This window comes from Xenorhabdus anantnagensis (genome assembly GCF_028598555.1).
GTDB lineage: Bacteria > Pseudomonadota > Gammaproteobacteria > Enterobacterales > Enterobacteriaceae > Xenorhabdus > Xenorhabdus anantnagensis.
Window position 1 is genome coordinate 173,015 of the sequence record NZ_JAQRFN010000003.1, and the last position, 57,671, is coordinate 230,685.

A 57,671-nucleotide genomic window follows, 5' to 3' on the forward strand; every position below is an offset into this window, starting at 1 on the left:
CATTTCATGGCCAAGTTCGCGTCCTTCACGAATGCCTTCCAAGACTTTTTCAGGCAACATCAGGCTAGCGGAACGCGATTCTCCCCGAATTTGTTTATGCTCAACGACCATCCAGGCAAATGTCATGTCACCTTCAATTCCTGCTTCAACCCCAACCCAGAAATCAGCTTCTGGCCGGACTTGACGAGCAGCCATAACTCGATGACGAGCACCTGTGCGGGTTTCAGTATTGCCAATAGGTTGCTGAGGTACGCTGCTGTCTACATTGACATCTTCTATATGGTAAGTGCCCGGACCAAAAACATCATCGAATGCAAGGCTAATCGCTTTTATCTTCGCAGGGTTAGTTGTTGCTGCAATAACGTGGTACATATAAATAAATTATCCTTTGAATTATTTCATGATGCAGTATAACGGAAAATAACTATGTTACAGGTCTATCTTGTTCGTCATGGCGAAACCGAATGGAACGTGGCTCGTCGTATTCAGGGGCAATCTGACAGTCCTTTGACTGAAATTGGTCGGCGCCAAGCTCACTTGGTCGCACAAAGAGTTAAATCAGAAAACATTACCCATGTTATCACCAGTGACCTTGGTCGGACACGCCAAACAGCAGAAATCATCGCTAAAGCCTGTGGCTGCGACGTCATACTGGAACCACGCCTGCGAGAGTTACATATGGGCGTTCTGGAAAATCGCGAACTAAGTTCTCTCACACCAGAAGAAGAATCTTGGCGTAAAAGTCTTGTCGATGGTACACCAAATGGACGGATCCCAGAAGGTGAATCGATGCATGAAGTATCTGCCCGTATGCGCGCCGCACTGGAAAACTGCCTCAATCTACCTGTCGGCAGCCGTCCACTGTTGATAAGTCATGGAATAGCGCTCGTCAGTTTGATCTGTACTATTCTGGGCCTTCCTGCCAATTCAGAACGCCGCCTGCGGTTAAGAAACTGCTCTATCTCACGCGTGGATTATCAGGATAGCCCATGGCTGGCTTCAGGTTGGATAGTTGAGACAGCGGGCGATATCACACATCTGGATATGCCCGCCTTGGATGAATTACAAGGTTAACGCTCAATTGGGATGAGATACTCAAATTCAACAACATGATTTTGGGACTCATCCCCAAGATTTTTCCATTCAAGGTTAGTGAGGTAATACCGCTCGACATCGTACCCCTTTCTGCGAGTGATGTTTAGTGTTGGCAGACAGACACCATAAATGGTAAAGAGGAACTCTTGTAATTGTTCTTTATCACCAAAATAACTGAATGAAATATAATCTCCACCCGGCAAGACAACGGGATGACTTTCTTTAGTATCAAAGGTCGCATATTCTGGCTCTATGGCCGTGGTATAGAATACAGTCTGTTCATCTTCATGCTCCATACTGAGAGTAGTATGGTGTAATCCATAAAGTCTCGGTGGTAATACCTCAGCATCCTGTAGGTAGTTAATCCAAAAATCATGACGCATATTCTTGCAAGCTTCTGACCACTGTTCGAGCATATAACTACAAGTGTGCTCAGTACCGATAAGCGGCTTCTCTTCCAATGTGACATATTTGTGCTTTGGCAGGGGTTTGTTATCCAGCGAGATAGGAGGACATATACCCTTTGCGTACCACTCTTCGCTTCGACGATAGGATGCTGGCGTTCGGTCAAATTGTTTCTTGAAAGCTCTAGTGAAAGTTTGCTGAGAATCAAAGCGATATTGCAAGGCAATGTCCAAAATAGGACGGCTGGTTAAACGTAATGCAACAGCGGCTCTGGATAATCTTCTCGCGCGGATATAAGAACCTATTGCCTGACCGGTTACATCCTTGAACATGCGCTGTAAGTGCCATTTGGAGTAACCTGCTTTTGCTGCAACATTATCAAGGGACAATGGACGATCCAGATTATTATCTACCCAATGCAGCAAGTCTCGAATGATGTTGGTTTGATCCATACATCTCCCTAAGTCATTAAGACAAAAAGAAAATCATATAAATATAAAACAACTTATTAGTTTAAAAATAAAAAGTTTTTTCCTAAAAACATATTCTTATGTAGTTTGATCGATAATCAGCACCTATACTTTTCCCAAAAAATAAACATAGATTTAAGGCCGCTGATAGCCTGCCATTCAGGCACACTGCGGGCTTTGCATTCAAAACACGATCTTTAATCAAAACACGATCCTTAATTTCTAGCCATAACACCCATTTTCGTAGCGCAATTTTTACCCTTTAGCATCATTCTTTTTCCTGAGTACTATGTAGCACACTTACTTTGTAGCACACTTACTTTAATCAATTGATTGATAAATCCTACTATCACTAACTGATATTTATTGCATGAGTACCATGAATGCCAAAATTATTTCATTCGGCATGATGACTGTTACATATGTTATAAACAAATCACAATAAATTAACCAAGCTTAGGCTTGGAATAAATTAATAGTAGACTTGTTAATATGTCAAGCATTGTCTTGACGAATAAATCAATAGCATGAAATATAAGAAAAAATCACTATTGACGTGTTGAATGTCGATTTGGCACCAATGCCGCAGCTTTTTGCTTGAAGTACCACCTGTTTTTTAGCGTCTTAAACGGAACAAATCGTCAACGAAATAGATTTAAAAGCCATTGAGCGCTCGTCTTGGGGGCATATTCAGCTATAATGCCACGGTTTTTCACCACAGATGTTCACCATAGATGCATTCACGGTGAAAATGGCTTGATTGAAACTATTAATTTACATTATATGTGAATGATAGATATTTTCACTGTATTTATTTAATTCAAATGGACTAAATATGGTAACAATAAAGAAAGTAGCAGTAGCGGCAGCCTTACTCTTTTCTCCTGTGATTCTGCATGCTGAGGAGATCGGTTCGGTCAACACGGCGTTCAAATTTTTGGGCCCTGATAATAAAATAGTAATAGAAGCCTTTGATGATCCTGACGTTAAAAATGTCACCTGCTATTTGAGCAGAGCTAAAACCGGAGGAATCAAGGGAGGATTAGGATTGGCAGAAGATACATCTGATGCGGCTATATCCTGCCAACAAGTTGGGCCGATTGAGTTAGCCAATAAGATAAAGGAATCTCCCCAGCAAGGACAAGTCGTCTTCCAGAAACGGACTTCTTTGGTATTTAAAAAATTACAGGTTGTACGCTTCTATGATAAAAAACGCAACTCACTAATTTACTTGACCTATTCTGACAAAATAATCAATGGGTCTCCTAAAAATGCGATCAGTGCCGTACCAATTATGCCATGGAAAAAGTGAATAGCTCATTAAAGCAAACACTATCCCCAAAAAAAGCCCTGATGTCATAAGACATACAGGGCTTTTTGACAAACAAGTTGCATCACAATCAAACGATTATGTACCTATAAAAATATCTATCTATAAAGCCATCTATCTATAAAAATAATACCTCTAAAGAAGTATCGAGAAGGTATCAATTAGTCTTCTAACACACCACAGAAACGGTAACCTTCACCGTGGATGGTCACAATGATTTCTGGGGTATCTGGTGTCGACTCAAAGTGTTTACGAATACGGCGAATAGTAACATCAACAGTACGATCGTGAGGCTTCAGTTCACGACCAGTCATTTTTTTCAACAACTCTGCACGGGTCTGGATTTTTCCTGGATTCTCACAGAAATGAAGCATCGCACGGAATTCACTACGCGGCAGTTTGTACTGATCTCCCATTGGGCTAACCAAAGAGCGGCTATTGATATCCAGCTCCCATCCACTGAACTTATAACTTTCAACTTGACGACGTTCTTCACCTGAATGATTCAGATTCATTGTCCGAGAAAGCAAATTCCGCGCACGGATAGTTAACTCACGCGGGTTAAATGGCTTGGTTATATAGTCATCAGCACCGATTTCAAGACCAAGGATTTTGTCCACTTCATTGTCACGGCCTGTTAAGAACATTAAGGCGACATTTGCCTGCTCGCGTAATTCACGGGCAAGTAGTAATCCGTTTTTACCTGGCAGATTGATATCCATAATCACTAAATTGATAGCGTTATCTGACAGAATGTTGTGCATTTCTGAACCGTCAGTGGCTTCATAAACGACATACCCTTCAGCTTCAAAAATGCTTTTAAGAGTATTGCGTGTGACAATTTCGTCTTCAACAATCAAAATGTGCGGGGTTTGCATGGTTGCTACCTAAAATCGCTAAAAAACAGAATCTGTGTGACACAAGCTGTTATTATGAAAAGAAAATATGCTGATTTTGTTCTGAGTCACAAAAAACCAGCTTATGCCCAAAATAAATATTTTGATATGTTTTACGCTAAAAGCCAGCGTCGCTTTGCTGGAGGGTACATACCTGAGAAAACCCGATTTAAACAAGGCACTATATTAATCTATTAACAGCAATATAACAGCTAGTAATGCATTTACCTTCTAAAAAAACTAACTTTTGTTGATGCATATCAAAACCAATTGTAGCACGTTAACATTAATTGTAATTGTTAATTTTAGTTTAGGTTATTTGTTATTAACTTGAATAAAATATGTTAATTAACGTCGAGATCTCGTGAGCGCTTGAAGAGATTGGCTCGACATTAAAATATCCAAACCGCACGTTTTTATCATAAAGATAAAATAATTACAAAATATGTTTTTTACAAAATTAAATGCTAGTAAAAAATCCAATTAGCCAGATAATAATTCGCCCGTTTTGTTATATTTTGAATGATTACGATACAAAAAATGACGATTTTTTCTTCTTTCATCCTAAAAAATATTTGACATTGACCACAATTTAATTTACCCAATATAGGGTCAAACGAATCAAAAGACAGACAGGAAACTATGCACCCTATCAGCCCGAAAAAAATGGCTCTTATAAATGCCACGATAACTACCACCACGATTACCACCGGAACCATGAGTTGCGGTGCGGGCTGACGCATACACATAAAATAACAATAAGCCCGTATCCCACAAGATACGGGCTTTTTTTTGGCAGAAAATCAGGAGAAGAGTATTAATGAGAGTATTGAAATTTGGGGGAACCTCAGTTGCAAATCACCAGCGTGTACTGAGCGTCGCAGATATCGCCGAGAATGAATTATCCCTTGGGCAAGTTGCCTTAGTACTCTCCGCACCGGCAAAGATCACCAACCATCTGGTGGCAATGATTGAAAAAACGATTGCAGGGCAAGACATTGTTTCCAATATGAGCGATGCCACCCAAATCTTTACTGATTTGCTGTCAGGGTTAAAAGAGCAACAAGCAGGGTTTGATTATAAGCGTCTGAAAGGGATAGTAGAGCGTGAACTAGCCAGCCTTAAGCAGATTCTGCACGGCATTTCCTTGTTAAAACAATGCCCAGACAGCATTAATGCCTCCCTGATCTGTCGTGGCGAAAAACTGTCGATTGCCATCATGGAAGCAGTATTACAGGCTCGTGGTCATAAAGTGACGGTCATTGATCCCGTCAAAAATCTTTTGGCACATGGGTATTGTCTCGAATCCACCGTCGATATCCATGAATCTTCCAAACGAATTGCCGAACTTAACATTCCTGCTGACCACATCATCCTGATGGCTGGCTTCACTGCGGGTAATGAAAATGGCGAATTGGTCGTGTTGGGACGCAATGGCTCTGACTATTCAGCCGCAGTACTGGCGGCCTGCCTGCGAGCAGATTGTTGCGAAATCTGGACTGATGTGGATGGGGTTTACACTTGTGATCCAAGAGCGGTTAAAGATGCACGCTTGCTGAGAAGCCTGTCATACCAAGAGGCGATGGAATTATCTTATTTCGGTGCGAAAGTTCTTCATCCCCGAACCATCGCCCCTATTGCCCAATTTCAAATTCCTTGCCTGATAAAAAACACTGCCAATCCCGATGTACCCGGTACTTTTATTGGCAATATTCCCGTTCGTGATGAACAAAAAGATCAGGACATGCCGATTAAGGGTATTACCAATCTGAATCATATGGCGATGATCAACGTTTCCGGCCCCGGAATGAAAGGCATGGTCGGGATGGCGGCACGGATATTTTCCGTCATGTCACGCAAAGGTATTTCTGTTGTGTTGATTACGCAGTCTTCATCGGAATACAGCATCAGTTTCTGTGTGCCACAAAAAGAGCTGTTGAAAGCGCAGAAGGCATTAACAGAAGAGTTTTATCTGGAATTGAAAGATGGCGTACTTGATCCTATTGACGTGATAGATAATCTTGCCATTATCTCTGTTGTTGGGGATGGCATGCGTACCCAACGTGGCATTTCTGCCCACTTTTTCTCAGCACTGACACGGGCCAATATCAATATCATTGCCATCGCGCAGGGTTCTTCTGAGCGTTCCATTTCTGCTGTCATTGAAAATGATGCGGCAACCACCGCTGTTCGGCTTTGCCACCAGATGTTATTCAACACCGCTCAGGTCGTTGAAGTCTTCGTTGTGGGGGTCGGTGGCGTAGGCAGTGCCTTAATTGAACAAATCCGCCGCCAACAAGCATGGCTCAAACAAAAACACATTGAACTGCGCGTCTGTGGTATCGCTAATTCCAGAGCTTTGCTGACGGATATGCAAGGCATCAGTCTGGATAACTGGCAACAAGCGCTCTCAGAAGCAACTGAGCCTTTCAGCCTGAGTCGTCTGATCCGTCTTGAAAAGGAGTACCATCTCCTGAATCCAGTCATTGTGGACTGCACTTCTAATCAGTCGATTGCGGAACAATATACCAGCTTCCTCAGCGATGGCTTTAACATTGTCACACCGAACAAAAAAGCCAATACTTTGTCGATGGCTTATTACCGCCAAATCCGTCAGGCGGCAGAAAAATCAAAACGCAAATTCCTGTATGACACCAACGTAGGGGCGGGGTTGCCTGTTATCGAAAACTTACAGAATCTGCTTAATGCCGGAGATGAATTAGTCCAATTCAGTGGCATCCTGTCTGGTTCTCTGTCCTACATCTTCGGCATGCTGGATGAAGGTATGACGCTTTCACAAGCAACCATGCTGGCAAAAGAGAAAGGCTTTACTGAACCCGATCCACGGGATGATCTCTCAGGCATGGATGTTGCCCGAAAACTGCTGATCTTGGCGCGAGAGGCGGGCTATGAACTGGAACTGGAAGATATCCATGTTGAACCAGTTTTACCAGCATCGTTCGATGCCAGTGGCGATGTTGGCAGTTTCCTGCAACGTTTGCCGCAATTGGATCAGGAATTCAGCCAACGTGCTGAGGATGCCGCTGAACAAGGAAAAGTTTTGCGTTATGTTGGCCTGATTGAACACGGCCGTTGTACAGTGAGAATGATCTCTGTTGATGGCAACGATCCACTTTATAAAGTCAAGAATGGCGAAAATGCGCTGGCTTTCTATACCCGTTATTATCAGCCCATCCCGCTAGTATTGCGTGGTTATGGCGCAGGGAATGATGTAACGGCAGCAGGGGTTTTTGCTGATATATTACGCACTCTATCATGGAAATTGGGGGTTTAATGGTTGTCAGGGTTTATGCGCCCGCCTCTATCGGGAACGTTGGTGTCGGATTTGATGTGCTCGGCGCAGCGGTTTCTCCCGTTGATGGCTCGTTGCTTGGAGATTGTGTCTCCGTAAGTGAAGCTGAAAGTTTCAGTCTGAATAATAAAGGGCGATTTGTCGGTAAGTTACCTACTGATCCCAAAGAAAATATTGTCTATCAATGCTGGCAGCTTTTTTGTCAACGGCTGGGGAAAAAATTGCCCGTTACCATGACATTAGAGAAAAATATGCCAATTGGTTCGGGGTTAGGCTCTAGTGCCTGTTCTGTAGTTGCGGGTCTGGTGGCATTGAATGAGTATGCCGGCCGCCCGTTTAACCAAAACCAGTTGCTGGACATGATGGGGGTATTAGAAGGGCGTATTTCCGGTAGTATCCATTATGATAATGTCGCCCCCTGCTATTTAGGAGGGCTACAATTAATTTTATCCCAGGAAGATACTACCTGCCTGTCGGTTCCTGCGTTTGATGATTGGTTGTGGGTAATGGCTTATCCCGGCATTAAAGTATCGACATCAAAAGCCCGTGCGATTCTGCCAAAACTTTATGTCCGCAATGACATCATTGAGCATGGGCGTCATTTTGCTGGTTTTATTCACGCTTGTCATACCCGACAACCAGAACTGGCTGCCAAATTAATGAAAGATGTTGTCGCGGAGCCTTATCGCATACAACTCTTACCAGGATTTGCCAACGCGCGTGATGCGGTCAAAAAGTTAGGGGCACTGGCGTGCAGCATTTCAGGTTCAGGCCCAACCCTTTTTGCCATTTGTAATGAAATGGCTGTAGCAGAAGAAGTCTCACAATGGCTGCAACAAAATTACGTACAGAATGATGAAGGCTTTGTACATATTTGCCGTCTGGATCTCGCAGGCGCACGACAGGTAAAGTAACCATGAAATTATATAATTTAAAAGACAGTAGTGAGCAGGTCAGTTTTTCACAAGCAGTAAAACAAGGATTGGGTAAGCAACAAGGACTCTTTTTTCCGCAGGATTTGCCAGAATTCAGCCGTGATGAGATTAACGACTTACTGAAATTGGATTTTGTCAGCCGCAGCCAACGCATTCTCTCCGCCTTTATTGGCGATGAAATTTCCGCAGAGCAATTGGCAGATCGTGTGAAGAACGCTTTTACTTTTCCTGCTCCCGTAACCGCTGTCGAAGATGATATCGCTTCACTGGAGCTTTATCACGGCCCAACACTGGCTTTCAAAGACTTTGGCGGTCGTTTCATGGCTCAAATTCTTGCGCAAATCGCAGGAGAAAAACCCGTTACTATTTTGACAGCAACATCCGGTGATACCGGTGCCGCAGTTGCTCATGCTTTCTATGGATTGAATAACGTACAGGTTGTGATCCTCTACCCCGAAGGCAAAATCAGCCCATTACAAGAAAAACTCTTTTGTACTCTGGGTGGCAATATCCATACAGTTGCTATCAAAGGAGATTTCGATGTTTGTCAGGCCTTAGTCAAACAGGCTTTTGATGACGAAGAATTGAAACAAGCTTTGTATCTCAATTCAGCCAACTCAATTAATATCAGCCGCCTGCTTGCACAAATCTGTTATTACTTTGAAGCGGTTGCGCAGATCCCTGTAGAAAAACGTGAGCAGTTGGTTATTTCCGTCCCAAGTGGCAATTTCGGTAATTTGACCGCAGGGCTACTGGCAAAATCGCTGGGACTGCCAGTAAAACGTTTTGTTGCGGCTACCAACGTCAATGACACTGTTCCCCGTTATTTAGCAGAAGGTCGTTGGATGCCGCATCAGACTATCCCGACTCTGTCCAATGCAATGGATGTCAGTCAGCCCAATAACTGGCCACGCATTGAAGAACTGTTCAAACGCAGAGGTTGGGCACTGAGTGAACTGGCTAATGGAGTTGTGGATGATGCGACTACTCAAAGCACCATGCGCGAACTAGCGGCAAAAGGCTATATTTCCGAACCGCATGCTGCCGTCGCTTATCGTATCTTGCGTGATCAATTGCAGGAAGGAGAATATGGCTTATTCTTGGGCACCGCTCATCCAGCCAAATTCAAGGAAAGCGTCGAAGCAACTCTGGGCCAGACATTGCCATTACCTGTAGAGTTGGCAGATCGAGCCGATTTAGCCTTGCTATCTCACTTTTTACCTGCTGATTTCTCAACGTTGCGTGAATTCCTGATGGAAAGAGCACCGAAATAACATAGTATTTATCACTCCACCTATAAATGGGTGGAGTGATTCCATACTGGACTCAATTTGACGCTTTGAAAAAATTACCTCAACCTTTTGCGGCAGCCTCTAAACGACGGGACTTTACCGCGATTTTTGGTAAATAAGTTATGTTGAAAGATTAATGCTGCTCAGGGCGCTTAAATACCAGCTCATTTCCTTTGGAAAGAGACTCATCAAAGACATACCCTTCCAGATTGAACTCCGCCAGCCGTTCTGGATCGGTCAGTCGATTCTGAATGATAAAACGGCTCATCAATCCACGGGCTTTTTTAGCATAGAAACTAATGACTTTGTATTTGCCATTTTTTTCATCAAGGAAAACAGGTTTGATAATCCGGGCGGCCAATTTTTTAGTATTTACCGATTTGAAATACTCATCTGATGCCAGATTAACCAAAACATCATCGCCTTGCTGTTCCAGTGCTGCATTCAAGTTTTCAGTAATACGATCGCCCCAAAACTTATACAGATCTTTACCGCGCGGATTTTCCAGTTTAACTCCCATTTCCAAACGATAAGGCTGCATCAAATCGAGAGGGCGCAAAACCCCATACAGACCAGATAAAACTCTCAAATGCGTTTGAGCAAAATCAAAATCGTTAGCGGAGAAAGTTTCTGCCTGCATACCCGTATAAACATCGCCCTTAAATGCCAAAATCGCCTGACGGGCATTTTCTGGTGTGAAATTTGGCTGCCATTCACCAAAACGAGCAGCATTCAATCCCGCCAACTTATCACTAATACTCATCAAACTGCCGATTTGCGCGGGTGTTAAAGTCTGGCAAACATCAATCAGTTGTTGGGATTCCGCCAATAATAACGGTTGGCTAAATTTTTCTGTCGCGAGTGGACTTTCATAATCGAGTGTTTTTGCAGGTGAAATGGTAATAAGCATTATTTTTTCCTAATAATCCAAATTTTCCCCACTTTAGCAAAAAAGAGCAAAAAGGGGAGAATCTCAGCGATAGGATTTTCCTACCTTACAGCCGCGCTTGACCATGTTATTATCACGGAATGGCGAGGCAACGTTGCCAAAGATTTTACGTATAACGATGAGATATTAAACATGACCGATAAACTGACTTCCCTGCGTAAACTGACAACAGTAGTAGCAGATACCGGGGATATCGCGGCGATGAAACTGTACCAGCCGCAAGATGCGACCACCAACCCTTCCCTGATTTTGAATGCAGCACAAATTCCAGAATATCGCCAACTGATTGATGAAGCCGTTGAATGGGCACGTGGTCAAAGCGATTCCCGTGAACAGCAAATTATTGATGCCGGCGATAAATTGGCTGTCAACATTGGTCTGGAAATTCTGAAACTGATCCCTGGCCGTATTTCCACTGAAGTTGATGCTCGCCTGTCTTATGACACCGAAGCTAGCGTAGCGAAAGCAAAACGTCTGATCAAACTGTACAACGAAGCGGGTATAAGCAATGATCGCATTCTGATCAAACTGGCTTCCACATGGCAGGGCATCCGTGCGGCGGAACAGCTGGAAAAAGAAGGCATCAACTGTAACCTGACCCTGCTGTTCTCCTTCGCCCAAGCCCGTGCTTGTGCCGAAGCTGGTGTCTACCTGATCTCCCCATTTGTTGGCCGTATCCTTGATTGGTACAAAGCAAATGGCGACAAGAAAGAATTCGCACCACATGAAGATCCAGGTGTGACTTCCGTTTCTGAAATTTATCAATACTACAAAGAACACGGTTACAATACTGTTGTTATGGGTGCAAGTTTCCGTAACTCTGGTGAAATTCTGGAACTGGCTGGCTGTGACCGCCTGACTATCTCTCCAGCACTGCTGAAAGAGCTGTCTGAAGCAGAAGGCGAAGTTGAGTGCAAGCTGGGTTATGAAGGCGAAATCAAAGCACGCCCAACCCCAATGACTGAAGCTGAGTTCTATTGGAACCATCACCAAGATGCAATGGCAACTGAAAAACTGGCGGAAGGCATCCGTAAGTTTGCAGTAGACCAAGGTAAACTTGAGAGCATGATCGCTGATCTGCTGTAATCTTAGGCGAAACGCTATTTTTTCTTATATAAAGGCGACATAATAAGTCGCCTTTTGTTTTTCTTTTCACCATCAATAACATTTTTTCTATTTTTGTCGTTAATTGAGGTTTGTATGAACGTATTGCGCATTGGCCTCGTGTCTGTTTCTGATCGGGCTTCCAACGGTATTTATCAGGACAAGGGGCTGCCTGCACTGAATACATGGCTCGCAAAAGCAATTACCACGCCTTTTAGTGTAGAAGCTCGCCTGATTCCTGATGAGCAAATCCTGATTGAGCAAACATTATGTGAATTGGTCGATGAACTCGGATGCCATCTGGTTCTGACCACTGGAGGAACAGGGCCAGCACGCCGCGATGTCACACCGGATGCAACGTTGGCGATTGCTGATCGAGAAATGCCCGGATTTGGTGAACAGATGCGCCAAATCAGCCTTCAATTTGTGCCAACAGCAATCTTGTCCCGACAGGTAGGAGTGATCCGCAATCAAGCGCTGATTCTGAATCTTCCCGGGCAACCTAAAGCCATCGCAGAAACACTGGAAGGACTGAAAGACGAAAACGGCAAAGTGCTGGTAGCGGGAATTTTTGCCAGTATTCCCTACTGTATTCAACTGCTGGACGGCCCTTATGTTGAAACAGATGAAAGCATTGTGGCAGCATTCAGACCGAAAAGCGCACGTCGTTAAAAGCTCGCATTTTGCTTTTTGTCATCAATAATTTTTTGTTATCAATAATTAAATGTCATAAATGAATGACATAAAGGTTCTGAACAAGCTCAGAACCTTATGGATAAGAGACCCAAATAAAACTATTCATTCAAGTCGCTCAAGCTACAGCCATTGGTTTCAATCACCTGCTTATACCAATAAAAACTCTTCTTACGGCGTCGCTCTAACGTTCCTGTCCCTTGGTCATTTTGATCAACATAGATATAACCGTAGCGTTTGGTTATCTCACCTTTTGAAGCACTGACCAAATCAATCGGTCCCCAACTGGTATATCCCATAACATCCACACCATCTTCAATTGCTTCTCTGACTTGGATAAGGTGATCTTTAAGGTATTGAATGCGGTAATCATCCCGAATACTGCCATCCGCTTCTGGTATATCTTTCGCGCCCAAGCCATTTTCAACAATAAATAATGGTTTCTGATAACGATCCCATAGCAAATTCAATATAGTGCGTAAACCAAGAGGATCTATCTGCCAACCCCACTCTGAACTTGGCAAATGAGGATTGGTCACCATATGCAGGATATTACCCCGTTGCTTCTGGTATTCTGCTTCATTTGCTGTCGTACAACCGCTCATGTAATAACTGAATGAGATAAAATCGACGGTATTTTTCAGATCGTGCCTATCCTGCTCTGTAATGGTAAATTCAATGCCATTCTCGCGAAAATAACGCAACATATAGCCAGGATAATTCCCACGGCATTGAACATCACCAAAAAACAGCCACTTTTGATTTTGTTGAAGAGTTGCCAATACATCTTCTGGTTTACAGGTTAATGGGTACATCAAACCGCCAAGCAACATATTGCCAATCTGGGCATCAGGAATGATTTCTCGGCACAATTTCACCACTCGGGCACTGGCAACTAATTGATGGTGAATAGCTTGATAGGTCTCTGATTGATTGCTATTTCTTGACAATCCAACACCTGTCAGAGGCTCATGCAGCGACATATTGATCTCATTAAATGTCAGCCATAATTTCACCTTAGTCTGATAACGGGTAAATACCGTGCGTGCGTAGTGTTCAAAAAATGCGATCAGCTTACGATTTCCCCACCCACCATATTTTTCGACTAACATCCACGGCATTTCATAATGAGAGAGAGTGATCAAAGGTTGAATACCATATTTAGCCATTTCGTCGAACAGCCTGTCATAGAATGCCAATCCCGCTTCATTGGGTTGCTTTTCATCCCCATGAGGAAAAATCCGGCTCCAGGCAATCGAGGTACGTAAACATTTAAAGCCCATTTCTGCAAACAAGGCGATATCTTCGGGGTAACGGTGATAAAAATCGATGGCGACATCTTTGAGATATAGAGTTTCATCCAAAGGATCACGCTCAACCACGGGGCCAGTAATCCCCTGTGGCAAAACATCTGATGTAGAAAGACCTTTTCCATCCGTCAAATAAGCACCTTCAACTTGATTGGCGGCAATCGCGCCTCCCCATAGAAAATGCGGCGGAAACTGTTTCATTCAAATCTCCTTTCATGGACACTTAAGGCTTATGCGGAAAATCAGATTGATGCTTATTGATTTTGTCTTCCGGGGGCTGATCAGTAGTAGCAGACAGCCCGAACATCCATGTCAAAATGGTAGCAATGCTAAATGCCAGCAATGCACCAATAATTGCTCCCCATACTGTGTTATCGATCCCTGTTGGGGGGATCATTTGAGTAAAGACAAAAATATTGGACAGACCTATTGAATAGATGGCACTTTGGTAATAACCGACGACAGCACCACCAATTGAGCCAGCAATACAGCCAAAGAAAAATGGTCGACGATAAGGCAGGGTGACACCATAAACCGCAGGTTCAGTGATACCAAACATACCCGCAGTAACAGCAGAACCAGACAGCATTTTCAATTTAGCATCGCGGGTTCGCAGGAAAACGCCAAATACTGCTCCTGTTTGCCCTATGACAGCAGGCAATAACAAAGGAGCTAACGTATCGTGCCCCAAAACCGTTAAGTTGTTGAATATGATTGGCACTAATCCCCAATGTAAACCGAAGATGACACATACTTGCCAGATTGCTCCCATAATCGCTCCTGCCAAAACCGGAGCAAATCCATATATTGTTTGATAACTGTAAGCCAATAAATTGCTTAGCCATGTAGCTGCTGGCCCAATAACAATAAATACAAGCGGAACGACCAACATCAGGCAAACAAGAGGAGTCACGAAGGTTTTGATGGTAGCGGACAGATATGCATCCAATTTTTTTTCTATTTTACAACTTATCCAAGAAGCAAAAATAATTGGGATCACAGAAGAGCTATAATTCAAAAATGAGAGTGGAACTCCCATAAAATATTCAGTTGCGCTGCCAGCTACAAGTGAGGCATCGAAAGCCGAGATGATCAGAGGATGTACTAGTGCCCCGCCAATACCCATTGTAATAAATGGATTACCCCCGAATTTTTTACCTGCGGTATATCCAAGTAATAAAGGGAAAAAATAAAACAGCGAGTCGCTGGCTGCATACAAAATACGATAAGTACCGCTGTCAGGCGTTGTCCAATCAAATGCAATGGCAACTGCAAGCAAGCCTTTTAAGATCCCGGAAGCCGCCATCACCCCTAAAAATGGGGTAAAAATACCCGAAATAATATCGATAAAATGGTTAAATATATTATCCCTTTTGCCAGTTGGTTGTGACATTGAGGATGTTTCATCAGAAAGTGCCAACATTGATTGAATAGCCTGATATACCTCGTTGACCTCATTACCTATCACAACCTGAAATTGCCCCCCACTTTCGACAACTGTAATGATATTGGGATACGTTTTTAGTTTATTAATATTAGTGAGTGTTCGATCCTGTAGTTTAAAGCGTAGCCGAGTCAGACAATGAACGAGGCTGACAATATTTTCCTTACCACCAACGCCTGCAATAATTTCTTGGGCCAGTATCTGATATTTCATGCCACTTCCCTCGCTTTCCGCATTGCCTATGCTTCAAGAATCTATTGGATATAGAAATTTATTGGGTATAGAAATTTATTGAGTATAGATAGAACAAAACTGACAACACCAGATCAATTTTCGAACGATATAAATGTGATCGCGATCGCTAGATATTTATTAATCCCCTATTAGATGAATAATGCTGAACTGGAATCCCTTTTACCATGAAACGATGATAGTTCCACCTTCAGCTAGAAAAACAGAATCTAATACTTCGAGTAATAGGTGGAGTTGTTAAATAAATTAGTTGAATAATATTTAATGAAATAAAGATACTTTTTTGCTAATACATTTAGGGGCTGTAATGAGATTTCCCGTCGATAAGATAAACAGTGCAAATTTATCAACGGGTTATTTAGAAATGAAATTAAGAAAACAATGTCAAACATAGTGCAGATAAATAGAGAGCGACTCCATAAGAAGCATGTGCCATTAAACTTCTCAGCCTTATCGTATTAGGTGCAGGAGTTTTAGATGCAACCACTCCCATCCCCATACCAGGTTGCATAATGAAAAAAGGCGCCACTACAGTAACAATACCCATGAACAATGCGGGAATAAAAGTCGGATTTTTTGCCCAAGACAGACCCCAAATGAATAGCAAAAAACCAGCGAAGATAATACCAATCAGATAATGGACAAACCAACCAATCCATATTTCACTTTTCACTGGCTCAGCTTGGGCAATGCTTTTATGACAAAACCGACCTTTCGGAATGTGCCCAAGCCAACGACCAACCATAGTATAATTCAATGATGGTATTCCAAAACTGCGTTTCATAAAAAGTGCCCAAAGATCCATCAATACCGTTGCACCAGCTCCGATCAATATCGAACGAACAATAAATTCCAATCCTTCATTCATTTGCTGCATATTCTCCAAATTTAAACTTTCCAGATTGCCTATTAGTTTATTAAATCATTTAGCTGACACTCGAAACACCTTAAAAACTTTGATATCATTACATTCAATTAATTCATTGAATGTAATGATATTGGAAACCAGATGTCAATATTTGATAAACAAATTCTCGTTGAAATCGCAGAAATTGCCAAAGCACTGGGAAATGCCCATCGCCTGACTCTGCTTGAATGTCTGGCTGGTTCTGAGCAATCCGTAGAATGCCTGTCAGAGCTTTCTGGCTTGTCCATTGCCAACACCTCCCAGCATTTGCAACACTTAAAGCGCTCAGGGCTCCTTCAATCCCGTAAGGTCGGTAAGCATGTCCTTTATCGTCAGGGAGACGGTCCTGTAATGGACATCATTACAGCGATCCAAAAATATACTGAATTTAATCGCGGGGAAATGCGCAAACTAATTGATGATATGAACAATCAGGAAGCAATTTCATGGGATGAGTTGTTAGACAGAATCAAGGAAAAGAGCACAACATTACTGGATGTAAGGCCAAAAGAGGAATTCGAACTAGGCCATTTACCGAATGCCATTAATATCCCTATTGATGAACTAGAGAGTAGATTAGATGAGCTTGCTTCCAGCTCAAATCTTATCGCTTATTGCCGAGGACAATACTGTGTTCTTTCTGCCAATGCTCTTGAATTACTGCGTGCTAAAGGTATTCGTGCTCGCCGCTTTAAAAAAGGCTTTTCAGGCTGGAAAGACGCGGGAATGAGTATTGAAGTAAAATCTGGTCATGTATTAAATAGTTAGTTGTTGTGATATGGATAGGCTTTTGGCTTTTTCAGTTGCCTGTGGTGGTGCTTCCAACCGATTAACAACTGTCATTCTGGCTTCCACATTTCCTGTGCTATTTTTTCCTGTAATGGGAAGCGTAATGTGGGGAAAAAACGCAACACGTCATAATGTCAATCAATTACGTGATGATGGCTATCACGTTATCGAACCTGTATGGCACGAAAATTTTGACGCATCACTACAACAAATAGTCGGACATCCTTCATTACCGGATATTGAGACGGTCATTTCACTACTAAAACAGCACTTACCAGAATGATTCCTGAGATTGGCATACTGATGGAAGAACTCTAATCCATTAATTAATAATAAGTTACCTAATATGTGAGCTGGATACTCTTACATTCTAAATTCCCCTGATATACCAATGTAAATTCTCTCTTTGTTCGAATCTAAACTACATATCACCGTAATAGATTCATTTAAAAAATTGCAGAATAAACATCTTTTAATATAGCATAAGTTTTATTTTCATCCATTATGAGTCAGGCAAGATCATTGAAAATAATCACAAAAATCCCATTTTATAACTATAAATCGGTAACTTATGTCACAACACCATAATCGAGCATTAAATAAACAGGACTATAAAACTCTGTCTTTAGCAGCTTTAGGCGGTGCTCTGGAGTTTTACGATTTTATTATCTTTGTCTTTTTTGCCGTTACGCTTGGAGCACTTTTTTTTCCTGTAGATATACCTGAATGGCTTAGACAACTACAAACATTTGGTATTTTTGCCGCAGGTTATCTGGCCCGGCCGTTAGGTGGGATTATCATGGCTCATTTCGGTGATCTCATTGGACGTAAGAAAATGTTTTCACTGAGTATATTGCTGATGGCCGTACCAACACTGACCATCGGAATGTTACCCACCTATGACACCATAGGCATGACTGCGCCTATTCTCCTCTTACTACTGCGGATCATGCAGGGAGCCGCGATTGGTGGAGAAGTGCCCGGTGCATGGGTTTTTGTGGCGGAGCATGTTCCCCATAAACGCATCGGATTTGCCTGTGGTGTTCTGACAGCAGGATTGAGCATGGGGATTTTATTTGGCTCTCTCGTCGCAACCATTATTACTTCCATTTATACCAAGCAAGATGTTCTGGATTGGGCATGGCGTCTGCCATTTTTCTTAGGGGGAATTTTCGGCCTATGTGCCATGTATCTGCGTCGTTGGCTGCATGAAACTCCTATCTTCAAGGAAATGCAAGAACGCAAGGCGTTGGCAGGAGAATTACCACTAAAATCCGTGGTTTTTAATCACAAACGCGCCATCTCTATTTCCATGCTGCTTACTTGGCTGCTTTCCGCGGGGATTGTTGTCATCATCTTGATGACCCCAACCTATATGCAGACAGTATTTCATCTGGAACAATCACTGACGTTGAAAGCAAACAGTCTGGCGATCATCTCATTGGCGGTTGGCTGTATTTCTGTGGGATATTTATGCGATAAATGGGGAGCTGGTATCGTGCTGATTATCGGCTGTATTCTACTGGCCTCCACTACATGGTTTTTCTATCACAATATTAGCCATGAACCACTCAAACTATTTAGTGCTTATTCCCTCGTCGGTCTGGCTGTAGGCGTGATTGGTGCTGCGCCTTTCGTCATGGTTAATAGCTACCCGCCAGAAGTCCGTTTCAGTGGCATTTCATTTTCATATAATGTGGCCTACGCTATTTTTGGTGGACTGACACCGATTCTCGTTACCTTGCTGCTGAGATATACCCCGCTGGCTCCCGCCTATTATATTATTGCCTTATCGGTTATTGGCCTTTTATTGGGATTTTACTTGCGGAAAAAATCTATATGAAATCTATATGAAAAAAACCGATGGGAAATTAAAGAAGCATAATTAATGCGCTTATAATAAAGCACAGGATGAGTATAAATCACTCATCCTGTCTAAGAATGGTTAAGCGTGTTTCACTTCACCAATTGGCAGAACAGTACGGCCATATTGTTCATTCAGAACTTCAGCCATTGCCAGATAGAAAGCACTCGCACCACAGACAATGCCTTCAAAACCCGCGAAGGTCAAAATGCTGGCATTACCTGTGATATTGCCAATTGCCAGCAATGCAAACAGCAGCGTCAGGCTACCAAATACAAATTGCAGGACACGGTTGGCTTTCAACGTACCAAAGAACATGAACAGAGTGAAAATTCCCCATAAGGCGAGATAAACGCCAAGGAACTCATGGCTGGTTTTTTCAGCCAAATCCATCATTGGCAGGAACAGTAAGGCAATCAAGCTCAACCAGAACATACCGTAAGAGGTAAATGCGGTTGCAGCAAAAGTATTCCCTTTTTTGTACTCAAAGATACCGGCCAGTACCTGAGCCAAACCACCATAAAAAATTCCCATGCTCAAAATAACTGATGACAATGGGAAAAAACCTGCGTTGTGCAAATTCAACAAAATGGTTGTCATGCCAAAACCCATTAAACCCAATGGGCCTGGGTTCGCCAACTTATTAGAGTGCATACTTCCCCTAGAAAATACAAATAATACAAAATATTAAAAAGTTATCATGGCGCTTTTCCGCACCAAGAAACCATAAAAGGCGGCGAATCATAATGTGATGGACTCAACTACACAATGGCCTTAGAAAAATTTTTTTATGAAATTTCAATTTTTTTTCAATCAGCCCCTTGATGATGAGATGAATGACCCCATCTAAGTCTCAACTACAGTTACTACTGAATATTTCAGCATTAGCTGAAAAAAATAAAATGAGGAATTTCTGGCAAACAGAGCCATTGAAAAGAAAACATTCGTCCTCATATAGCTTAGTAACTTGACCGAATATATGAATTCTTTGTGGAGGCGTTTAGATGGGTAAAATTATTGGTATCGACTTGGGAACTACCAACTCTTGTGTAGCAATTATGGACGGCACAACTGCTCGTGTGCTTGAAAACAGCGAAGGTGACCGTACCACACCTTCCATCATCGCATATACTCAGGATGGTGAAACTCTGGTTGGTCAACCAGCTAAACGTCAGGCTGTTACTAACCCGCAAAATACTCTGTTCGCCATCAAACGTTTGATCGGCCGTCGTTTTCAGGACGAAGAAGTACAGCGTGACGAATCCATCATGCCATACAAAATCATGGCGGCGGATAATGGCGATGCATGGCTGGAAGTGAAAGGCCAGAAAATAGCACCACCTCAGATCTCCGCTGAAGTTCTGAAAAAAATGAAGAAAACAGCAGAAGACTATCTGGGTGAACCAATAACCGAAGCGGTTATCACTGTTCCTGCATACTTCAACGATGCACAGCGTCAGGCAACTAAAGACGCTGGCCGTATCGCAGGTCTCGAAGTTAAGCGTATCATCAACGAACCAACCGCGGCTGCTCTGGCTTACGGTCTGGACAAAGAAGTGGGCAACCGCACCATCGCGGTTTATGACCTGGGTGGCGGTACTTTCGATATCTCTATCATCGAAATCGATGAAGTTGATGGCGAAAAAACTTATGAAGTTCTGGCAACCAACGGTGATACTCACTTGGGTGGTGAAGACTTCGACAGCCGCATGATCAACTATCTGGTTGATGAGTTCAAAAAAGAACAAGGCATCGATCTGCGCAATGACCCACTGGCAATGCAGCGTCTGAAAGAAGCGGCAGAAAAAGCGAAAATCGAACTTTCTTCTGCACAACAGACTGACGTGAACCTGCCATACATCACAGCAGATGCAACCGGTCCTAAGCACATGAACATTAAAGTGACTCGTGCAAAACTGGAATCTCTGGTTGAAGACTTGGTTAAACGTTCTATCGAGCCGCTGAAAGTTGCACTGAATGACGCAGGTCTGTCTGTATCTGACGTTCAGGACGTTATTCTGGTTGGCGGTCAGACCCGTATGCCAATGGTGCAGAAAGCGGTTGCAGATTTCTTCGGCAAAGAGCCACGTAAAGACGTGAACCCGGACGAAGCAGTTGCAATGGGTGCAGCGGTTCAGGGCGGTGTATTGGCAGGTGACGTGAAAGACGTTCTGCTGCTGGACGTAACGCCACTGTCTCTGGGTATCGAAACCATGGGCGGCGTGATGACTTCCCTGATTACTAAGAACACCACCATCCCAACCAAGCATAGCCAAGTGTTCTCTACAGCGGAAGACAACCAATCTGCGGTAACTATCCACGTACTGCAAGGTGAGCGTAAGCGTGCCAACGATAACAAATCTCTGGGTCAGTTCAACCTGGATGGTATTCAGCCAGCGATGCGTGGAACTCCACAGATTGAAGTGACTTTCGACATCGATGCTGACGGTATCCTGCACGTTTCTGCGAAAGACAAAAACTCTGGTCGTGAGCAAAACATCACCATCAAGGCATCTTCTGGTCTGAACGAAGAAGAAATCCAGCAGATGGTACGCGACGCTGAAGCAAACGCAGAAGCTGACCGTAAGTTTGAAGAGCTGGTTCAGATTCGTAACCAAGCTGACCAACTGGTTCACGGCACTCGCAAGCAAGTTGAAGAAGCCGGTGACAAACTGACTGCTGACGATAAAGCTGCAATCGAGAAAGCAACTTCTGAGCTGGAAACTGCGGCGAAGAGCGAAGACAAAGCTGAAATCGAAGCGAAGATCCAAGCTCTGGTTGAAGCATCCAAGAAATTGCTGGAAATCGCACAGCAGCAAGCACAAGCTGGTGCTACCGATGCTGGTGCAAGCAACGCGAAGAAAGAAGACGACGTTGTAGATGCTGAATTCGAAGAAGTTAAAGACAAAAAATAATAGTAGCCCTTAAGCCCAATAGGTTTCGAGTTGCATCAAGGCGGCAAGCGATTGAAACCCAGTCACACAGATAACATGTGACTGGGTTAAATGAGCAAAACCAGCAAAGAGTCAATTTGAAAGATGAAGGGAATAGCGGGCAAAGTAACAGGCCTCTGTTACTTGTTAACTGCACGGGCGTTGAGGTAACTCTACGCCCGTGCGTGCGTATTAAGGGTAAACAATACGATGGCAAAAAAAGATTATTACGAAGTTTTGGGAGTTTCCAAAACCGCAGACGAAAAAGAGATCAAAAAAGCCTATAAACGGCTGGCCATGAAATATCATCCTGACCGTAATCAGGGCGATAAAGATGCAGAAAGTAAATTCAAAGAAATTAAAGAAGCGTATGAGATCCTGACGGATTCTCAGAAACGTGCCGCTTATGACCAATATGGTCATGCTGCCTTTGAACATGGTGGTATGGGTGGTGGTGCAGGTGGTTTCGGTGGCGGAGCTGACTTTAGCGATATCTTTGGTGACGTTTTCGGAGATATTTTCGGTGGTGGCCGTCGTCAGCAGCGCCCTAGCCGTGGCTCAGACCTGCGTTACAGCATGGAATTAACCCTGGAAGAAGCTGTCCGTGGTGTGACCAAAGAGATCCGTATTCCAACACTGGAATCTTGTGATACCTGTCATGGCAGCGGAGCCAAGGCGGGCACCAGCCCACAAACTTGTCCAACCTGTCACGGTGCAGGCCAAGTACAAATGCGCCAAGGGTTCTTCGCCGTTCAGCAACCTTGCCCTCAGTGTCATGGACGCGGAAGCATCATCAAAGAGCCGTGTGGCAAATGTCATGGACATGGTCGCGTTGAAAAATACAAAACTCTGTCTGTCAAAATTCCGGCTGGTGTCGATACCGGTGATCGCATTCGTTTGAGTGGTGAAGGTGAAGCAGGTGAACAGGGTGCACCAGCGGGGGATTTGTACGTTCAGGTTCAAGTCAAGGCTCACCATATCTTCGAACGCGATGGCAGCAACCTTTACTGTGAAGTGCCAATTAACTTTGCAACAGCAGCATTGGGTGGCGAAATTGAAGTTCCGACCCTTGATGGTCGCGTCAGCCTGAAAATCCCTGCGGAAACCCAGACTGGCAAACTATTCCGCATGAAAGGCAAAGGTGTTAAATCCGTCCGTGGCGGCGTTCAAGGCGACTTGATGTGCCGTGTCGTGGTAGAAACACCGGTTAAGCTAAATGAAGAACAAAAAGAACTGATGCGCAAACTGGGCGAATCTCTGGGTGGAAAAAGTGGGGAAAATAATAGCCCTCGTTCCAAAAGCTTCCTCGATGGCGTGAAAAAATTTTTTGATGATTTGACAAAGTAATTTAACACTTTGCAAAATATCTAATAATAAGTCCTCCTGAACATTTTGTAGTTTATTGATGTTCAGGGGGATTTTTTATTTATTGGATTTTTTTATTTTAAATAAATTAAATTATTTTATTTCTTAATTGTTTTTTAATATTACGTTTTTTTATTAATGTTGCATTTTATTTAAAAAAAGTAGAAAGTATCATCTTAAAATATCCACATACAAATAATATGATTTAAATACAATAATAATGAGGATGTTAAAATGATTCAGCATATATTACATCACGCGATTGAATATTCTCACTCTGCTTTTCCAGGCAAAACTACAAATATCTCTTATTTTAATATTGAGAATCAATCCGAAGATCGAAAAAAAAGATATTCTATAAAAAACACTGGAATCAGACAGCAAAAACTTGGAAAACTTCAAGAAAAATTATATTATCTTAGAACCGATGAGGAAAAATATGATCATATAATGAGCGAAAGAAAAAATGATGCTTTATTGGTTGGAAATTGTAAAGAATTATCTCTTATTGCATTTATGTATTTAGCAAAAGAAAAGGCAAGCAATATATATCATTTATATAAAAATTCTTTTACTGCAAATAAATCGGGGGAAATACACGATATTTACATTGAGGTTCTTGCTGCCGCCCCTCTGTCAAGATATGATCACTGTTTTGTCATGCTTTATTACCCTCCTCATACCTATGATAAAAAATTTCAAAATAAAAAAATAGACGAAGAATACAATATACTCCCGAGTGGAGCATGGATATGCGATCCATGGGCAAATATAGTTTGTTTATCTGAAAATTATGATACACATTGGAAAAGCAAAATGGCTAGCTGGGCAAAAGATGGAAAATATTTGGCTTTAGGAAGTGCTTCTATTTCCTCAAATTATAAAAATACAGAACTGTCGCCATTGGAAAGTCGGGGTCATCCTTTATATGCAAATACATTTAATATGATAGAAAATAGTAAAAAGAAGGTGTTACATAAGGCTATTATAAAACCTGATGGTTCGACTGAAATATTAAAATTTCAATGCGCTATCCGATGAAATTACTCAAAACGAATTGGAATCTCTAAGTTTCTATTTATTACTTAGAGATCCATTACCCTAATTTAGTACTAACAATCCCAATAATAATCACAACACAAGCCAATAATCTCATTTTGCTAAACGGTTCCCGCAAAATAAAAACCGACAACAGCATCGCAAACAGCACGCTGGTTTCACGCAATGCCGCAACCATTACAATTGGGGCATGGCTCATCGCCCAAATGACAATGCCATAACTCAACAATTGCATCAGCCCACCCAATAATCCTTGCTTCCAAAATTGACGAATATTTTGCCCGATCTTGTGGCGATACTTGAAATACATAATGACACCCATTGACCAGCCGTGTATGGCAAATAGCCACAAGATATAGGTTAAGGCGTTATCACTGGCACGAGAGCCAATGCCATCAGATAAGGTATAGCAAGCCGTAAAAACTGAGGTTATTAGCGCAGCAATTAATGCTCGGCTATCCATCTGAAATGATTTTTTCCCTTTGGGAAATGCGATCAAAATAATCCCTGTAATAATTAAGCCAATACCCAACATACCAAGAGGCGGTAATACTTCCTGCAATATAATCCAACTCAAGAAGACAGTAATTAACGGCGCACTTCCTCTGGCAATAGGATATACCTGACTTAAATCCCCTGTAGCATAAGAACGGCTCAGGAACAGGCAGTAACCGATATGCAGGATGGAAGACAATACTAGCCATGGCAAGGAAGAGAGAGTTGGCAATCCTACCCAGGATAATCCGGCTGTTGAAATCAGGCCAGCAAAAAAAACGATGATTGATATACCCAAAAATCTGTCAGCACTGATTTTGACTAAAACGTTCCAACTCGCATGTAGCAGAGCAGCACCGAGAACAGATAATAATAGGAATGTTGTCATGAGATACTTTAATCAATTGTTAATAAATAGCTGATAAAAGCAGCTTTTGATTCTGATTGCAATATACTCATTCCCAAAAAAATGTTAATTTCATCTTGTTATAATTCGTATATGACGAACAATTTCGCACAAATAATCTGCTTTTTCCGATGTCATGACTATCATAACATTATTATTTCGATCAATTTCATAGGTTAATTTATCCATGACTGCAATCATTCGCCAATTTTTGAAATTAGAGGCAGCAGGAGGAATCATTCTCATCATTGCCGCTATTGTTGCGCTGGTTATGGCGAATACGCCATTGCAGGGTATTTATCATCAATTTCTCAATCTTCCTGTTGCAGTACAATTCGCAGCATTGGAAATCAACAAGCCATTATTACTCTGGATAAATGATGGGTTAATGGCGGTATTTTTCCTGATTGTCGGGCTGGAAGTAAAGCGGGAACTCATGGAAGGCTCGCTTGCTGGCCGTGACAAAGCAATTTTTCCAGCCATTGCAGCGCTTGGAGGGATGCTGGCTCCTGCTTTGATCTATCTACTGTTTAATGGCAGTGATGAGATCACACGACAAGGCTGGGCAATTCCCGCAGCAACAGATATTGCTTTTGCACTTGGGATCATGGCCTTGCTGGGGAAACGCGTTCCCACCGCATTGAAAGTATTTTTACTTGCGCTGGCGATCATTGATGATTTAGGTGTGATTATTATTATCGCTTTGTTCTATACCAAAACAGTGTCTCTGGGAGAATTAGGTCTGGCGGCTGCCATGATTGTGCTGCTGGTCTGGATGAATTGGAAAGGAATAACTAAAACATCTGCTTATCTGGTTGTTGGTGTTGTTTTATGGGTATGTATCTTGAAATCGGGTATTCACGCCACGTTAGCTGGCGTTATCGTCGGATTCTTGATACCGCTTCGCGACAAAAAAGGCGAATCACCTTCTGAAACACTGGAACATGAATTGCATCCATGGGTAGCTTATTTAATCCTGCCACTGTTTGCTTTTGCTAATGCTGGCATTTCATTGCAGGGCGTCACACTAAATGGCTTAACAAGTATGCTGCCTATGGGAATTGCATTTGGTCTATTTATTGGCAAGCCATTGGGTATTTTCCTGTTTAGCTGGATTTCCGTAAAACTGGGAATAGCTAAGCTGCCGGAAAAAATCCGCATGGGACACATTTTCGCGGTTTCCGTACTGTGTGGGATCGGTTTTACCATGTCTATCTTTATTTCTGGTCTGGCATTTGAAGGGCTAAATGACGACTTCAGTACCTACTCCCGCTTAGGAATATTGATTGGCTCTACAACCGCAGCTTTCGCTGGTTATGGATTACTAAGGGCATTATTGCCGAAGAAAAACACCCAAGAAAAAACGTAGCCAAAAGCAAATGAATAGACTAATTTAAGCGCAAAAAAATAAGAAAGAATTTCCGAAGTAATTCATCCTCTTTATATTCGCGGCAAAACATTTATAGCTGCTATGCCGTGAATATTTCGTGTATCAATAGAAAAATAGGAAAACGCCATAATCTGGCGACCTGAAATGTATGGTTACGGCTGTTATGCAGGCGTGAGATATACACAAGGATAAATATATGCAGGTTTCACATTTAAATTTTAACCATCTCTATTATTTTTGGCATGTTTGCAAGGAAGGCTCTGTTGTGGGCGCAGCAGAAGCACTATATCTGACACCACAAACCATTACAGGGCAGATAAAAGCGTTAGAAGAGCGTCTGAATGGGAAATTATTCAAGCGTCAAGGAAGAGGCTTAGTGCCCTCAGAGCTGGGGCAATTGATTTTCCGCTATGCAGATAAAATGTTTACACTCAGTCAGGAAATGCTGGACATCGTTACTTATAGCCGAGAATCAAACCTGCTGTTTGATGTAGGAGTCGCTGATGCACTATCCAAGCGTTTGGTCAGCAAGGTACTGGAAACTACCGTTGTGGAGCATGAAAAAATCCACTTGCGTTGTTTTGAATCGACACATGAAATGCTGCTTGAGCAACTTAGCCAGCATAAATTGGATATGATCCTCTCTGATTGTCCAGTGGATTCTTCTCAACAGGAAGGCTTATTTTCCGTGAAATTGGGGGAATGCAATATTAGTTTTTATTGCCGCCAGCCGATCCCAGAAAAGCCCTTTCCTGAATGTTTGGAAGAACGTCGCTTATTGATTCCTGGTCGCCGCTCCATGCTGGGCAGAAAGCTCCTGACATGGATTCGTAATAAAAACCTTCAAGTTGAAGTGTTGGGCGAATTTGATGATGCTGCCTTGATGAAAGCATTTGGTATGTATCACAATGCCATTTTCATTGCGCCTTCTTTCTATGCCAATGATATTTTTGCAGATAGTGATATTATTGAGATAGGTCGATTGGATGCTGTACAGGAAGAATATTATGTCATCTTTGCAGAGCGCATGATTCAGCACCCGGCAGTCCAGCGAGTATGTAACAAAGACTTTTCTGCTTTATTCAGTTCTCCACCAAAAAGTCGCCCTGAAAAAACTTTAAAGCTGTGACATAAAAATCGTGACCTTAAAGTTATTATCTTAAAATCAATACACTAAAACTAACAGATACAAAAAAACCGGCTTAAAGCCGGTTTTTTTAGCACCATCAAAACAAATGATTACATTGCTTTGATTTGTGCTGCCAGAGCAGATTTATGACGTGCTGCTTTATTTTTGTGGATCAGACCCTTACAGGCGTGACGATCAACAATTGGTTGCATGTCATTGAATGCTTTCTGTGCAGCTTCTTTATCGCCAGTAGCGATAGCCGCGTATACTTTCTTGATAAAAGTACGCACCATAGAACGACGGCTTGCGTTGTGCTGACGGCGTTTCTCAGACTGTACGACGCGTTTCTTAGCTGATTTGATATTAGCCAAGGTCCAACTCCCAAATATATTCTATCGAGGACAATTCAAAGGCCGAGGAATATGCCTGTTCAGCCTTCTTTTGTCAATGGATTTGTGCAAATAAACGTCGCTGTACGACGACGCTGCTTACGTTGTGATGGGGCAGGATTTTATCAGCTTACTGAGAGGGAATACAGTCCTTCGCAATAAAAAACTGAGTGAATCACAGAGAAATGCAATAAATTAATTATTTTTCGGGCATCTAGCCTATTTTTATTGTATGAATCAGGTTATTAATTAAAACCCTTTGTGATCGTGGGTTAACCTTGAGCTTTGTACAAGGTATAATCCGACAATTTCCACGGTATTGAGCCAGCTATGGAGCTAATTCGCGGTATACACAATATCCGGGCGCGTCACCATGGTTGCGTGCTGACGATTGGTAATTTTGATGGTGTCCATCGCGGGCACCTGGCTTTACTAAAACACTTGAAGCAAGAAGGGCAGCGTCTCGGATTACCGACAATGGTCATGATTTTCGAACCGCAGCCTCTGGAAGTTTTTGCTACAGATAAAGCGCCAGCCCGCCTGACAAGGCTGAGAGATAAGATAAAGTATTTAGCCCAAAATGGCGTTGATTATCTGTTATGTGTGAAATTTGACAAATATTTTGCTGCTAACTCACCTGAAGCCTTTGTTTCACAGTTGCTCGTTAAAAAACTGGGTGTTAAGTTTCTGGCAATAGGAGATGATTTCCGTTTTGGCAAAAATCGCTTCGGAGATTTCCACTATTTGCAGCAAGCAGGTAAACAATACAATTTTGATGTCGCCAGCACAGACAGTTTTTGTGACAGCGGTCTTAGGATCAGCAGTACAGCCATTCGTCAGGCACTGCAAAATGATGACCTGGCCTTGGCCGAAATATTACTGGGACACCCTTACAGCATCAGTGGCAGAGTCGTTCACGGTAAGCAATTGGGGCGTACCATTGGTTTTCCCACAGCTAACTTACCGTTGAGACGTCTAGTTACGCCTGTTAAGGGTGTTTATGCTGTTGAAGTCCACGGATTGGGCGATAACCCCCTACCGGGCGTTGCAAACATAGGCAATCGCCCTACAGTTGCAGGCCAGGGCCAGCAACTTGAAGTGCATTTGATTGATACCCAAATGGATCTGTATGGGCGTCATATTGATGTAGTATTACGCAAAAAATTACGTAATGAGCAGCGATTTGCTTCGCTTGATGCGCTTAAACAGCAAATCGCAAATGATGTGATTGCTGCGAGGAACTATCTCTTGCAGCTATCCGAGTCATGTATCTGATATCCAATAGATTTCAAGTTATAGCGCGACGGCAAGTGAGTAAATCCCCAAGAACATAACGCATTATGTGACTGGGATGAGAGAACACAGCCAACAAAGTAGCAACTTGAAAGATGAAGGATATAGCGGAAAATTGGAACTGAGAATCTATAATGAGTGACTACAAAGACACCCTGAATTTACCGGAAACAGGGTTCCCTATGCGCGGGGATTTAGCCAAGCGCGAACCAGATATGTTAAAACGTTGGTACAAAGAAGGTTTGTATCAGGCAATTAGAAAAGCAAAATCTGGCAAAAAAACGTTTATCTTGCATGATGGCCCTCCATATGCAAACGGCGATATTCATATTGGTCACTCAGTTAATAAAATTCTCAAAGATATTGTCGTTAAGTCCAAAGGGCTATCAGGCTTCGATTCGCCTTATATTCCAGGTTGGGACTGCCACGGTTTGCCTATTGAGCTCAAGGTTGAGCAAATTATCGGTAAGCCGGGAGAGAAATTTTCCGCCGCTGAATTCCGTGCTGAGTGCCGCAAATATGCCATGACTCAAGTCGAAGCACAAAAAGCGGGCTTCAAGCGTCTGGGCGTACTGGGTGATTGGGATAAACCTTACCTGACCATGGACTTCAAAACTGAAGCAGACATCATTCGGGCACTGGGTCGCATTATCAAAAATGGGCATTTGCTGAAAGGCGTAAAACCCGTTCACTGGTGTACTGACTGTGGTTCCTCCCTCGCTGAGGCAGAAGTTGAATACTACGATAAAACTTCCCCTTCCATTGACGTACGCTTCGCTGCCGTTGGTGCTGATGCCATATACGCCAAATTTGACGCACAGCACCTCAACCTGCCAGTTTCTCTGGTTATCTGGACAACCACACCGTGGACATTACCCGCTAACCGAGCGATTTCACTGAATGCTGAAATTACATATCAGTTGGTTAAAGTTGAAGATGAATGTCTGATTCTGGCGGCGGAATTGGTTGAATCCGTCATGCAACGTGCTGGTATCACTTCATGGGAAGTCGTCAGTGATTGCACAGGTGCAGAGCTGGAACTGCTACGCTTCAAGCATCCATTCATGGGTTATGATGTTCCTGTCATTCTGGGCGATCATGTTACACTTGAAGCAGGTACAGGTGCGGTGCATACCGCTGGTGGTCACGGCCCTGATGACTACAGTATCAGCCTGAAATACAATCTTGAAATCGCCAATCCTGTTGGCCCGAATGGTTGTTATATCTCTGGCACTCATCCTTCACTGGATGGTCAGTTTGTTTTCAAAGCGAACGATATCATCGTTGAACTGCTGAAAGAAAAAGGCGCATTACTGAGTCTGGCAAAAATCCAGCACAGCTACCCTTGCTGTTGGCGCCACAAAAAACCAATCATCTTCCGTGCAACACCTCAATGGTTCATCAGCATGGACAAAAATGGTTTGCGTGAACAGTCGCTGAAAGAGATCAAAGATGTTCAGTGGATCCCAGGCTGGGGACAGGCGCGTATCGAATCCATGGTAGAAAACCGTCCGGACTGGTGTATCTCCCGCCAACGTACATGGGGTGTACCAATGTCTCTGTTTATTCATAAAGAGACACAAGAGCCACATCCACGTACCGTTGAATTGATTGAAGAAGTCGCCAAGCGCGTTGAAGTGGATGGTATTCAGGCATGGTGGGATCTGGACGCAGTAGAATTGTTGGGTGATGAGGCCGCTGATTACACCAAAGCGCCGGATACACTGGACGTCTGGTTTGATTCAGGAAGCACCCACTCTTCTGTTGTCGATACTCGTCCAGAATTCCACGGCAATTCAGCCGATATCTATCTGGAAGGCTCTGACCAGCACCGTGGCTGGTTCATGTCCTCACTGATGCTATCCACTGCGATCAAAGGCAAAGCCCCTTACCGTCAGGTGCTGACTCATGGTTTCACCGTTGATGAGCAAGGACGTAAGATGTCCAAATCCATCGGCAATACCGTCAGCCCACAGGATGTGATGAACAAACTGGGAGCAGATATCCTGCGTTTATGGGTAGCATCCACCGATTACAGCGGTGAAATTGCTGTTTCTGACGAGATCCTGAAACGCTCTGCCGATGCTTACCGCCGTATCCGCAATACCGCCCGCTTCCTGTTGGCAAACCTGAATGGCTTCAACCCAGAAGAGCACATGGTAAAAGCAGAAGATATGGTCGTTCTGGATCGCTGGGCAGTAGGCCGCGCTCAGGCAGCACAGGCAGATATCCTCAAATACTATGACGAGTATGATTTCCACTCCGTAGTTCAACGCTTGATGCAATTTTGTTCCGTGGAAATGGGTTCGTTCTATCTGGATATCATCAAAGATCGCCAGTACACCGCGAAAAATGACAGCCTTGCTCGTCGTAGCTGCCAAACGGCATTGTTCCATATCTCAGAAGCACTGGTTCGCTGGATGACACCGATTCTGTCGTTCACTGCCGATGAAGTTTGGAATGAACTGCCGGGTAAACGTGCCCAATATGTCTTTACCGAAGAGTGGTATGACGGGCTGTTTGGTCTGGCAGATGGCGGAGATATGAACGATACTTTCTGGGCTGATCTGTTGGCAGTACGTGGCGAAGTGAACAAAGTTCTGGAACAGGCTCGTGCTGACAAACATATCCGCAGTTCTCTGGAAGCGGCTGTCACGCTCTATGCAGATGAAGCATTAGCAGAAAAACTCAGCAAACTGTCTGATGAACTGCGTTTTGTTCTGCTGACCTCTCAGACTGAAGTTGCAGATTATGCAACCGCCGACGAGAATGCGCAGCAAAGCGAACTTGCTGGCCTGAAAGTGTCCTTCCGCAAAGCAGACGGAGAAAAATGTCCACGTTGCTGGCACTATGCTAAAAATGTGGGTCTGGTGGCGGAACATGCTGAACTTTGTGGCCGCTGTGTGACTAACGTTGCCGGTAACGGTGAAGAGCGTAAATTTGCCTGATGAATAAGCCCATTTGTTCCACCGGACTGCGCTGGCTTTGGCTGGTTGCTGTGGTATTAATACTGGATTTGGGAAGTAAATACTTAGTATTGCAGCATTTCACGCTGCACGAATCCATTCCACTGATACCTTATTTCAACCTGACTTATGCCCAGAATTTAGGGGCAGCTTTCAGTTTTCTGGCCGATAAGGGCGGCTGGCAGCGCTGGTTCTTTGCATTGGTGGCAATTGCCATTACGGTTGTATTGCTGGTGATAATGTATCGTTCTAACGCTAAGCAGAAACTGAGCAATATTGCCTACGCCTTAGTGATTGGTGGGGCATTGGGGAACTTGTTCGATAGGTTGGTGCATGGCTTTGTTGTCGATTTCATCGATTTTTACGTCGGGGAATGGCACTGGCCTACCTTTAATATTGCAGATTCTGCAATTTGCATCGGGGCTGTTCTCATCATTATAGAGAGCTTTATCACCCCTGATGACAAGGGCAAGAAAGCGGCCTCGAAAGCATAATTCACTAAAAGAAATAGTTACTGAAAAAGTAGTCATTGAAAAATAGTCATTGAAAAAATAGTCATTGAAAGAAATGGCTATTGAAAGAATGATAATAAATCAGCCCCAGTTTTGTGAGCTGGGGCTGAAAACTTCATCTATACCCAATAAATTTCAAGTGGTAACGCAGGCAACAAAACAAAAACTTGGAAGATGAAAGGTATACTTGCAATCGTTTTTAAGTAAAAGGTTTGAGCAACATGTCAATGCAGGTGCAAGCGCACAGTGCAGTTTTGTTACATTTCACATTAAAGCTGGATGATGGCTCTACGGCAGACTCGACTTACAGTCAAGGCAAGCCCGCTTTATTCCGCCTTGGTGATGGAAGTCTCTCTGCCCCACTGGAACAACAACTTCTTGGTTTGAAAGTCGGTGATAAACACCAGTTTACTCTGGCTGGAGAAACCATTTTTGGCAAACACAACCCTGATTTAGTCCAATACTTCACTCCTCGTGATTTTTCCGACGCCGGTATCCCAGAAGTAGGAACCATCATGTTATTTACAGCCATGAACGGCAGTGAAATGCCGGGGCTTGTCAAAGAAGTCGCTGAAGGTTCCATTATTGTTGATTTTAACCATCCACTGGCTGACCAAAACATCACTTTTGAGATTGAAGTGTTGGAAATTGACCCTCAGTTGGAGGAAACCCATGCAAATATTGCTGGCTAACCCTCGTGGTTTCTGTGCTGGTGTTGATCGTGCCATCAGCATCGTAGAACGAGCACTGGAATTATACGGTGCCCCTATTTATGTTCGCCATGAAGTGGTGCATAACCGCTATGTGGTTGACGATCTCAGAAATCGTGGCGCTATTTTCATTGAAGAAATATCAGAAGTCCCTGATGGCGCGATTCTGATCTTCTCCGCACATGGTGTTTCCCAAGCCATTCGTGCCGAAGCTCGCTCCCGTGATTTAACTATGCTGTTTGATGCAACCTGTCCATTGGTCACCAAAGTACATATGGAAGTAGCAAGGGCGAGCCGCAAAGGTAAAGAAGCAATTTTAATCGGACATGCCGGCCATCCTGAAGTAGAAGGTACGATGGGACAATATAACAACCCCAACGGCGGCATGTATCTGGTGGAGTCACCGGAAGATGTGTGGAAACTGCAAGTCAAGGATGAAAATAACCTCAGCTTTATGACACAGACAACACTTTCTGTCGATGACACCTCAGAAGTGATTGATGCACTTAATGCAAGGTTTCCCAATATTGTCGGCCCACGCAAAGATGATATCTGCTATGCCACGACCAACCGTCAGGAAGCGGTTCGTGATCTGGCTTCAGGAGCTGATGTTGTTTTAGTTGTAGGTTCTAAAAATTCATCAAACTCAAATCGTTTGGCCGAACTTGCACAACGCGTAGGGAAACCGGCTTATTTGATTGATTCGGCAGAAGATATCAAAGAGGAATGGATTACTGGCGTAAACGCAGTAGGCGTAACAGCGGGTGCATCTGCGCCTGATATTTTGGTACAGCAGGTTATTGAACGTTTAAAGACTTTTGGTGCAGAAACGGTTAATGAACTGCATGGCCGTGAAGAAAACATTGTTTTCGAAGTACCAAAAGAGCTACGTGTCGCAGTGAAAGAGGTTAATTAACCTCAGGCTTGCGTAAATTCAAACTCGGCTTTTTCGGATTAGGGGATGTAATAAATCTCACCCCGGTACAGCTCTCACAAAAAGCCGAGTACGTTACGGTGTTTTAAGTATACCAGCTGAAATTCAACTGAGTTTATATTTATAACGATCATTTATAAAATGCCATTTAAGACTTTTAGCGGGATTTAAATACAAATAGTTTTTGCTGGTCTTACTGAATGATTCAGTAAATCCCATATTAATATATATCTGTCTAGACGCCGGTATAGGGTTGATTTTTAGATTACCGTTCATACATAATTGTTGTGATTCGTTTACCGCATGTTCTATTAGTAAAACTCCACAATTCCGAATGCCACAATGAGCGGCTATATAACTGACTTCAAGTAATGGAGTGCCAAATTCATCATCGCTAGGGGTAAGCTGTAAAACTCCTATAGGAACACCTTTGAAATAGGCAACAAAAAATAATAACTCTTGTTTTGATTCTCTTCTTTTTTCATCATTTACACCTAATTCTATATTGAGATCCATAGTACGGAAAATACCATGTGACTCTGCATGCCTTTCATTCCATTTTTTTTGCTCATTATCATATACATTATCTTTATTATGATATTGCCATTCATCATATTTCATGGTTTTTATCATTATACTATTAACTACGTTATACATTTCCTCTTCAGTAGATTTCTTTATTTTTATCCATAACCTGATGTCAAACGATGGTGATCCTATATCCGAAGTGGATTTAGAACGGTATAAAGGTTCAAATACCGAAGGACAATTAATATTAAAAGATTTTGATCTAAACCTCATCACCTTTCTCCCATACAAGATTGTAATAAAACTTACTCATTTTTACTATATTAATATCATGACCAAAGACCAGCTGCCATTGATTATTATTGTTTAATTAAAACTAATAAATAAAATAATATAATGAATTAATGACATCTTATAGGGTTAAACTCTATTTTTAAAAGGTCACTATAGATCCTTTTGTTGTAAAAAGAAAGATAACAATGCTACCAAAGTCTAATTTGAATTCAGGCTCAAGTAAAAATACAGTATTTATTATGGAAATGAATAATGAATTACGATGTAAATGCCACATCATATTGCACCGACAGTTTACCTTTCTTTTGCTGTATATCCTGTATCAAGATTCCATTTATTTTCTTTAATGACTCCACGTGTGTTCCACCACAAGGATAAGGTGTAAGCTCGCCAAAACCGACCTCCCTAAATCCATCATCACGCAGAGTAATTTGGCAAGATAAGTTTTCATCAATGAATTGGTCACATTTTTCTTGGAGCTCTTCAATTGAAAAGGCTTGTGCATTAGCTCCTGTTTTAAAAGTAACTCGACTTTCTCCAGGCCAATGGTGTGCCTTAATAGGATACCAACCCAATAATTCGACAATGTGACCAATAAGATGCCCCGCAGAATGCAATTGTGAATGTAATTGGCGACGTTTCTCATCAACACGGGCAAAGGCAATACCTGTACTCACAGGATATGTTGTGTAATGAATTATTCTGTCATTTTCTAACGTGACATGAATAACCTCCACATCATTAAGCCAGCCAGTATCACTGGGTTGGCCTCCCCCTTGAGGATGAAACGGAGTTGCTTTTAATTGAACCGCATAGCGTTGATCATCGCAGAGAGAACAATTCAGGATTTCAACTTCTCCTGTCAATATGGAACTGGATAAATAAAGGCGTTCAAACATAACTCATATTCCCTGGTATCAGCAAACTTTTCCTAATTGTATTAAATAAACTCAATTGCGATAATCCATCAAAAAACCAAATAACTTTTGACTTATGAGCACAAATAACACGATAAATTTAATGCGGGAGATGGCTATTTTCGCGAAAGTGGTTGAGACAGGCAGTTTCTCCGAAACAGCCCGTCAGCTTGCTGCCACTCCTTCTGCCATTAGCCGCTCTGTAGCCAAATTGGAAAAAGCACTGGGAACCCGCCTCTTACAGAGAACAACACGTAAACTACGTTTGAGTGAAAGTGGACAAGAAGTTTACGGGCGTTGTTTGGATATGGTAAATGCAGCTCAGGACATTATGGCCGTATCAGGGAATTTCAGTCATGAGCCACAAGGAATAATACGGGTCAGTGTACCTAAAGCGGTAGGGCGTTTCGTCGTTCATCCTCATATACCTGCTTTCCTTACCCACTATCCCAAAGTAGATGTAAATTTACGACTTGATGATCGGTATGTCGACTTGATAGATGATCAGGTTGATCTCGCGATACGAATTACAGATCAACCTCCTCCGGGTTTAATGGGACGACGTTTATTGCATATTTGGCATATTTTATGTGCAACGCCTGAATACCTTGCAGAACACGGCATTCCACAGCATCCACACGACCTGAAAACTCACAGTTGCATTTATCTTGGAGAAGAACCAGGTGATTCGCGCTGGAAATTCAGTCAGGGTAACAAAATTGCCACCGTCAATATTCATGGACGTTATGCAGCCAATCATACAGGGGTAAGGCTTGATGCCGTACTGCAACACATCGGAATTGGCAGTTTACCTTACTTTACCGCTAAACATGCTTTACAGCAGGGGCGATTAATTCAAGTTCTACCTGATTGGAACTTTAAGGCCAACTATACTGGCGAACTCTGGATACTCTATCCACCAACACGGCATTTGCCACCAAAACTTAGTGTATTCATCGAGTTTCTGACCAAATGCCTTCGTAAAGAATCCACGTCAGATAAAATAGCAGCCAAAGGTCGTAACCTATAACTATGAATTACCAGAGGCAGGAGAGTAACGACATCATATAGGATGATATCCGCTGTTTAGTTTTTTTTATAACTTCCCGTCGGAGTCCTGTTTTTCTTATTATCAGACTATAAGTCTGGCGCAGCCAGTTCTTGGCAGTTAAGCTGTAAAACAATTTCTTTAAAAAATTTCCTTTGTCACCTCAATTAAAAATGATTTACAGAGAGGGCCTTATGGCTGATACAGATATTCGCGTTGCTATCGTAGGCGCTGGCGGGCGTATGGGACGTAATCTTATTCAGGCCATCCAGCTGTTGGATGGTGTTACCCTTGGTGCCGCATTGGAGCGTTCCGGTTCCTCATTGGTGGGAACTGATGCTGGAGAGCTGGCGGGAATTGGTAACAATGGCGTGATTATTAATGATGATCTGCATCAGGTTATTGAACACTTTGATGTATTGGTTGATTTTACTCGTCCTGAAGGCACATTGGCTTACCTCTCCATTTGTCAGCAACATCATAAATCAATGGTTATCGGTACAACAGGTTTTGATGATGCCGGAAAACAAGCCATTGCAGAAGCCTCCCGCGAGATCCCCATTGTTTTTGCCGCGAATTTTAGTGTTGGCGTTAATCTGGTTCTAAAATTGCTGGAAAAAGCCGCCACCATTATGGGGGAATATACAGATATCGAAATTGTTGAAGCACACCATCGCCATAAAGTGGATGCTCCATCAGGAACAGCGCTGGCAATGGGAGAGTCCATCGCTAATGCATTAGGCCGTGATCTCAAAACCAGTGCAGTGTATACCCGTGAAGGCCATACCGGAGAGCGGGTTCCTAAAAGCATTGGATTTGCTACCATACGGGCAGGAGATATCGTTGGAGAGCATACCGCGATCTTTGCAGATATCGGTGAACGTGTCGAGATAAGCCACAAGGCTTCAAGCCGTATGACCTTTGCTAATGGCGCAATTAAGGCAGCACTATGGTTAACTGGAAGAAATAGTGGCCTTTACAATATGAAAGATGTATTAAACCTTGATAATATTTAATTTTAAAAAATATAATCATTTGTAATTACACAGTTATTTATTAAATATCTGTGTAATTATGATATAAAAACAATTTTCAATAAAATACCTGAATTAATCACTATTTTCATGATAACACTGAGTCTTTTTGTTGCCTTTTTCCCATGAATACGAAAAAAAACATACTTTTTTTCTGTTTTTAAGTTTTCTCTCACAGTAATCGATTATCCTCTCCTAGTTTCCTTATGCTTTTCAGCTTCATTTACCCAATACAAGACCAAAAGTTGTAAAAAAGCCAATAAAAATGCCATTTTTTGTAGACAACCCCCCCTCCCATCATTAGAATGCGCGCAATTTGCCAAAATTTTGACAAAAAATCATGATTGGCATTGATTTTAAGGATTAAATCTGAATTAATATGCATTGGATGCGACTTATTATTCATTCTGGAGGGCGTTTTGATTAAGTCAGCTATATTGGTTCTGGAAGATGGAACCCAATTTCACGGTCGCGCCATTGGTGTAGAAGGTGTGGCTGTTGGAGAAGTGGTCTTCAATACCTCAATGACCGGATATCAAGAAATACTTACCGACCCTTCCTATTCCCGCCAAATTGTTACTCTTACTTATCCTCATATTGGTAATGTCGGCATCAATGCCGCTGATGAAGAATCCTCCACCATTCAAGCCCAAGGCTTAGTTATCCGTGACTTGCCCTTAGTGACCAGCAACTTCCGCAGTGAAGAAAATCTGTCTGATTACCTGAAACGTCACAATATTGTCGCCATCGCAGATATCGATACACGTAAACTGACCCGCCTATTAAGAGAAAAAGGGGCACAGAACGGTTGTATCATTGCGGGTAATGAGGCAGACACCCAAGTTGCACTGGAAAAAGCAAAAGCATTCCCTGGCTTGAAAGGCATGGATTTAGCGAAAGAAGTCACGACAGCACAATCTTATCAATGGGTGCAAGGAAGTTGGACATTAGCGGATGGGCTACCAGAAGCGCGCAAAGAACAAGAATTACCTTACCATATTGTAGCCTATGATTTTGGGGTTAAGCGCAATATCCTGCGTATGCTGGTGGATCGCGGCTGCCGCGTTACTGTTGTTCCGGCAAAAACCCCGGCTGATGAAGTGCTGAAAATGGCACCGGATGGCATTTTCCTGTCCAATGGGCCTGGTGACCCAGAACCATGCGACTATGCTATTGAAGCAATCAAAACTTTCCTGAATACCGAAATCCCTGTATTTGGTATCTGTTTGGGACATCAATTACTGGCGCTGGCCAGTGGTGCAAAAACCGTGAAAATGAAATTTGGTCATCACGGTGGCAACCATCCTGTTAAAGACTTAGATCGCGACGTCGTCATGATCACAGCACAAAACCACGGCTTTGCAGTTGATGAAAGTTCACTGCCAGCCAATCTGCGCGTCACGCATAAGTCACTCTTCGATGGCACATTGCAAGGCATTCATCGCACTGACAAACCTGCATTCAGCTTCCAGGGGCATCCTGAAGCCAGCCCCGGCCCACATGAAGCTGCTTCTTTGTTCGATCACTTTATTGAACTTATTGAAGAACACCGCCAGACAAACGCCCAGAACACCAAATAATCAGGAGAAGAAGAAAAATGGCAAAACGTACTGATATTAAAAGTATCCTGATTTTAGGTGCTGGCCCAATTGTTATCGGTCAGGCTTGTGAATTTGACTACTCCGGCGCACAGGCCTGTAAGGCGCTGCGGGAAGAAGGTTATCGCGTCATTCTGGTAAACTCGAATCCAGCAACGATAATGACCGATCCTGAAATGGCAGATGCGACCTATATCGAGCCAATCCATTGGGAAGTTGTACGTAAAATCATTGAAAAAGAACGCCCAGATGCCGTCTTGCCTACAATGGGCGGACAAACAGCCCTAAACTGTGCGCTGGAACTGGAACGCCAAGGTGTACTAAAAGAATTTGGCGTCACCATGATTGGTGCAACGGCTGATGCGATTGATAAAGCCGAAGATCGTCAACGTTTCGACAAAGCGATGAAAAAAATCGGCTTGGATACTGCACGTTCTGGTATCGCCCATACTATGGAAGAAGCGCTGGCAGTAGCAGAAGATGTTGGTTTTCCTTGCATTATTCGCCCTTCTTTTACCATGGGTGGAACCGGTGGTGGTATTGCCTACAACCGTGAAGAATTCGAAGAAATTTGTGAACGCGGCTTAGATCTTTCTCCAACCAATGAATTGCTGATCGATGAATCACTGATTGGCTGGAAAGAATATGAAATGGAAGTGGTGCGGGATAAAAATGATAACTGCATCATCGTCTGCTCCATTGAAAACTTCGATCCAATGGGCATCCATACTGGTGATTCCATCACTGTAGCACCAGCACAAACGCTGACCGACAAAGAATATCAAGTCATGCGTAACGCTTCGATGGCGGTATTGCGTGAAATCGGCGTAGAAACGGGTGGCTCAAACGTTCAGTTTGCTGTGAATCCGAAAAATGGTCGCCTGATTGTCATTGAAATGAACCCACGCGTGTCCCGTTCATCGGCGCTGGCTTCGAAAGCAACAGGTTTCCCGATTGCGAAAATCGCGGCAAAACTAGCCGTCGGTTATACCCTTGATGAATTGATGAATGACATCACGGGCGGACGTACTCCAGCATCTTTCGAGCCTTCCATTGATTATGTTGTGACAAAAATTCCTCGCTTCAACTTCGAAAAATTTGTAGGCAGCAATGACCGTCTGACCACACAGATGAAATCTGTTGGTGAAGTGATGGCAATTGGCCGTACTTTCCAAGAATCCATGCAGAAAGCCCTGCGTGGTCTGGAAGTCGGCGCGATCGGGTTTGATCCTAAAGTCAATTTGGATGATCCACAATCCCTGACCAAAATCCGCAGTGAATTGAAAAATGCAGGTGCTGAGCGTATTTGGTATATCGCTGATGCTTTCCGCGCTGGCATGTCCGTTGATGGGATTTTCAACCTGACTAACATTGATCGCTGGTTCCTGGTACAAATTGAAGAATTGATCCGTCTGGAAGAGCAAGTTGCAGAGCATGGCGTTAACAGCCTGACATCCGATTTTCTGCGTCACCTTAAGCGTAAAGGTTTTGCTGATTCGCGTCTGGCGAAACTGGTGGGAATCTCAGGTAAAGAGATCCGCAAACTACGCCATGATTACAACTTGTATCCGGTTTATAAGCGTGTTGATACCTGTGCAGCAGAATTTGCTACCGATACCGCTTACATGTACTCCACATACGAAGACGAATGTGAAGCCAACCCGAACAATGACAAACCGAAAATCATGGTATTGGGTGGTGGCCCGAACCGCATCGGGCAAGGCATTGAGTTCGATTATTGCTGTGTACATGCTTCTCTGGCTCTGCGTGAAGATGGTTTTGAGACCATCATGGTGAACTGTAACCCAGAAACTGTTTCTACCGATTATGACACTTCCGATCGTCTTTACTTTGAACCTGTCACACTGGAAGACGTGCTGGAAATCGTGCGTGTTGAACAGCCAAAAGGCGTTATCGTTCAATATGGCGGCCAGACACCACTGAAACTGGCCCGTGAACTGGAAGCAGCAGGTGTACCTATTATCGGTACCAGCCCTGATGCCATTGACCGTGCAGAAGATCGTGAACGTTTCCAGCAAGCTGTTAATCGCCTTGGCCTGAAACAACCAGCAAATGCCACCGTTACCGCTATCGAACAGGCTGTAGAAAAAGGTAATGATATTGGTTATCCACTGGTCGTTCGTCCATCTTATGTATTGGGTGGACGTGCAATGGAAATCGTATACGATGAATCTGACTTGCGCCGTTATTTCCAGAATGCAGTTAACGTATCCAACGATGCGCCAGTCCTGCTGGATCGCTTCCTTGATGATGCAATTGAAGTAGACGTGGATGCCATCTGTGATGGTGAACGTGTCCTGATTGGCGGCATCATGGAGCATATCGAACAAGCGGGGGTTCACTCTGGTGACTCAGCCTGTTCTTTGCCTGCTTATACCTTGAGCAAAGAAATTCAGGATGTCATGCGCCAGCAAGTTGAAAAACTGGCCTTTGAACTGCGCGTTCGTGGCCTGATGAATGTCCAGTTTGCGGTGAAAAACAACGAAGTCTATCTAATTGAAGTAAACCCTCGCGCAGCACGTACCGTACCGTTCGTTTCCAAAGCGACCGGTCTGCCGCTGGCAAAAGTAGCGGCGCGCGTGATGGCAGGTCAGTCTCTGCTTGAGCAAGGTGCGACTAAAGAGATTATTCCACCTTACTACTCCGTGAAAGAAGTGGTACTGCCATTCAATAAATTCCCAGGTGTTGACCCAATTCTGGGGCCAGAAATGCGTTCTACCGGTGAAGTGATGGGTGTTGGTCGTACCTTTGCCGAAGCTTTTTCAAAAGCGATGCTGGGCAGTAACTCCACCATGCGTAAAAAAGGCCGGGCGCTTCTGTCTGTACGCGAGGGGGATAAAGAACGCGTTGTCGATTTGGCAGCTAAATTACTTAAGCATGGTTTTGAACTGGATGCGACACATGGTACTGCGATTGTATTGGGTGAAGCAGGAATCAATCCACGCTTGGTGAATAAAGTTCATGAAGGACGTCCGCACATTCAGGACAGAATCAAAAATGGTGAATATGACTATATCGTCAATACCACCGCAGGCCGTCAGGCGATCGAAGATTCAAAACTGCTGCGTCGCAGCGCACTGCAATATAAAGTGCACTATGACACAACCCTGAATGGTGGCTTTGCAACCACTATGGCACTCAGTGCCGATCCGACTGAGCAGGTCATTTCGGTACAAGAAATGCACGCCAAGATTGCCAAACAGCAATAACGCTATCAAATAGAGGGTATCGCCATTTTTGGCGGTAGCCTCCTACTAAAAACGGCTTCCCCAAAGTTGGAAATCCAACGAGTAAGGAAGCCGTTTTATGTTTCTCGATAAAGTTTGAATGACAAAAAAGCCATTCCTGGTCAGGAATGGCTTTGATTTTTTGATACTTTAATCTTTTTCTATTCAATATCCGTACTATTTAATATTAGTACTATTTGTTATCAATACTATTTATTACCAATACTATTTATTATCCAGTGCCATTTGCTATCAATATAAGCTCGGAGTTACAAGCCCAATACTGTTTCTGCCACACAGGCATATTGATTATTCATATGAACCTTAGGGGGAGTAAAACAGTCCACCAAAAACCAGTCTATGGGAGTCTCCAGGGTAATAGAAATAGCGACCAAATGCTCCAGACTGATTCTATTAGTACCTCGTTCATAACGTGACAATTGCTGATGGCTCACTCCAATTTTGTCTGCCAGCTCTACTGCTGTCACTCCAATTTCTCTTCTTTTCATTTGAATTCTTTTTCCTACCAGCATACTGACTTGCATGATATCTCTACTCTCAATTTATAAATAAGTTAAAAAAACTATTGCGGTGCCTTCATATTTACCGGCTTTTGGTGGAGTTATTGTGTGCAGTATTGATGTTAGTGTGAAATTAGTAGGTATATTCTTTCCTTGGGCAGTAACGTTCACGCCATCTGCTGCGTTTCTTCCATTAATTTGTAATGTTGAATACATTTGTTTATTAGAATCGAGGTATACTCTCGGCTCATCATTAATTGATCTGGCGTGCAACATTATTTTGTTGCTATAAATGGCACAATTAAAATGGCCGTTAATTGATCGGGTCGCATTATTCACTTCTGGTGCAGTTAATTCCCCGTAGGTAATTTCAGAAGGCAAAGTGATTTGACAACTTTGATTTGGAGGAGGCACTTTGTTGCAAGTGGAGTTAGGGAATTTTTCCCCATAACCATATCCCGGATCGAGTCTAGGAGAATAAAATAAACCTACGCAGTCCGCATCTGCGCTAATAATAGTAAATTTAACTCTTATAGGGATACCAATCCGCTTTTTATACGCATTCATCACTTCGGCGGTTGTCCGATATTTCTGGGCATCTTGCAAGCATGCCCCTGCCTCCTTACAAGAGCCGTACATGCCTGGTTTTTGACCATTTCTATATTGAACATCAGGGCCAACGTAGCATTTACTTCTTCCATAGCAAGGATTAGGAATACCCTCTTCTTCTGTCCATGCAATAATTTCCATGGTCGTGGTAGTTCGGCCCGCTTCTATTGCCATATCAACCGGCATCACATAAGCGCCAGCATAAACATATGTGGCACTGACTAAAAAAAATAAGGCTGCTAGCTTCAACAACGATTTCTTAATATGGCGCATAACTTATTTTCCAAATAGCATCAGATTCTGACTAAAGATCGTGGATGAAAAACCAGTCAACATGACTAGTCGTAATTAACTTCAAAAGTCGCAGTTGCACTGAATTCACCAGAACCAATTTTTTTCCGTTGAAGAGCACTAGGTTCAGCTTGTACATACGCTCTGAATGAAATTACATTATTTCTGCTATTGGCTAATAACGGGAATTCACTGGTTTTATTAAACGGCATTGGAGTACCATCGATCTTCTCCATACCAATGGCAGCACCATGTGCTCGACTGCCAAAGCTAAATGCCAACAATCCGGGTAACTCTTGACTTGGTTCTCCCAAGAACTTAATTTTTAGGCGTCTTGTTATACGAGGATCGCAGTCCTCTAAATTCAGATAAAATGGCTTGCCTTCTGTACGGTGTTTCGCATAAAGATCACGATCAAGAATATTTCCCAGCTCCACTTCCATTTTTTTATCTTTCGTCTTAATCGAGCAAGTAGGAGTAAGTACAGTTAGCGTAATCTTGACATTTTGGCGCAGACTATCTTTTGCATGTGCACTTTGCTGGCTGCTAATGCCAAAAAGAAACAGCGCTGGCAATATATATTTGGATAATTTGATGCTTAATGAACCCATTATCATTTACCCTACATTCATCCAACCATTTACTGAAAGAAGCTCGCCATATTCCGGCTAGTTCTGTGTTGATACCCCGTCAATATCATTATTGATGGGATATCATCTACATAACTCAACCCGCTTTTTCAGTTACGATTTTTGTCACTGCACAAGTATTGCCACTACAGTTAAATGTTAATTGTGGATGCCCACCATAATCATTGACATAGGTCAGTACCGGCGCATTACCCAGTGAATTGATTGTTCCACCCAGTTTTTCACTGCTTCTGGGGGCCAGCATGAGAGGCTGAAAGCCATCCGCACTCTTACCATCTGTCTTGTTTGATGCTTCTGAAATAGTGATGTAATAAGGTGTTGGATTATTCACCACATATTGGTTTCCCTGACGGGTCAGGGTGAGTTTTTCCTGCCATGGGTTATCAAGATCAATGCGGCGTGCAATGACAGCTTGCGGACGGTAGAACAATTTGATGCGTGTCTGCAAAGCAAGTTGCAATACATTAGGCTTCTCACTACGTGGTGGAATTTCACGAATGTTGAAATAGAACAAACTCTCTTGATCTTGTGGCAACTGAGCAATTGTTGGCAGTGTTTGAATCTTAACCTGACTTTTTGCTCCGGCTTCAACACGCTGTACCGGTGGTACAACGACAAGTGGGCCATTAATCTTATTTCCCTTGTCATCCTCAATCCATGACTGTGCCAAATAAGGCAAATCAAGATGTTGATTTTCAATGTTGAGGCTAACGGATTTCATATCCCCATTAAAAATTACCCGGGTACGATCCAACGCTATTGCCGCCATCGCCTGATGAACTGACATCAAGCCGGTTACCGTCATGGCAGTTATCATTAGAATTTTTTTCAGTTTCATAGTGTTATTTGCTCATACTCAAAAGAAGCTCAGGTTTATATTGCTGTGCTAACCAATAGCAGCACTTTCCGTGTCAGAAAAGCAATATAATACGCTAGTTAAAACAGGTAATATGGCCTGTTTTGTTACACTTTATTTATCTTCGCCTTTTAAAAACTGACAAGGTAACAAAAATGTAGTTAAAGATTCTGCCGCAATATCATCCGGTACTGTCATCTCGCACTGGGCACGTCCATCCCAATACACTTGCATTTTTTCACCCTGATTCATTCCGCTCAGGTAAGCATATCCATCATCACTGACAATCCCGATTTCACGTTGAGATGCATTCATGACAGAGGCACCAAAAGGTGGGAATGAACCGTCAGGTAAGCGGATGATAGTCATCGCTTTGATCCCTGACATAACTTGAAATTTACGATAACCAATCGCGCCTTCCGTCAATGTTGCCTGCTGGACAGAACGTAATGCCTCTACATCATCTGGTAAGTTATCTAAGTCAACATTTGCCGTATTACGGAAGTAGTTGTTCACATCAACCAGCACAGCTTTACCAAAGTGATTGGTATGCACCGCCGAACCGAATCCTCGAATAGGCACATTGCTGACCCCTTCCGTATCTACCATCAAACGAGTAGCTCCCGGTATATTGATACGGTGCAGTGCGGCTCCGTTTGCTGTTACAGTTATTCCCCCCTGCAAACCGAGTGCAGCAGTGGTGTTGCCACCGTCCTGATAACTGGCACTGGCTGTCAATAACGCCCTATCGCCATAGTGAGTGTAATAACCATCAACCAGCGCTTTGCCATCAGTGTTAGTTCCTGCTGAAATACGATAGTTATTGCGATCATCAATGCGACCATAGTAACCCGCCATATGAGAGTTGCCCTGACGATTAACCATGCTGTTGTAGCTGATAGTGCCGGTTTCTCCCCACGGAATGGAAAGATTCAGATACATGCCATCATCTTTTTTATTGTCAAAATTGTTGCGGTAAGCTGAGAGATTAACGCTGATATTTTTATAACGCCCAATATCTAAATATTTGGATAAAGAAATGTTGTAGCGATCATTTGTTGGACGATCCCAGTAGGTTTGATGGCTATAGTTAAGGTGGGCACTCAGACCGATATCTGTAAATTGTTTATTGAAAATAATGGTATACAGTTCTTTGCCACTATCGGAAGAAACGTTACGATAACGACGATCAATATACTGCCCCATATTCATGAAATCGCGTTCAGAAAAGCGGTATCCGGCAAATGTCACTTGGCTATTGTATTGATCAAAACGTTTCGAATAACTGAGGCGATAAGATCCGCCTGTAAGAGTCGCATTATCTCTCGGTAATCTTGCCCTTGATTCTGTCACGTCAAATGACAGTGCACCAAGCATCATTAGATCACGACCGACCCCCAGCGATAAAGCGTTATAGTCCCCTGCTGCCAAAAAGCCACCATACAATGACCAACCATTGTTGATCCCCCAGGAAAATTCCCCCATACCAAACGCTGGCCCTTCACGACGGTGTTTGTCATTAGTAGATTGACCGCCAGCAACTTTGTACTGCACTCGGCCGGGGCGGGTCAGGTAAGGAATAGTCGCAGTGTTAACCTGAAATTCTTGTATACCACCATCTTGCTCTTCAACTCGGACATCCAGTGTTCCTGACACGGCATCACTGAGATCCTGAATCCGAAATGGGCCAGAAGCGACCTGAGTTTCATATAATACTCTTCCCTGCTGTCTAACCGTTACCTTGGCATTAGTCCGGGCTACACCTGTGACTTCAGGTGCATATCCACGTAAATTCGGTGGTAACATATTTTCATCAGTGACCAAACTAACGCCCGTATAGCGAAAGCTATCGAAAATATTGGAATTGAGGTAATCCTCACCCAATGTCAATTTCGCTTCTAAGCGGGGAAGCGCACGGTACATGTAGTAACGACTCCAATCCCACTCACGATCTCTTCCACTAGAATAAGCCGGTTTATCATCCTGCTGAGTTTTCAAGTGATTATATCTGGCCTGCCAATCCGCCCGAAAACGCCATGCTCCTGCATTCATCCCCGCAGTTCCGTTAGCACTTATCTGTTGGTTACTACTACCATGAGTGGGTTTGGATGTTTGGGCATTGAAATTATAATCAAACAATAACCCAGGCATCCCATTATCCCAACGAGAAGGCGGGTCCCAGTCCGGCAAATCATATTCCAGATAAATTTTAGGTACGATTAAATAAAGCGTATAAGTAGCCAAATCACCTCTGGCTGAGGTGCCAGGTAGGGTATTAAAATCAAGGCATTTTTCATTATTCTGCCAACCTAATTTTTCTACCCACTCCGGTTTCAATGCTATTTGCTTCACTAATTCGGGGGATATACAGGCTTCGCTACCTTTTGGATCATCAGGTGGCGCAATGAAATCGACAGGATACATATCCGGGAATTCGTTTTGATTCATCCGAACACCCATAATATAATTACCCGGCATGATATAACCGGCTCGAGCGAACTTATCCAAATCAATATTGGCACGTTCACTGATATCCAGAGCATCGGTATTGAATTCAATTGGAGGCTTAGAATAGCCCGCCTGAATACCCGATAATGCAAACAATACCAGAGCAAAAAGAGGTTTAATTCCGTAGATTAAATGATCTATTTTTATTTTGTCAGCTATCTTTTTTTTATTAACCACTCTGTTTTTATTAAAGGTGTTTTTTCTATTACGGTTCGTTTTTTTACTACCATTCTTTTTTTTACTACTATCCTTTTTTTTACTACTATTCGTTTTTCTACTACTGTTCGTTTTTTTATTAATAGATAAAAGAGCATGATTCATAGAATCTGAAAACAAAGCCATAGCACCCTCTAAACAATGAATCGTTAATAATCCAATTTGAATTTAGCCGCTGTTTGATACTACCAATTTTGTAAGTGTGTAGGAGTTATCACCAATTACATGGCATCATTAAAATTCATCGTTCTAAATTGAGGACCTTGACCGATACTGGGGTTGCAGAGGTAGCCACATGTCCTGCTTTTATCCGTAATAGTTACGTTCTCTGTTTTATGCTTTACTGGCTTTACCGTACTGCGGGGAATAGAGAAAGCATGTCACCATCGGTATGCCATTAAAAATTACTTTTGAATGGCAAAAAAATTTATTTTCCTAATACAGCCAATAGAGAACACCGTAGATCAAATAAATAAAAAAGGGTATTTCAATTTACCTCTATAGGTATCATTTCGTTAATGACACATTCTTTTTACTCAATTGTTAGTAATATTGATTTATATCAATAACACTGTTCTGATTACAGAATACTGTAGTGCCATTCTGCTAACATATGATATTCAAGAAATACCCTGAAAGTACCATCAGGAAACTCATAATATAAATCGCGATAGGTTTCCTGATATTCAACTATTAAAAATTATCTGTCAGATCGTAATATTACAGGTAGTTCAAAGTGAAGTTTGCGATAGCAGTAAAGCTACCTGTTTTCACATCTATATTTTCACCTTCAACTCCTTGCAGACCTTTCAGGCGAGCAGCGAAGTTCAGGGTGTTATCGCCATCGTGCAGAGACATCATTTCTGATTTTTGGCCCAGAGGAATATGCTTGTTACCATGATTAGTGATCATGATTGCAGCACCTTGCGATCTACCTTCAAGAGCCAACAGACCTTTCACAGAGCCATCAGCTTCTGGCCCAGTGAAAGTTGTGGTTACACCTTTCATAGTATCAAGAACGCAGTCTTGTAATTCAATTTTGAAAGCCTTAGAAGATGATTCACCACCCTTTTGCAGGATAGTGTTGTTCACTTGCCCCATATCAACTTCAACATTATTATTTTTGATTGAACAAACTGAATTAATAATAGAACCCGTGAATTTAACTGTGCCGTCACCTTGAGTAGGTGCTGCATTTGCCATACCAGCAGTTAAAGCCACACCAAAACCTAAAACCATCGCCAATTTGTTAAGTTTCATAATTTAACTTATGCCTTTAATTGTAAAATAAATACTTATAGCCAAAGGGAAGCCGAAGCACAGAAATTAATTTCTGACACTTAGGCTAATGATTATTTAGTTTTTTGACATAAATCATAATCGGTCAAAATAAACCAAATCGGCAATATCATTCTACATAATAGGCCTTAAGTCAAATTTCAGCCGATAAAACTAGTTATGTGCCTTAACATCATATGAAATATGAATTTTTATAAAAAAGTACGTGTAATGAGTAGTGTATTTTTCTAATAATTTTTTTATTTCGGATTATTACCCTGAGTTATATCGAACGATGTTTAGTAATTTAGTATCTTAATTGGCGTTACTTTATCGCTCTACTTTAACTTCCTGAAAATAATGGGCGTTTTATTATTTCGACATAACCATAATGTTTATATTTCATTATCACCCTTATTGATTAAGTCAAAATAAATACAAAAAATTTACCTGATCAATATAATTATCAAGCTAATTGTTAATTATTGTAATTACTAAGAAATACAGTTTTAGTTTTGTTAAATTTATTGTTTTTTACTCATTCTTTAATAAAATCATTGAGTAATAAGATAACTCGTAAGTAAATAGACCTGACCTATCATTAACAAAATATGAAAAATGAAAACACGATTCATAAATAAAAAGCCCTTTCCAATAATGAAAAGGGCTTATGATTTTTTAATGAAAGACTAAAACTATTTACGCTTTCTTAATTGTCACCCATCAAAATGGATTCAAGTGCAATCTCAATCATGTCATTAAATGTATTTTGACGTTCTTCAGCCGTAGTCTGCTCGCCAGTACGGATATGGTCAGAAACAGTACAAATAGCCAGTGCTTTTGCACCAAATTCAGCAGCAACACCATAAATACCTGCCGCTTCCATTTCAACACCCAGAATGCCGTATTTTTCCATGACGTCAAACATCTGAGGATCTGGCGTATAGAACAAATCAGCAGAGAAAAGATTACCAACACGCGCGTTGATATTCTTCGCTTTGGCCGCATCAACAGCATTACGAACCAGATCAAAATCAGCAATCGCTGCAAAGTCGTGATCTTTAAAACGCAGGCGGTTTACTTTGGAATCGGTACACGCCCCCATGCCAATCACGATATCACGGATTTTAACATCTTCACTGACCGCACCACAGGAACCAATGCGGATGATTTTTTTAACACCAAATTCAGTGATCAGTTCTTTGGCATAAATCGAGCAAGATGGGATACCCATTCCATGACCCATAACAGAGATGCTGCGGCCTTTGTAAGTACCGGTGAAACCCAGCATACCGCGAACATTGTTAACCTGACGAGCATCTTCCAAGAAAGTTTCCTCGATGTATTTTGCACGCAGTGGATCACCTGGCATCAAAACAACATCAGCAAAATCGCCCATCTCAGCATTAATATGTGGGGTAGCCATACATTTATTTCCTTGTTTTTATTACGTATCAAAATAGATGAAAGTGTGGAGTCCCATCGGCCTCCACAAAAAATTAAAACATCGACTTACCGTAATCCATTGGCGTCAGATCGAAATATTTCGCTACTGTCTGACCAATGTCGGCGAACGTTTCACGATGCCCCAATGAACCCGGTTTAACTTTAGGTCCGTAAACCAGAACTGGAATATGCTCACGGGTGTGATCAGTGCCCGCCCAAGTCGGGTCACAACCATGGTCAGCAGTGAAGATCAAAATGTCGTCTTCTTTTACCAATTTCAGCATTTCTGGCAAACGGCGATCAAACAACTCCAGTGCTGCCGCGTAACCAGCAACATCACGGCGGTGGCCGTAAGAAGAATCAAAGTCAACAAAGTTGGTAAATACGATGGTGTTATCCCCCGCTTGCTCCATTTCAATCAATGAAGCATCAAACAGAGCATCAATTCCCGTCGCCTTGACCTTTTTGGTGATGCCCACATTTGCGTAGATATCAGCAATCTTACCGATGGAAACTACTTCACCCTGCTTTTCATCAACCAATTTTTTCAGGATAGTTGGGGCTGGTGGCTCAACGGCCAAGTCATGGCGGTTGCCGGTACGCTGGAAATTCCCTACTTTATCACCCACAAATGGACGGGCAATCACGCGGCCAATATTATAATCACCAATATTCAACTCTTCACGAGCGATTTCACACAGCTCATACAGACGATCCAAGCCAAATGTCTCTTCATGGCATGCAATCTGGAAAACAGAATCCGCAGAAGTGTAGAAAATCGGCTTACCGGTTTTCATATGTTCTTCACCCAGTTTATCCAGAATCACTGTACCAGAAGAGTGACAGTTCCCCAGATAACCCGGCAGGTTTGCGCGCTCGACCAGTTTATCCAGCAACTCCTGTGGAAAACTGTTTTCTTCGTCATGGAAATAGCCCCAGTCAAACAGAACCGGAACGCCCGCAATTTCCCAGTGGCCTGATGGTGTGTCTTTACCAGAAGAAAGTTCACTCGCGTAACCATAAGCGCCAATTATTTCGGCATCTTTATCCAAACCAATCGGGAAAGTTCCACAAGACTCTTCCGTTGCCTTGCCCAATCCCAGACGGCTCAGGTTTGGCAAGTGCAGTGGCCCTTTACGGCCAATATCAGCCTCACCACGGGCACATTGTTCTGCAATATGCCCTAAAGTGTTAGATCCCTTGTCGCCAAACTTTTCAGCATCAGCACTTGCACCGATACCAAAGGAATCCAATACCATGATGAATGTACGTTTCATTATTTTCTCCTGCGTCAATTCACGCTATCAATGCGGAAACTGCCAGCTATTAAAATCGATTTCAATTCTTGTCTGATTTATCCATTGATATGACGATAAACCATTGGTGTGGCGGCTTGTGTTCCTGTTTCCTCAAGAACGGTTTTCTTATTAAGAACAAAGGCCTTACTGATTGTTTCTGCGGCTTCATGCCAAGCATGTTCACTGTTGGCGTGAATCATTGCCAAGGGTGTATCCGCATTCACTTTTGTGCCCAACGCAACGATATCACTCAGCCCCACACTGTAATTAATAGGATCTGTCGCCTTACGACGTCCTCCACCCAATCCAACAACAGACATTCCCAAAGCCCGGGTATCCATTTCTGCAACAATGCCTCTTTGACCGCCTAATATCTGACCGTCTAATACATGTCCGTCTAATACCTGTCCTGCCAATACTGGCTTGATGAATTCCGCCGTCGGTAGGTAGCGGGCGTAATTTTCGACAAAATCAGTTGGTCCTTTCTGTGCAGCCACCATGCGACCAAATGTTTCCGCCGCTCTGCCACTGTCCAGTGCTGCCTGTAACTTACGATATGCATCGTCACGATCAATGGACAGATTGCCCGAAACCAGCATTTCAGCAGATAACGCCATGGTAACTTCAAATAACCGAGGGTTACGGTATTCCCCCGTCAAGAATTGGACTGCTTCACGCACTTCCAACGCATTACCCGCACTGGATGCCAAGACTTGATTCATATCTGTCAATAATGCTGTGGTTTTGCACCCCGCACCATTGGCAACTTCAACGATAGATTCGGCCAGCTTTTCCGATTGTTCGTAGGTCGGCATAAATGCCCCAGACCCTACTTTCACATCCATGACTAAAGCATCCAGCCCTTCAGCCAGTTTTTTACCCAAGATAGAGGCTGTAATCAAAGGGATGGAATCCACTGTTGCCGTAATATCGCGCGTCGCATAAAAACGTTTATCCGCAGGTGCCAGTGAACTGGTTTGTCCGATAATGGCAACGCCCACATCACGAATAATGTTACGGAAACGGTGCTCATCAGGAAAGATGTCAAAACCGGGAATAGACTCCAATTTATCCAGCGTACCTCCGGTATGCCCTAAGCCACGTCCCGATATCATCGGCACGAATCCCCCACAGGCCGCTACCATGGGGCCAAGCATCAGGGAAGTGACATCCCCCACACCGCCCGTCGAGTGTTTATCGACAACCGGGCCGGGTAAATTCAATTTCTTCCAGTCTAAAACCGTACCAGAATCACGCATCGCTAATGTCAGTGCGACACGTTCTTCCATCGTCATATCATGGAAATAGATGGTCATTGCCAATGCAGCAATTTGCCCTTCGGAAACTGTATTATCGCGGACTCCGTTAATAAAGAAGCGTATCTCTTCTTCATTCAATGGATAGCCATCACGTTTTTTGCGGATAATTTCCTGTGCCAGAAACAAAGCTACCTCCCAATCATTATTATCTGAAAAGAATGGCAGTAATACACACTATTTTAGCGTGCATTCAATTAATCACGATTGATCCCAATAACTACTGCTGATCTCAATAACCATTGCTCTGCTTTTGGCCCTGATATCCAAGTGTAGTCAGTAAACTGCCCAACAAACTGGATGCACCAAAACGGAAATGACGGGAATCAATCCATTTGTCTCCCAAGATATGTTCCGCCAGCGCCAAATACTGTGCCGCTTCTTCCGCAGTACGCACGCCACCTGCTGGTTTAAAACCAACGCTATCGCCTACGCCCATATCACGGATTACGCTCAGCATAATTTCGGCACTTTCTAGTGTCGCGTTCACGGGAACTTTACCGGTTGAGGTTTTGATGAAATCAGCACCAGCCTTAATTGAAATTTCAGACGCTTTGCGAATCAAAGCTGTATCTTTCAATTCACCTGTTTCAATAATGACTTTTAGCCATACGCCCGATTCAGCGCAGGCCATTTTGCAGGCTTTTACTAAATCAAAGCCAATCTGTTCATCACCTGCCATCAATGCACGGTAAGGGAAAACAACATCCACTTCATCTGCACCATAAGCGATGGCAGCACGGGTTTCAGCCAGTGCAATGTCGATATCATCGTTACCGTGCGGGAAGTTGGTCACTGTAGCAATGCGAATATCGGGAGTTCCTTGTTCACGCAATACCTTACGTGCCAAAGGAATAAAACGTGGGTAGATACAGATAGCTGCCGTATGTCCGGCGGGACTGTTCGCCTGACGACAAAGTGCTGTCACTTTCTCATCTGTATCATCATCATTAAGTGTAGTTAAATCCATCAAACTCAGCGCATGCTGAGCGGCGGCGGTTAAATCGGTCATAGAACTCTCCAACGGTATTATTATTGTGACTGAACCAGTTCACACATTCTTTTGTACGATTATTTTGAACGAACGATTAGTTTTAACGATTATTTATGGCAATTGTTTTTTAACCATTACTTTTTAACTATTACTTTTTTAACAATAAGTTCGTTTTTAACAACAAGTTCGTTTTTAACAATAAGTTCGTTTTTAACAACAAGTTCGTTTTTAACAATAAGTTCGTTTGTTGGCGAGCGGACTTGGTTCCTTGAAGATGTTGCTATGGCAATATGCCCCTGCAACAACAGAGTTCCCTCTCTCCGCGCTGTTTTTCTGCGCTATTTATCTCTGTTTGCGCATTTTTTCTGCACTATATCTTTACTATACTTAGCTTTCTTTATATTTCATATTGCCTGATGTTATGGGGATCAACCATCGCCATTAGGTGTCTGCACATCATTATTTGAACATGTAAATGAACAATAATTCGTGCTTAAAATCACACTAATCACATGACTCTTGCAACAACAAACATTTTATTGTGAGTTAAATCACATTAAATGTTTTCAGGAAAAACAAAAACAGGTGAGAAATCTCACCTGCATTCAATTTGATATACGTTCTCTGCGTCTTACAACGCGAGGAAGAATCCTGCAATTGTTGCACTCATCAAGTTAGAGAGTGACCCTGCCAATACAGCTTTCAAGCCGAAACGGGCAATATCTCCGCGACGGTTTGGTGCCATACCACCCAAGCCGCCCAGAAGGATCGCAACAGAAGACAAGTTAGCGAAGCCACACAAAGCAAAGGCGATAATTGCTTTGGTATGATCGGAAAGCACTTGCAGACCCGCAGCCTTAACCATATCGTCAGCTTTCAGGTATTCACCAAAGTTCATGAACGCCACAAATTCATTAACGACGATTTTCTGGCCGATGAAAGAACCTGCGATTGTGGCTTCATGCCATGGAACGCCGATCAGGTAGGCAATTGGTGCAAAAACCCAGCCCAAAACCAGTTCCATAGATAATTGAGGGTAATCGAACCAGCCACCGATACCGCCTAAGATACCATTGAGCAAAGCAATCAATGCGGTGAATGCCAACAGCATTGCACCAACGTTCAGAGCCAGTTGCATACCGGATGCGGCACCCGATGCAGCCGCATCAATGATATTTGCAGGACGATCTTCCGCTGCAATCAATGACATTGCATCAGCAGTATCGTGAGTTTTTTCTGTTTCCGGCACTAGCAGCTTCGCAAACAGCAAACCACCTGGTGCTGCCATGAATGAAGCCGCGATCAGGTACTCCAACGGAACACCCATCGATGCATAACCCGCCAATACTGAACCCGCAACGGAAGCCAGGCCACCACACATAACCGCAAACAACTCAGATTGGGTCATGGTCGCAATATAAGGGCGCACAACCAGAGGAGCTTCAGTTTGACCCACGAAAATATTCGCAGTCGCAGACAGAGATTCAGTCCGTGATGTTCCCAATATTTTCTGCAATCCACCACCCAGTATTTTGATGATGAGCTGCATAACGCCTATGTAATACAACACTGCAATGAGTGATGAGAAGAAAACAATCACTGGCAGAACGCGCAGAGCAAAAACAAAGCCACCACCGCCGAACAATTCAAACATTTTGTCGGAAACCAGTCCGCCAAAAATAAAATCTGTTCCTTTTTGACCATATCCAATCACGTTGGAAACGCCTCTTGACATTCCTCCCAGAATGTCTTTGCCGGCTGGTACATAAAGTACAAATGCCCCAATAGCAACCTGAATCAAAAAGGCGCCTAGGACAGTACGGATTTTAATGGCTCGGTAGTTACTGGAGAAGAGCACTGCGATAAAAATCAGTACTACTATCCCTATCAGGCTCATAAGGAGTTGCATTGGAAGAATCCCTGTTCACTGAATGAATAATAAAAAAAATATGTCAGTTGTTTTATATGTTCCTACTGACATTGTGTGAGCCGATTATACCTAGCACTAAAAAGGAACAAGCAACTAACATCACAAATTAATACAACAAAAAGTAATATAAAAATGCAAAATGAGATCCGCATCACACAAAGCCACTTAGTTTCGGTGGGATTAGATAATTTAATAGGGAAAAAGGTAAAAAATAGGATAAATAGGCAAGGAATGTAAGTTAAGCGTTATTAATGTTTACTGTACCTTTCACCTTTTAAGTTGCTGCTTTGCGGATATATTATCTCATCCGGTTTATAGTAAGTTATGTTCCTGAAGATTCATTACATTGCTTCTGCGTTGCAATTTGCATCAACTCATATAAATTGCCTAAATTTAAATCATTCAATTGCAAATAGTGTCACACTATTCTGATAAATTTGCTTGGCAATTTCATCTGACGGT

General features: G+C 42.8%; 49 protein-coding genes, 1 pseudogene and 1 other annotated feature (2 of these 51 running past the window's edge). Of the genes and pseudogenes, 25 read left to right on the forward strand and 25 right to left on the reverse strand.

The window, feature by feature from the left end:
- Window positions 1-372 carry the 5' portion of an inosine/xanthosine triphosphatase gene (yjjX, locus tag PSI14_RS03850; RefSeq protein WP_273574496.1) on the reverse strand. It extends 156 nt beyond the left edge of the window, so the window shows 372 of its 528 coding nt (coding positions 1-372); its start codon is at window positions 370-372; its stop codon lies beyond the left edge, outside the window.
- A 54-nt stretch (window positions 373-426) separates the two neighbouring features.
- Here yjjX and gpmB point away from each other — a divergent pair, with 54 nt between their 5' ends.
- Entirely contained in the window at window positions 427-1,074 is a 648-nt protein-coding gene (gene gpmB, locus PSI14_RS03855; RefSeq protein ID WP_273574497.1) for a 2,3-diphosphoglycerate-dependent phosphoglycerate mutase GpmB, read from the forward strand.
- Here the strand turns inward: gpmB and robA are convergent.
- Window positions 1,071-1,952 (reverse strand): MDR efflux pump AcrAB transcriptional activator RobA, encoded by an 882-nt coding sequence (robA, locus tag PSI14_RS03860; RefSeq protein ID WP_273574498.1) that lies wholly within the window; start codon window positions 1,950-1,952, stop codon window positions 1,071-1,073. The two genes, gpmB and robA, sit on opposite strands and share 4 nt — an antisense overlap.
- 853 nt (window positions 1,953-2,805) lie before the next feature.
- Here robA and creA point away from each other — a divergent pair.
- A complete protein-coding gene (gene creA / locus PSI14_RS03865; RefSeq protein ID WP_273574499.1) occupies window positions 2,806-3,282 on the forward strand; it encodes a protein CreA in 477 nt (158 codons plus the stop codon).
- A 179-nt stretch (window positions 3,283-3,461) separates the two neighbouring features.
- Here creA and arcA read toward each other — a convergent pair whose 3' ends face one another.
- Window positions 3,462-4,178, reverse strand: coding sequence for a two-component system response regulator ArcA (gene arcA / locus PSI14_RS03870; RefSeq protein ID WP_273574500.1), 717 nt, complete (start codon window positions 4,176-4,178; stop codon window positions 3,462-3,464).
- 36 nt (window positions 4,179-4,214) lie between these two features.
- Here arcA and PSI14_RS03875 point away from each other — a divergent pair, with 36 nt between their 5' ends.
- The 4 genes from PSI14_RS03875 to thrC all read left to right on the forward strand — a co-directional run bounded on the left by PSI14_RS03875 (window position 4,215) and on the right by thrC (window position 9,718).
- Complete coding sequence (locus PSI14_RS03875; RefSeq protein ID WP_092517163.1) at window positions 4,215-4,394, forward strand: hypothetical protein; 180 nt, start codon at window positions 4,215-4,217, stop codon at window positions 4,392-4,394.
- A gap of 477 nt (window positions 4,395-4,871) precedes the next feature.
- Window positions 4,872-4,991, forward strand: a sequence feature (Thr leader region).
- A gap of 25 nt (window positions 4,992-5,016) precedes the next feature.
- Window positions 5,017-7,491, forward strand: coding sequence for a bifunctional aspartate kinase/homoserine dehydrogenase I (thrA, locus tag PSI14_RS03880; RefSeq protein WP_273574501.1), 2,475 nt, complete (start codon window positions 5,017-5,019; stop codon window positions 7,489-7,491).
- The gene (thrB, locus tag PSI14_RS03885; RefSeq protein WP_503016453.1) at window positions 7,491-8,423 is read left to right on the forward strand and encodes a homoserine kinase; all 933 of its coding nucleotides are present in this window, start codon (window positions 7,491-7,493) and stop codon (window positions 8,421-8,423) included. The genes thrA and thrB overlap by 1 nt, the downstream gene beginning before the upstream one ends.
- Window positions 8,424-8,425: 2 nt before the next feature.
- Complete coding sequence (gene thrC / locus PSI14_RS03890) at window positions 8,426-9,718, forward strand: threonine synthase (protein ID WP_273574503.1); 1,293 nt, start codon at window positions 8,426-8,428, stop codon at window positions 9,716-9,718.
- 151 nt (window positions 9,719-9,869) lie between these two features.
- Here thrC and yaaA read toward each other — a convergent pair whose 3' ends face one another.
- The gene (gene yaaA, locus PSI14_RS03895; RefSeq protein ID WP_273574504.1) at window positions 9,870-10,646 is read right to left on the reverse strand and encodes a peroxide stress protein YaaA; all 777 of its coding nucleotides are present in this window, start codon (window positions 10,644-10,646) and stop codon (window positions 9,870-9,872) included.
- 171 nt (window positions 10,647-10,817) lie between these two features.
- On the opposite strand from yaaA, the gene tal reads away from it, so the two are divergent.
- Both tal and mog read left to right on the forward strand, forming a co-directional pair.
- The gene (tal, locus tag PSI14_RS03900; protein ID WP_273574505.1) at window positions 10,818-11,771 is read left to right on the forward strand and encodes a transaldolase; all 954 of its coding nucleotides are present in this window, start codon (window positions 10,818-10,820) and stop codon (window positions 11,769-11,771) included.
- Window positions 11,772-11,885: 114 nt separating this feature from the next.
- Window positions 11,886-12,461, forward strand: a complete 576-nt coding sequence (gene mog, locus PSI14_RS03905) for a molybdopterin adenylyltransferase (RefSeq protein WP_273574506.1) — start codon at window positions 11,886-11,888, stop codon at window positions 12,459-12,461.
- Window positions 12,462-12,583: 122 nt separating this feature from the next.
- Here mog and PSI14_RS03910 read toward each other — a convergent pair whose 3' ends face one another.
- The 3 genes and pseudogenes from PSI14_RS03910 to PSI14_RS03920 all read right to left on the reverse strand — a co-directional run bounded on the left by PSI14_RS03910 (window position 12,584) and on the right by PSI14_RS03920 (window position 16,365).
- Window positions 12,584-13,993, reverse strand: coding sequence for a glycoside hydrolase family 1 protein (locus tag PSI14_RS03910; protein ID WP_273574507.1), 1,410 nt, complete (start codon window positions 13,991-13,993; stop codon window positions 12,584-12,586).
- A 73-nt stretch (window positions 13,994-14,066) separates the two neighbouring features.
- Window positions 14,067-15,449, reverse strand: a pseudogene (locus PSI14_RS03915) (PTS transporter subunit EIIC); the annotation flags it as partial.
- Between the two features lie 409 nt (window positions 15,450-15,858).
- On the reverse strand, window positions 15,859-16,365 hold the full coding sequence (locus PSI14_RS03920; RefSeq protein ID WP_273574508.1) for a DUF2938 domain-containing protein: 507 nt from the start codon (window positions 16,363-16,365) through the stop codon (window positions 15,859-15,861).
- Between the two features lie 132 nt (window positions 16,366-16,497).
- Here PSI14_RS03920 and PSI14_RS03925 point away from each other — a divergent pair, with 132 nt between their 5' ends.
- From PSI14_RS03925 to PSI14_RS03935, 3 genes are all read left to right on the forward strand, one after another.
- Window positions 16,498-17,163: an ArsR/SmtB family transcription factor gene (locus PSI14_RS03925; protein WP_273574509.1), complete on the forward strand. Its 666-nt coding sequence runs from the start codon at window positions 16,498-16,500 to the stop codon at window positions 17,161-17,163.
- Window positions 17,164-17,185: 22 nt separating this feature from the next.
- On the forward strand, window positions 17,186-17,467 hold the full coding sequence (locus tag PSI14_RS03930) for a flavoprotein (protein ID WP_273574510.1): 282 nt from the start codon (window positions 17,186-17,188) through the stop codon (window positions 17,465-17,467).
- A gap of 288 nt (window positions 17,468-17,755) precedes the next feature.
- A complete protein-coding gene (locus tag PSI14_RS03935; RefSeq protein ID WP_273574511.1) occupies window positions 17,756-19,027 on the forward strand; it encodes an MFS transporter in 1,272 nt (423 codons plus the stop codon).
- 102 nt (window positions 19,028-19,129) lie between these two features.
- On the opposite strand, the gene satP is transcribed toward PSI14_RS03935, so the two are convergent.
- Window positions 19,130-19,702 (reverse strand): acetate uptake transporter, encoded by a 573-nt coding sequence (satP, locus tag PSI14_RS03940; protein WP_273574512.1) that lies wholly within the window; start codon window positions 19,700-19,702, stop codon window positions 19,130-19,132.
- 350 nt (window positions 19,703-20,052) lie between these two features.
- On the opposite strand from satP, the gene dnaK reads away from it, so the two are divergent.
- The 3 genes from dnaK to PSI14_RS03955 all read left to right on the forward strand — a co-directional run bounded on the left by dnaK (window position 20,053) and on the right by PSI14_RS03955 (window position 24,387).
- Window positions 20,053-21,963: a molecular chaperone DnaK gene (gene dnaK / locus PSI14_RS03945; RefSeq protein WP_273574513.1), complete on the forward strand. Its 1,911-nt coding sequence runs from the start codon at window positions 20,053-20,055 to the stop codon at window positions 21,961-21,963.
- Window positions 21,964-22,191: 228 nt separating this feature from the next.
- The gene (gene dnaJ / locus PSI14_RS03950; RefSeq protein WP_273574514.1) at window positions 22,192-23,328 is read left to right on the forward strand and encodes a molecular chaperone DnaJ; all 1,137 of its coding nucleotides are present in this window, start codon (window positions 22,192-22,194) and stop codon (window positions 23,326-23,328) included.
- Between the two features lie 252 nt (window positions 23,329-23,580).
- Window positions 23,581-24,387 carry a hypothetical protein gene (locus PSI14_RS03955; RefSeq protein WP_273574515.1) on the forward strand — a complete coding sequence of 269 codons (807 nt, stop codon included), beginning with the start codon at window positions 23,581-23,583 and terminating at the stop codon, window positions 24,385-24,387.
- A gap of 55 nt (window positions 24,388-24,442) precedes the next feature.
- Here PSI14_RS03955 and PSI14_RS03960 read toward each other — a convergent pair whose 3' ends face one another.
- Window positions 24,443-25,288, reverse strand: a complete 846-nt coding sequence (locus PSI14_RS03960) for a DMT family transporter (protein ID WP_273574516.1) — start codon at window positions 25,286-25,288, stop codon at window positions 24,443-24,445.
- Window positions 25,289-25,493: 205 nt separating this feature from the next.
- Between PSI14_RS03960 and nhaA the strand changes: the two genes are divergently transcribed.
- Entirely contained in the window at window positions 25,494-26,675 is a 1,182-nt protein-coding gene (gene nhaA / locus PSI14_RS03965; RefSeq protein WP_273574517.1) for a Na+/H+ antiporter NhaA, read from the forward strand.
- A gap of 217 nt (window positions 26,676-26,892) precedes the next feature.
- Window positions 26,893-27,825 carry a transcriptional activator NhaR gene (nhaR, locus tag PSI14_RS03970; RefSeq protein ID WP_273574518.1) on the forward strand — a complete coding sequence of 311 codons (933 nt, stop codon included), beginning with the start codon at window positions 26,893-26,895 and terminating at the stop codon, window positions 27,823-27,825.
- A gap of 110 nt (window positions 27,826-27,935) precedes the next feature.
- Here the strand turns inward: nhaR and rpsT are convergent, their stop codons facing one another.
- Window positions 27,936-28,196, reverse strand: a complete 261-nt coding sequence (gene rpsT / locus PSI14_RS03975; RefSeq protein ID WP_273574519.1) for a 30S ribosomal protein S20 — start codon at window positions 28,194-28,196, stop codon at window positions 27,936-27,938.
- A 348-nt stretch (window positions 28,197-28,544) separates the two neighbouring features.
- Here rpsT and ribF point away from each other — a divergent pair, with 348 nt between their 5' ends.
- The 5 genes from ribF (at window position 28,545) to ispH (ending at window position 34,611) form a co-directional block, all read left to right on the forward strand.
- Window positions 28,545-29,489 carry a bifunctional riboflavin kinase/FAD synthetase gene (ribF, locus tag PSI14_RS03980; protein WP_273574520.1) on the forward strand — a complete coding sequence of 315 codons (945 nt, stop codon included), beginning with the start codon at window positions 28,545-28,547 and terminating at the stop codon, window positions 29,487-29,489.
- A gap of 152 nt (window positions 29,490-29,641) precedes the next feature.
- Window positions 29,642-32,455 carry an isoleucine--tRNA ligase gene (ileS, locus tag PSI14_RS03985; RefSeq protein ID WP_273574521.1) on the forward strand — a complete coding sequence of 938 codons (2,814 nt, stop codon included), beginning with the start codon at window positions 29,642-29,644 and terminating at the stop codon, window positions 32,453-32,455.
- Entirely contained in the window at window positions 32,455-32,967 is a 513-nt protein-coding gene (gene lspA, locus PSI14_RS03990; RefSeq protein WP_273574522.1) for a signal peptidase II, read from the forward strand. Before ileS ends, lspA begins: the two co-directional genes overlap by 1 nt.
- A 239-nt stretch (window positions 32,968-33,206) precedes the next feature.
- A complete protein-coding gene (gene fkpB / locus PSI14_RS03995; protein WP_273574523.1) occupies window positions 33,207-33,677 on the forward strand; it encodes an FKBP-type peptidyl-prolyl cis-trans isomerase in 471 nt (156 codons plus the stop codon).
- Window positions 33,658-34,611: a 4-hydroxy-3-methylbut-2-enyl diphosphate reductase gene (gene ispH, locus PSI14_RS04000; RefSeq protein WP_273574524.1), complete on the forward strand. Its 954-nt coding sequence runs from the start codon at window positions 33,658-33,660 to the stop codon at window positions 34,609-34,611. The genes fkpB and ispH overlap by 20 nt, the downstream gene beginning before the upstream one ends.
- Before the next feature lie 123 nt (window positions 34,612-34,734).
- Here ispH and PSI14_RS04005 read toward each other — a convergent pair whose 3' ends face one another.
- Both PSI14_RS04005 and PSI14_RS04010 read right to left on the reverse strand, forming a co-directional pair.
- Window positions 34,735-35,430, reverse strand: coding sequence for a GNAT family N-acetyltransferase (locus PSI14_RS04005; protein ID WP_273574525.1), 696 nt, complete (start codon window positions 35,428-35,430; stop codon window positions 34,735-34,737).
- A gap of 278 nt (window positions 35,431-35,708) precedes the next feature.
- Window positions 35,709-36,350 (reverse strand): alanyl-tRNA editing protein, encoded by a 642-nt coding sequence (locus tag PSI14_RS04010; RefSeq protein ID WP_273574526.1) that lies wholly within the window; start codon window positions 36,348-36,350, stop codon window positions 35,709-35,711.
- 94 nt (window positions 36,351-36,444) lie between these two features.
- Here PSI14_RS04010 and PSI14_RS04015 point away from each other — a divergent pair, with 94 nt between their 5' ends.
- The 4 genes from PSI14_RS04015 (at window position 36,445) to carB (ending at window position 43,278) form a co-directional block, all read left to right on the forward strand.
- On the forward strand, window positions 36,445-37,398 hold the full coding sequence (locus PSI14_RS04015; RefSeq protein ID WP_273574527.1) for a LysR family transcriptional regulator: 954 nt from the start codon (window positions 36,445-36,447) through the stop codon (window positions 37,396-37,398).
- A 212-nt stretch (window positions 37,399-37,610) separates the two neighbouring features.
- Window positions 37,611-38,432 carry a 4-hydroxy-tetrahydrodipicolinate reductase gene (gene dapB, locus PSI14_RS04020; RefSeq protein ID WP_273574528.1) on the forward strand — a complete coding sequence of 274 codons (822 nt, stop codon included), beginning with the start codon at window positions 37,611-37,613 and terminating at the stop codon, window positions 38,430-38,432.
- Window positions 38,433-38,869: 437 nt separating this feature from the next.
- Complete coding sequence (gene carA / locus PSI14_RS04025; protein ID WP_273574529.1) at window positions 38,870-40,030, forward strand: glutamine-hydrolyzing carbamoyl-phosphate synthase small subunit; 1,161 nt, start codon at window positions 38,870-38,872, stop codon at window positions 40,028-40,030.
- Window positions 40,031-40,047: 17 nt separating this feature from the next.
- Window positions 40,048-43,278, forward strand: coding sequence for a carbamoyl-phosphate synthase large subunit (gene carB, locus PSI14_RS04030; RefSeq protein WP_273574530.1), 3,231 nt, complete (start codon window positions 40,048-40,050; stop codon window positions 43,276-43,278).
- Window positions 43,279-43,565: 287 nt separating this feature from the next.
- Here carB and PSI14_RS04035 read toward each other — a convergent pair whose 3' ends face one another.
- From PSI14_RS04035 to PSI14_RS04095, 13 genes are all read right to left on the reverse strand, one after another.
- Window positions 43,566-43,841, reverse strand: coding sequence for a helix-turn-helix domain-containing protein (locus PSI14_RS04035; RefSeq protein WP_273574531.1), 276 nt, complete (start codon window positions 43,839-43,841; stop codon window positions 43,566-43,568).
- An 18-nt stretch (window positions 43,842-43,859) separates the two neighbouring features.
- Complete coding sequence (locus tag PSI14_RS04040; protein ID WP_273574532.1) at window positions 43,860-44,699, reverse strand: MrpH family fimbial adhesin; 840 nt, start codon at window positions 44,697-44,699, stop codon at window positions 43,860-43,862.
- Between the two features lie 65 nt (window positions 44,700-44,764).
- Window positions 44,765-45,328 carry a fimbrial protein gene (locus PSI14_RS04045; RefSeq protein ID WP_273574533.1) on the reverse strand — a complete coding sequence of 188 codons (564 nt, stop codon included), beginning with the start codon at window positions 45,326-45,328 and terminating at the stop codon, window positions 44,765-44,767.
- Between the two features lie 115 nt (window positions 45,329-45,443).
- The gene (locus PSI14_RS04050) at window positions 45,444-46,205 is read right to left on the reverse strand and encodes a fimbria/pilus periplasmic chaperone (RefSeq protein ID WP_273574534.1); all 762 of its coding nucleotides are present in this window, start codon (window positions 46,203-46,205) and stop codon (window positions 45,444-45,446) included.
- Between the two features lie 132 nt (window positions 46,206-46,337).
- Window positions 46,338-49,115, reverse strand: coding sequence for an outer membrane usher protein (locus PSI14_RS04055; protein ID WP_273574589.1), 2,778 nt, complete (start codon window positions 49,113-49,115; stop codon window positions 46,338-46,340).
- A gap of 552 nt (window positions 49,116-49,667) precedes the next feature.
- Window positions 49,668-50,207 carry a fimbrial protein gene (locus PSI14_RS04060; protein ID WP_273574535.1) on the reverse strand — a complete coding sequence of 180 codons (540 nt, stop codon included), beginning with the start codon at window positions 50,205-50,207 and terminating at the stop codon, window positions 49,668-49,670.
- A gap of 727 nt (window positions 50,208-50,934) precedes the next feature.
- Window positions 50,935-51,651: a purine-nucleoside phosphorylase gene (deoD, locus tag PSI14_RS04065; RefSeq protein ID WP_273574536.1), complete on the reverse strand. Its 717-nt coding sequence runs from the start codon at window positions 51,649-51,651 to the stop codon at window positions 50,935-50,937.
- Window positions 51,652-51,724: 73 nt separating this feature from the next.
- Window positions 51,725-52,948 (reverse strand): phosphopentomutase, encoded by a 1,224-nt coding sequence (gene deoB / locus PSI14_RS04070; protein ID WP_273555191.1) that lies wholly within the window; start codon window positions 52,946-52,948, stop codon window positions 51,725-51,727.
- Between the two features lie 77 nt (window positions 52,949-53,025).
- Entirely contained in the window at window positions 53,026-54,414 is a 1,389-nt protein-coding gene (gene deoA, locus PSI14_RS04075; protein ID WP_273574537.1) for a thymidine phosphorylase, read from the reverse strand.
- Between the two features lie 103 nt (window positions 54,415-54,517).
- Window positions 54,518-55,297 carry a deoxyribose-phosphate aldolase gene (gene deoC / locus PSI14_RS04080; RefSeq protein WP_273574538.1) on the reverse strand — a complete coding sequence of 260 codons (780 nt, stop codon included), beginning with the start codon at window positions 55,295-55,297 and terminating at the stop codon, window positions 54,518-54,520.
- Window positions 55,298-55,413: 116 nt separating this feature from the next.
- A complete protein-coding gene (locus tag PSI14_RS04085) occupies window positions 55,414-55,584 on the reverse strand; it encodes a hypothetical protein (RefSeq protein ID WP_273574539.1) in 171 nt (56 codons plus the stop codon).
- Window positions 55,585-55,910: 326 nt separating this feature from the next.
- Complete coding sequence (locus PSI14_RS04090) at window positions 55,911-57,176, reverse strand: NupC/NupG family nucleoside CNT transporter (protein ID WP_273555217.1); 1,266 nt, start codon at window positions 57,174-57,176, stop codon at window positions 55,911-55,913.
- Window positions 57,177-57,607: 431 nt separating this feature from the next.
- Window positions 57,608-57,671 carry the final stretch of a TatD family hydrolase gene (locus PSI14_RS04095; RefSeq protein WP_273574540.1) on the reverse strand. 707 nt of this gene lie beyond the right edge of the window, so the window shows 64 of its 771 coding nt (coding positions 708-771); the start codon falls outside the window, past its right edge; it ends in the stop codon at window positions 57,608-57,610.

Bases quoted from the DNA above. Each gene is read 5' to 3' on its own strand.
- gpmB (WP_273574497.1), top strand. From the start codon at position 427: ATGTTACAGGTCTATCTTGTTCGTCATGGCGAAACCGAATGGAACGTG.
- robA (WP_273574498.1), bottom strand. From the start codon at position 1,952: ATGGATCAAACCAACATCATTCGAGACTTGCTGCATTGGGTAGATAAT.
- creA (WP_273574499.1), top strand. From the start codon at position 2,806: ATGGTAACAATAAAGAAAGTAGCAGTAGCGGCAGCCTTACTCTTTTCT.
- arcA (WP_273574500.1), bottom strand. From the start codon at position 4,178: ATGCAAACCCCGCACATTTTGATTGTTGAAGACGAAATTGTCACACGC.
- thrA (WP_273574501.1), top strand. From the start codon at position 5,017: ATGAGAGTATTGAAATTTGGGGGAACCTCAGTTGCAAATCACCAGCGT.
- thrB (WP_503016453.1), top strand. From the start codon at position 7,491: ATGGTTGTCAGGGTTTATGCGCCCGCCTCTATCGGGAACGTTGGTGTC.
- thrC (WP_273574503.1), top strand. From the start codon at position 8,426: ATGAAATTATATAATTTAAAAGACAGTAGTGAGCAGGTCAGTTTTTCA.
- yaaA (WP_273574504.1), bottom strand. From the start codon at position 10,646: ATGCTTATTACCATTTCACCTGCAAAAACACTCGATTATGAAAGTCCA.
- tal (WP_273574505.1), top strand. From the start codon at position 10,818: ATGACCGATAAACTGACTTCCCTGCGTAAACTGACAACAGTAGTAGCA.
- mog (WP_273574506.1), top strand. From the start codon at position 11,886: ATGAACGTATTGCGCATTGGCCTCGTGTCTGTTTCTGATCGGGCTTCC.
- PSI14_RS03910 (WP_273574507.1), bottom strand. From the start codon at position 13,993: ATGAAACAGTTTCCGCCGCATTTTCTATGGGGAGGCGCGATTGCCGCC.
- PSI14_RS03920 (WP_273574508.1), bottom strand. From the start codon at position 16,365: ATGCAGCAAATGAATGAAGGATTGGAATTTATTGTTCGTTCGATATTG.
- PSI14_RS03925 (WP_273574509.1), top strand. From the start codon at position 16,498: ATGTCAATATTTGATAAACAAATTCTCGTTGAAATCGCAGAAATTGCC.
- PSI14_RS03935 (WP_273574511.1), top strand. From the start codon at position 17,756: ATGTCACAACACCATAATCGAGCATTAAATAAACAGGACTATAAAACT.
- satP (WP_273574512.1), bottom strand. From the start codon at position 19,702: ATGCACTCTAATAAGTTGGCGAACCCAGGCCCATTGGGTTTAATGGGT.
- dnaK (WP_273574513.1), top strand. From the start codon at position 20,053: ATGGGTAAAATTATTGGTATCGACTTGGGAACTACCAACTCTTGTGTA.
- dnaJ (WP_273574514.1), top strand. From the start codon at position 22,192: ATGGCAAAAAAAGATTATTACGAAGTTTTGGGAGTTTCCAAAACCGCA.
- PSI14_RS03955 (WP_273574515.1), top strand. From the start codon at position 23,581: ATGATTCAGCATATATTACATCACGCGATTGAATATTCTCACTCTGCT.
- PSI14_RS03960 (WP_273574516.1), bottom strand. From the start codon at position 25,288: ATGACAACATTCCTATTATTATCTGTTCTCGGTGCTGCTCTGCTACAT.
- nhaA (WP_273574517.1), top strand. From the start codon at position 25,494: ATGACTGCAATCATTCGCCAATTTTTGAAATTAGAGGCAGCAGGAGGA.
- nhaR (WP_273574518.1), top strand. From the start codon at position 26,893: ATGCAGGTTTCACATTTAAATTTTAACCATCTCTATTATTTTTGGCAT.
- ribF (WP_273574520.1), top strand. From the start codon at position 28,545: ATGGAGCTAATTCGCGGTATACACAATATCCGGGCGCGTCACCATGGT.
- ileS (WP_273574521.1), top strand. From the start codon at position 29,642: ATGAGTGACTACAAAGACACCCTGAATTTACCGGAAACAGGGTTCCCT.
- lspA (WP_273574522.1), top strand. From the start codon at position 32,455: ATGAATAAGCCCATTTGTTCCACCGGACTGCGCTGGCTTTGGCTGGTT.
- fkpB (WP_273574523.1), top strand. From the start codon at position 33,207: ATGTCAATGCAGGTGCAAGCGCACAGTGCAGTTTTGTTACATTTCACA.
- ispH (WP_273574524.1), top strand. From the start codon at position 33,658: ATGCAAATATTGCTGGCTAACCCTCGTGGTTTCTGTGCTGGTGTTGAT.
- PSI14_RS04005 (WP_273574525.1), bottom strand. From the start codon at position 35,430: ATGAGGTTTAGATCAAAATCTTTTAATATTAATTGTCCTTCGGTATTT.
- PSI14_RS04010 (WP_273574526.1), bottom strand. From the start codon at position 36,350: ATGTTTGAACGCCTTTATTTATCCAGTTCCATATTGACAGGAGAAGTT.
- PSI14_RS04015 (WP_273574527.1), top strand. From the start codon at position 36,445: ATGAGCACAAATAACACGATAAATTTAATGCGGGAGATGGCTATTTTC.
- dapB (WP_273574528.1), top strand. From the start codon at position 37,611: ATGGCTGATACAGATATTCGCGTTGCTATCGTAGGCGCTGGCGGGCGT.
- carB (WP_273574530.1), top strand. From the start codon at position 40,048: ATGGCAAAACGTACTGATATTAAAAGTATCCTGATTTTAGGTGCTGGC.
- PSI14_RS04035 (WP_273574531.1), bottom strand. From the start codon at position 43,841: ATGCAAGTCAGTATGCTGGTAGGAAAAAGAATTCAAATGAAAAGAAGA.
- PSI14_RS04040 (WP_273574532.1), bottom strand. From the start codon at position 44,699: ATGCGCCATATTAAGAAATCGTTGTTGAAGCTAGCAGCCTTATTTTTT.
- PSI14_RS04045 (WP_273574533.1), bottom strand. From the start codon at position 45,328: ATGGGTTCATTAAGCATCAAATTATCCAAATATATATTGCCAGCGCTG.
- PSI14_RS04050 (WP_273574534.1), bottom strand. From the start codon at position 46,205: ATGAAACTGAAAAAAATTCTAATGATAACTGCCATGACGGTAACCGGC.
- PSI14_RS04060 (WP_273574535.1), bottom strand. From the start codon at position 50,207: ATGAAACTTAACAAATTGGCGATGGTTTTAGGTTTTGGTGTGGCTTTA.
- deoD (WP_273574536.1), bottom strand. From the start codon at position 51,651: ATGGCTACCCCACATATTAATGCTGAGATGGGCGATTTTGCTGATGTT.
- deoB (WP_273555191.1), bottom strand. From the start codon at position 52,948: ATGAAACGTACATTCATCATGGTATTGGATTCCTTTGGTATCGGTGCA.
- deoC (WP_273574538.1), bottom strand. From the start codon at position 55,297: ATGACCGATTTAACCGCCGCCGCTCAGCATGCGCTGAGTTTGATGGAT.
- PSI14_RS04090 (WP_273555217.1), bottom strand. From the start codon at position 57,176: ATGAGCCTGATAGGGATAGTAGTACTGATTTTTATCGCAGTGCTCTTC.